50 protein-coding genes and 1 pseudogene (1 of these 51 cut by a window edge) are annotated in these 56944 nt (G+C 73.1%); 29 read left to right on the forward strand and 22 right to left on the reverse strand.

The genetic code is table 11. The features are described 5' to 3' along the window. Positions 1-91: 91 nt before the first annotated feature. Together AB0469_RS33265 and AB0469_RS33270 are read right to left on the reverse strand one after the other, a co-directional pair. Entirely contained in the window at positions 92-622 is a 531-nt protein-coding gene (locus AB0469_RS33265; protein WP_366455196.1) for a MarR family transcriptional regulator, read from the reverse strand. A gap of 41 nt (positions 623-663) precedes the next feature. Further along, a complete protein-coding gene (locus AB0469_RS33270) occupies positions 664-1878 on the reverse strand; it encodes a PP2C family protein-serine/threonine phosphatase (protein ID WP_366455197.1) in 1215 nt (404 codons plus the stop codon). Between the two features lie 101 nt (positions 1879-1979). Between AB0469_RS33270 and AB0469_RS33275 the strand changes: the two genes are divergently transcribed. Next, positions 1980-2480 carry a MarR family transcriptional regulator gene (locus tag AB0469_RS33275; protein WP_366455198.1) on the forward strand — a complete coding sequence of 167 codons (501 nt, stop codon included), beginning with the start codon at positions 1980-1982 and terminating at the stop codon, positions 2478-2480. 60 nt (positions 2481-2540) lie between these two features. On the opposite strand, the gene AB0469_RS33280 is transcribed toward AB0469_RS33275, so the two are convergent. Further along, positions 2541-2975, reverse strand: coding sequence for an ATP-binding protein (locus tag AB0469_RS33280; protein WP_366455199.1), 435 nt, complete (start codon positions 2973-2975; stop codon positions 2541-2543). A gap of 67 nt (positions 2976-3042) precedes the next feature. Further along, the gene (locus tag AB0469_RS33285) at positions 3043-3390 is read right to left on the reverse strand and encodes an STAS domain-containing protein (protein WP_042816839.1); all 348 of its coding nucleotides are present in this window, start codon (positions 3388-3390) and stop codon (positions 3043-3045) included. A 404-nt stretch (positions 3391-3794) separates the two neighbouring features. Between AB0469_RS33285 and AB0469_RS33290 the strand changes: the two genes are divergently transcribed. From AB0469_RS33290 to AB0469_RS33300, 3 genes are read left to right on the forward strand one after another with little or no spacing between them, the layout of a single operon-like run. Then, positions 3795-5294 carry a PP2C family protein-serine/threonine phosphatase gene (locus AB0469_RS33290; RefSeq protein WP_366455270.1) on the forward strand — a complete coding sequence of 500 codons (1500 nt, stop codon included), beginning with the start codon at positions 3795-3797 and terminating at the stop codon, positions 5292-5294. After that, the gene (locus tag AB0469_RS33295) at positions 5291-6415 is read left to right on the forward strand and encodes a cobalamin-dependent protein (RefSeq protein ID WP_366455200.1); all 1125 of its coding nucleotides are present in this window, start codon (positions 5291-5293) and stop codon (positions 6413-6415) included. Before AB0469_RS33290 ends, AB0469_RS33295 begins: the two co-directional genes overlap by 4 nt. Next, on the forward strand, positions 6412-6852 hold the full coding sequence (locus tag AB0469_RS33300; RefSeq protein WP_366455201.1) for an STAS domain-containing protein: 441 nt from the start codon (positions 6412-6414) through the stop codon (positions 6850-6852). The genes AB0469_RS33295 and AB0469_RS33300 overlap by 4 nt, the downstream gene beginning before the upstream one ends. A gap of 12 nt (positions 6853-6864) precedes the next feature. Here AB0469_RS33300 and AB0469_RS33305 read toward each other — a convergent pair whose 3' ends face one another. The 4 genes from AB0469_RS33305 to AB0469_RS33320 form a co-directional block, all read right to left on the reverse strand. After that, on the reverse strand, positions 6865-8454 hold the full coding sequence (locus AB0469_RS33305) for a SpoIIE family protein phosphatase (protein ID WP_366455202.1): 1590 nt from the start codon (positions 8452-8454) through the stop codon (positions 6865-6867). A gap of 326 nt (positions 8455-8780) precedes the next feature. Further along, positions 8781-9185 carry a DUF2267 domain-containing protein gene (locus AB0469_RS33310; RefSeq protein ID WP_366455203.1) on the reverse strand — a complete coding sequence of 135 codons (405 nt, stop codon included), beginning with the start codon at positions 9183-9185 and terminating at the stop codon, positions 8781-8783. Between the two features lie 88 nt (positions 9186-9273). Next, positions 9274-9669, reverse strand: a complete 396-nt coding sequence (locus tag AB0469_RS33315; protein WP_366455204.1) for a DUF2267 domain-containing protein — start codon at positions 9667-9669, stop codon at positions 9274-9276. Between the two features lie 105 nt (positions 9670-9774). Continuing rightward, positions 9775-10209: an Hsp20/alpha crystallin family protein gene (locus AB0469_RS33320; RefSeq protein ID WP_366455205.1), complete on the reverse strand. Its 435-nt coding sequence runs from the start codon at positions 10207-10209 to the stop codon at positions 9775-9777. Positions 10210-10337: 128 nt separating this feature from the next. On the opposite strand from AB0469_RS33320, the gene AB0469_RS33325 reads away from it, so the two are divergent. After that, positions 10338-10991: an HSP18 transcriptional regulator gene (locus AB0469_RS33325; protein ID WP_366455206.1), complete on the forward strand. Its 654-nt coding sequence runs from the start codon at positions 10338-10340 to the stop codon at positions 10989-10991. A gap of 117 nt (positions 10992-11108) precedes the next feature. On the opposite strand, the gene AB0469_RS33330 is transcribed toward AB0469_RS33325, so the two are convergent. Continuing rightward, positions 11109-12092: a helix-turn-helix transcriptional regulator gene (locus AB0469_RS33330; RefSeq protein ID WP_366455207.1), complete on the reverse strand. Its 984-nt coding sequence runs from the start codon at positions 12090-12092 to the stop codon at positions 11109-11111. 148 nt (positions 12093-12240) lie between these two features. Between AB0469_RS33330 and AB0469_RS33335 the strand changes: the two genes are divergently transcribed. The 5 genes from AB0469_RS33335 to AB0469_RS33355 all read left to right on the forward strand — a co-directional run bounded on the left by AB0469_RS33335 (position 12241) and on the right by AB0469_RS33355 (position 16316). Further along, positions 12241-13653, forward strand: coding sequence for an aminopeptidase P family protein (locus tag AB0469_RS33335; protein WP_366455208.1), 1413 nt, complete (start codon positions 12241-12243; stop codon positions 13651-13653). 182 nt (positions 13654-13835) lie between these two features. After that, on the forward strand, positions 13836-14312 hold the full coding sequence (locus AB0469_RS33340) for a hemerythrin domain-containing protein (RefSeq protein WP_366455209.1): 477 nt from the start codon (positions 13836-13838) through the stop codon (positions 14310-14312). A gap of 35 nt (positions 14313-14347) precedes the next feature. Further along, positions 14348-14755 (forward strand): hypothetical protein, encoded by a 408-nt coding sequence (locus tag AB0469_RS33345; RefSeq protein WP_366455210.1) that lies wholly within the window; start codon positions 14348-14350, stop codon positions 14753-14755. Positions 14756-14837: 82 nt separating this feature from the next. Then, a complete protein-coding gene (locus AB0469_RS33350) occupies positions 14838-15533 on the forward strand; it encodes a DUF6766 family protein (protein ID WP_366455211.1) in 696 nt (231 codons plus the stop codon). A 507-nt stretch (positions 15534-16040) separates the two neighbouring features. After that, positions 16041-16316, forward strand: coding sequence for an isoamylase early set domain-containing protein (locus AB0469_RS33355; RefSeq protein ID WP_366455212.1), 276 nt, complete (start codon positions 16041-16043; stop codon positions 16314-16316). 130 nt (positions 16317-16446) lie between these two features. Here AB0469_RS33355 and AB0469_RS33360 read toward each other — a convergent pair whose 3' ends face one another. The 3 genes from AB0469_RS33360 to AB0469_RS33370 form a co-directional block, all read right to left on the reverse strand. Continuing rightward, on the reverse strand, positions 16447-17001 hold the full coding sequence (locus tag AB0469_RS33360; RefSeq protein WP_366455271.1) for an isochorismatase family cysteine hydrolase: 555 nt from the start codon (positions 16999-17001) through the stop codon (positions 16447-16449). Positions 17002-17603: 602 nt separating this feature from the next. Beyond that, positions 17604-18164, reverse strand: a complete 561-nt coding sequence (locus AB0469_RS33365) for a histidine phosphatase family protein (RefSeq protein ID WP_366455213.1) — start codon at positions 18162-18164, stop codon at positions 17604-17606. A gap of 64 nt (positions 18165-18228) precedes the next feature. Beyond that, on the reverse strand, positions 18229-19698 hold the full coding sequence (locus AB0469_RS33370) for a DegT/DnrJ/EryC1/StrS family aminotransferase (RefSeq protein ID WP_366455214.1): 1470 nt from the start codon (positions 19696-19698) through the stop codon (positions 18229-18231). Between the two features lie 102 nt (positions 19699-19800). Between AB0469_RS33370 and AB0469_RS33375 the strand changes: the two are divergent. Next, positions 19801-19926 (forward strand): annotated as a pseudogene (locus AB0469_RS33375) (RNA polymerase subunit sigma-70); the annotation flags it as partial. Positions 19927-20078: 152 nt separating this feature from the next. Here the strand turns inward: AB0469_RS33375 and AB0469_RS33380 are convergent. From AB0469_RS33380 to AB0469_RS33390, 3 genes are all read right to left on the reverse strand, one after another. Further along, positions 20079-22016, reverse strand: coding sequence for an amino acid transporter (locus AB0469_RS33380; RefSeq protein ID WP_366455215.1), 1938 nt, complete (start codon positions 22014-22016; stop codon positions 20079-20081). Positions 22017-22229: 213 nt separating this feature from the next. After that, positions 22230-24380, reverse strand: coding sequence for a potassium-transporting ATPase subunit KdpB (kdpB, locus tag AB0469_RS33385; RefSeq protein ID WP_366455216.1), 2151 nt, complete (start codon positions 24378-24380; stop codon positions 22230-22232). A gap of 253 nt (positions 24381-24633) precedes the next feature. Beyond that, positions 24634-26517: an APC family permease gene (locus tag AB0469_RS33390; RefSeq protein WP_366455217.1), complete on the reverse strand. Its 1884-nt coding sequence runs from the start codon at positions 26515-26517 to the stop codon at positions 24634-24636. A 273-nt stretch (positions 26518-26790) separates the two neighbouring features. On the opposite strand from AB0469_RS33390, the gene AB0469_RS33395 reads away from it, so the two are divergent. From AB0469_RS33395 to AB0469_RS33430, 8 genes are all read left to right on the forward strand, one after another. Next, complete coding sequence (locus AB0469_RS33395; RefSeq protein WP_366455218.1) at positions 26791-27540, forward strand: DUF4118 domain-containing protein; 750 nt, start codon at positions 26791-26793, stop codon at positions 27538-27540. A gap of 87 nt (positions 27541-27627) precedes the next feature. Further along, positions 27628-27783: a hypothetical protein gene (locus AB0469_RS33400; RefSeq protein WP_008734570.1), complete on the forward strand. Its 156-nt coding sequence runs from the start codon at positions 27628-27630 to the stop codon at positions 27781-27783. Beyond that, entirely contained in the window at positions 27780-27869 is a 90-nt protein-coding gene (gene kdpF / locus AB0469_RS33405) for a K(+)-transporting ATPase subunit F (RefSeq protein ID WP_366455219.1), read from the forward strand. Before AB0469_RS33400 ends, kdpF begins: the two co-directional genes overlap by 4 nt. Positions 27870-27875: 6 nt before the next feature. Further along, positions 27876-29540, forward strand: coding sequence for a potassium-transporting ATPase subunit KdpA (kdpA, locus tag AB0469_RS33410; RefSeq protein ID WP_366455220.1), 1665 nt, complete (start codon positions 27876-27878; stop codon positions 29538-29540). After that, positions 29537-31642: a potassium-transporting ATPase subunit KdpB gene (gene kdpB, locus AB0469_RS33415; RefSeq protein WP_366455221.1), complete on the forward strand. Its 2106-nt coding sequence runs from the start codon at positions 29537-29539 to the stop codon at positions 31640-31642. The genes kdpA and kdpB (AB0469_RS33415) overlap by 4 nt, the downstream gene beginning before the upstream one ends. A gap of 5 nt (positions 31643-31647) precedes the next feature. Then, positions 31648-32364 (forward strand): potassium-transporting ATPase subunit C, encoded by a 717-nt coding sequence (locus AB0469_RS33420; protein WP_366455223.1) that lies wholly within the window; start codon positions 31648-31650, stop codon positions 32362-32364. Positions 32365-32465: 101 nt separating this feature from the next. Beyond that, a complete protein-coding gene (locus AB0469_RS33425) occupies positions 32466-33155 on the forward strand; it encodes a response regulator (protein WP_366455224.1) in 690 nt (229 codons plus the stop codon). Between the two features lie 72 nt (positions 33156-33227). Further along, the gene (locus AB0469_RS33430; protein ID WP_366455225.1) at positions 33228-35774 is read left to right on the forward strand and encodes a sensor histidine kinase KdpD; all 2547 of its coding nucleotides are present in this window, start codon (positions 33228-33230) and stop codon (positions 35772-35774) included. A gap of 138 nt (positions 35775-35912) precedes the next feature. Here AB0469_RS33430 and AB0469_RS33435 read toward each other — a convergent pair whose 3' ends face one another. Then, entirely contained in the window at positions 35913-36209 is a 297-nt protein-coding gene (locus tag AB0469_RS33435) for a hypothetical protein (protein WP_366455227.1), read from the reverse strand. 632 nt (positions 36210-36841) lie between these two features. Between AB0469_RS33435 and AB0469_RS33440 the strand changes: the two genes are divergently transcribed. Further along, entirely contained in the window at positions 36842-37402 is a 561-nt protein-coding gene (locus tag AB0469_RS33440; protein WP_366455228.1) for a hypothetical protein, read from the forward strand. Positions 37403-37472: 70 nt separating this feature from the next. Here the strand turns inward: AB0469_RS33440 and AB0469_RS33445 are convergent, their stop codons facing one another. Continuing rightward, entirely contained in the window at positions 37473-38309 is an 837-nt protein-coding gene (locus AB0469_RS33445) for a hypothetical protein (protein WP_366455230.1), read from the reverse strand. Positions 38310-38542: 233 nt separating this feature from the next. Here AB0469_RS33445 and AB0469_RS33450 point away from each other — a divergent pair, with 233 nt between their 5' ends. Further along, positions 38543-39907, forward strand: coding sequence for an NAD(P)/FAD-dependent oxidoreductase (locus tag AB0469_RS33450; protein ID WP_366455231.1), 1365 nt, complete (start codon positions 38543-38545; stop codon positions 39905-39907). Positions 39908-40368: 461 nt separating this feature from the next. Further along, positions 40369-41718, forward strand: a complete 1350-nt coding sequence (locus tag AB0469_RS33455) for a 3-hydroxybutyrate oligomer hydrolase family protein (protein WP_366455232.1) — start codon at positions 40369-40371, stop codon at positions 41716-41718. Here the strand turns inward: AB0469_RS33455 and AB0469_RS33460 are convergent. After that, a complete protein-coding gene (locus tag AB0469_RS33460; protein WP_366455233.1) occupies positions 41696-44164 on the reverse strand; it encodes a heavy metal translocating P-type ATPase in 2469 nt (822 codons plus the stop codon). The genes AB0469_RS33455 and AB0469_RS33460 overlap by 23 nt on opposite strands. 326 nt (positions 44165-44490) lie before the next feature. Here AB0469_RS33460 and AB0469_RS33465 point away from each other — a divergent pair, with 326 nt between their 5' ends. The 3 genes from AB0469_RS33465 to AB0469_RS33475 all read left to right on the forward strand — a co-directional run bounded on the left by AB0469_RS33465 (position 44491) and on the right by AB0469_RS33475 (position 47464). After that, complete coding sequence (locus tag AB0469_RS33465; RefSeq protein ID WP_366455234.1) at positions 44491-46686, forward strand: SpoIIE family protein phosphatase; 2196 nt, start codon at positions 44491-44493, stop codon at positions 46684-46686. Between the two features lie 62 nt (positions 46687-46748). Further along, entirely contained in the window at positions 46749-47165 is a 417-nt protein-coding gene (locus AB0469_RS33470; protein ID WP_366455235.1) for a hypothetical protein, read from the forward strand. 107 nt (positions 47166-47272) lie between these two features. Next, entirely contained in the window at positions 47273-47464 is a 192-nt protein-coding gene (locus AB0469_RS33475) for a hypothetical protein (protein WP_366455236.1), read from the forward strand. A gap of 35 nt (positions 47465-47499) precedes the next feature. Here AB0469_RS33475 and AB0469_RS33480 read toward each other — a convergent pair whose 3' ends face one another. Both AB0469_RS33480 and AB0469_RS33485 read right to left on the reverse strand, forming a co-directional pair. Then, positions 47500-48753 carry a phospholipase D-like domain-containing protein gene (locus AB0469_RS33480; RefSeq protein ID WP_366455237.1) on the reverse strand — a complete coding sequence of 418 codons (1254 nt, stop codon included), beginning with the start codon at positions 48751-48753 and terminating at the stop codon, positions 47500-47502. Beyond that, positions 48750-49505 (reverse strand): restriction endonuclease, encoded by a 756-nt coding sequence (locus AB0469_RS33485; protein WP_366455238.1) that lies wholly within the window; start codon positions 49503-49505, stop codon positions 48750-48752. Before AB0469_RS33485 ends, AB0469_RS33480 begins: the two co-directional genes overlap by 4 nt. 228 nt (positions 49506-49733) lie before the next feature. On the opposite strand from AB0469_RS33485, the gene AB0469_RS33490 reads away from it, so the two are divergent. The 4 genes from AB0469_RS33490 (at position 49734) to AB0469_RS33505 (ending at position 54020) form a co-directional block, all read left to right on the forward strand. Then, entirely contained in the window at positions 49734-50177 is a 444-nt protein-coding gene (locus AB0469_RS33490; protein ID WP_366455239.1) for a peptidase inhibitor family I36 protein, read from the forward strand. Between the two features lie 55 nt (positions 50178-50232). After that, entirely contained in the window at positions 50233-50646 is a 414-nt protein-coding gene (locus AB0469_RS33495) for a peptidase inhibitor family I36 protein (RefSeq protein WP_366455241.1), read from the forward strand. 22 nt (positions 50647-50668) lie between these two features. After that, a complete protein-coding gene (locus AB0469_RS33500) occupies positions 50669-51106 on the forward strand; it encodes a peptidase inhibitor family I36 protein (RefSeq protein ID WP_366455242.1) in 438 nt (145 codons plus the stop codon). Between the two features lie 193 nt (positions 51107-51299). Beyond that, the gene (locus tag AB0469_RS33505) at positions 51300-54020 is read left to right on the forward strand and encodes an AAA family ATPase (protein ID WP_366455243.1); all 2721 of its coding nucleotides are present in this window, start codon (positions 51300-51302) and stop codon (positions 54018-54020) included. A gap of 13 nt (positions 54021-54033) precedes the next feature. Here the strand turns inward: AB0469_RS33505 and AB0469_RS33510 are convergent, their stop codons facing one another. Together AB0469_RS33510 and AB0469_RS33515 are read right to left on the reverse strand one after the other, a co-directional pair. Continuing rightward, positions 54034-55110: an alpha/beta hydrolase gene (locus AB0469_RS33510; protein WP_366455244.1), complete on the reverse strand. Its 1077-nt coding sequence runs from the start codon at positions 55108-55110 to the stop codon at positions 54034-54036. A 195-nt stretch (positions 55111-55305) separates the two neighbouring features. Continuing rightward, a protein-coding gene (locus AB0469_RS33515) for a LuxR family transcriptional regulator (protein ID WP_366455246.1) crosses the window boundary here: on the reverse strand, positions 55306-56944 show its 3' portion. The gene runs 1142 nt beyond the window's last position; only the last 1639 of its 2781 coding nucleotides appear in the window; the start codon falls outside the window, past its right edge; it ends in the stop codon at positions 55306-55308.

The following is a 56944-nucleotide window of genomic DNA, read 5'->3' on the forward strand; positions in this document are numbered from 1 at the left end:
CACCTCGAAGCGTGGAGAACGGCCGCCTCCGCCGTCCCGGGAAGAACCGCAGATCAGCAGGTTGAGTGACGTGCGAGGTTAAACGCCAAGCTCAGGCCCCGTCCGAGAACCGGGCCGGTGCGCTGGCCGGCCCGGCGGAGGCGCCCGTGGCGGCGGTCGGCGCGTCGGCCGGGGAAAGGCCGGCGGCCGCCTCCCGGAACGCCGTCAGGCCCGCCACCAGCGCGTCCACCGCCCCGGGCGCCATCCGGCCCAGCACCGCCGACAGCTCCCGCAGCCGGATCGCCCGCCGCTCCTCCAGGAGCGCCCGTCCCCGGGCCGTGAGCCGCACCTCCACCTCGCGCCGCCTGAGCGGGTGGGGTGAGCGGGTGAGCAGCCCCATGGCCTCCAGCCGGTCGCAGAGCCGGGTGACCGACGGCGGACGGGATCCGAGCACATCGCCCAGGGCCCGCAGGTTGACGCCCTCGGCGCCCTCGACGGCGAGCAGCACCCGCAGCTGAGACGGCGACACCGCCGGTGTCACACCGTCCTGCCCCCGGGCGTGCAGGACCGCGAGGAGGTCCGCCGCGGCGGCGAGGACCGCGGCCGGATCCTCGTGCGCGCCGGAGCGGCCGGGGCGGGGCATGCCCCCACTGTGCCACCGTCCGGCGCGGTCGGCCCCCGGCGCTACCGCCCGCCGCCCCCGGGCCCCGCGCCGGGCCTGCCGTGCCAGTCGAGACAGACGACCATCGCGTCGTCGGCGGCGTCCACACCGCCCCGGTACCCCGGCAGCTCTTCCAGGAGCGCCCGCGGCACCTGCGAGGGCGGCAGCAGCCGCGTGTTCAGGACGGCCCGGGTCAGGGCGTGCAGGCCGTACGGTTCCCCGGCCGGGGAGAGCACGTCGTAGACGCCGTCGCTCAAGAGGACCAGCCGGTCCCCCGGCAGGACCCTGAAGCGCTGACAGGTGTAGACGGTGTCCTCGAACATGCCGAGCGGCAGCTGCGCCTCCAGCCCGACCGGCTCCACGGCGCCCCCGCGCAGCCGCCAGAGCCGGGGCGACCCGGCGTCGATGACCTCAGCCTCGCCGGTGTCCAGGTCGAAGCGGAGCAGCAGCATCGGCAGGTGCTGCCTCCCCTGGTAGTGGCCGTACAGGGCCTGGTCCGCCAGGGCCGCCTGATCGGCGAGGCCGAGGCCGGCCCGCCGGGCGTTGCGCAGGGCGCTGACGGCGAGACTGGTCAGCAGCGCCGCCTCGACGCCCTCGCCCATGCCGTTGTTGACGGTCAGCGTCAGGTGGTCGGCGGAGGCGGACCAGTCGAAGCTGTCGCCGAAGATCGCGTACGCGGGCTCCAGCTGCGCCCCGAGGTCGTACTCCGGCCGGGAACAGGAACGCCCCGGCAGCAGCTGCCACTGCATCTCGGCCGCCAGGGTGAGTCTCCTGGCCCGGCGCGCCTGGAGGAAGAAGTCGGTGTCACGGTCGGCGACGAGGATCTCGTGGGCCAGTGCGTCGGCCACGTCCTGCAGCGGGCCGAGGAGTTCACCGACCGCGACGCCGGCCGGGAAGCGGACGCTCAGGACCCCGAGCCGGTCGCCGCGCACGGTCACCGGCAGGTGCACGGTGGTCCCGCTCGCCCCGGGGACCACGTGCGGCTCCTGGGCGCCGAAGGCACGGCCCTCGGCGCCGTTGTACGCCGACACGGATTCGGCGGTGAAGGGCCGGGCGGTGACGGGCTGGAGCCGCGCCGAGGCGTAGTCGGCCATCAGCAGCTCGGCCCCGGCCGCCCCGTGGTCCCGGACCAGGATGCCCCGGACCTCCTCGAACACCTCGTGCGGAGCAGCGCCGCGCAGCACGCGCTCGACGCCACCCCCGCCCCCGACGCCCTCTGCGCGTACGACTTCGGTCACCGGCCCCGTTCCTGTCTCTCTCGCAACTGCCAAGATGGGGGACGACGAAGCCGCCGGTCCACCGAGGAAGGGCCGCGCGTACGTCCGGTAGGGAGTGTCACATGAGTCAGCGGTCGATCGGCTCCTGCGGGCCCGCCGCCCCGGCCGTGGCGGAGATGAGCAAGCTGATCGAGCTGCTGGAGGTGGTCTGGGAGCGCGGCCGGGACACCGCCAGCGCCCCGCCCGTCTCCTCCGCGCAGGCCCGGGTGCTGTTCCTCGTCGAGGCGAACGGCCGGCTGAACCTGCGCGAGCTGGGCAGGCTGCTGGAGGCGGCCCCGCCGTCCGTCACCCGGCTCTGCGACCGCCTGCAGGCCGTGGGCTTCCTCGAACGGCACCCCGGGGCCGAGGACCGCCGCGAGGTGCTGCTCCGGCTGACCCCCTCGGGCCTGACGTACCTCGAACGGCTGCGCACCCGCAGGCAGGAGGTGCTGGCCGAGGCGATGGCCGAGATGCCGGAGGCGTCCCGGGCCGCCCTGGCGACGGGGCTCGCGGCCTTCTGCGCCGCGGTGGCGAAGCCGCTGCGGCTGCCGTCCCCGGAGTCCTTCACCACCAGGTCGGCCTGAACCGGCCGGCTCCCCCGCCCGGCGGCGGGCCCGGCTCGCACGGCTCCCGCCGGGGCGGGGTCAGCTCAGACGGAGCGCCGTCGTGATGGTCTTGCCGTCGGCACGGGTACGGCAGTCGACGCGCTCCGCCAGACGCTGGACGAGGGGCCAGCCGTATCCGCCGGGGTGGTCGGCCGTCCCCGTACGGGCCGTGGGCGGGCGGGGGTTGGCGTCGGCGATCGACAGGCGCAGGACGCCGTCCTCTATGTCGGCCCGGAAGGCGGTGACGCCGTGGCCGTGCCGGATCGCGTTGGTGACCAGCTCCGAGGTGACGAGCAGCGCGTCCGCGGCGGGGACGCTGTCGAGGCCGACACCTGCGAGCAGCAGCAGTTCGCGGACGCGCTCGCGGGCCGCGGCCGCGGAGTCGGGCGGTGCGGCGTTCCCGTCGCCGACCGCCTCGCCGCCGTGCCGCTGCGAGCCCTGGGGGGCGTGGGGCGGCGGGAGTGGGTGGTTCATGCTCATCGCCTGCCCATGGCCGTACGGGTCGTACCGGAACACCCCGTTCGGGCACGCCGGATGGTGGTCAGCATGTCATCGCGGTCGCCAGGCTGTCGGCCATGCGGAACGCCGGTGCGGCTCCTGTGACGTCCAACAGCCGCCGCACGGCGGTGTGCAGCGGGCCGGCGAGGACGAGCACGGAGCCGGCGGCCGCGTGGGCCCGCTGCGCGGCGAGCAGCGCGTGCAGCACGGAGGAGTCCACGAAGGGGGTGCCCGACAGGTCCACGACGGTGCGCGGCGGGCCGCCCTCCGACGCCCGCGCGAGGGCACGGGCCAGCAACGGCGCGTCGTCCTCGTCGACTTCGCCGTGCAGGCTGATCACAGTCGCATCGCGTTCTGCGGTCGTGGTGACGACCGCCGCCCCTCCGGTCACCGGACCATTCTCCTCCATCGGGTGCGGTACCGGATACCGGGCACCCGCCCGGCGCGCAGCCCCTCTCCTCCGTCACTCCCGGGGAGGAACCCTCGACACCCCGTCCGCCCGGGGCCCGGTTGCACGGTGGACGGCCCATGGAGGATGGTTGCCGCAGGACAACTGTTGTTCCGAGGCCTTCCGGTCTTTCCGCCGTGATGAACGCGATGAAGAGGTGAGGGGTCCGCGCAGCGGGCCTTCAACGTTTGGTTCCTTCCACCGAGACGACGTCGAACCCGCCCGCCGCGGCCCGGCCGTGGAGCCAGGCCCCCTACCCGGTGCTGGTGGCCGACGCGGACGCGGTCGTGGTCCACGCCAACGAGGCGGCGGGGCTGGTGTTCCCGGACGCCCGCCCGGGCTCGCCGATGCCGGACGCGGTCCCCGGCTGGCTGGCGTCGGCGCACGCGCGCTACGCCACCCCCCTCCCCGCGCAGCGCCCGCCGGCCGATGCCGGGGCCGTCCGGGGACGGGTCGGCGACCGCTCCTACGAGGCGCACCCCACACCCCGTGACGACGGCACGGTCGTGTGGTGGCTGGTCGACGACACCGACCACCGCCTGGCCCGCGAAGCGCTGTGGACGGAACGCAAGCGCACCGAGTTCCTGGTCCGCTCCTCCAACCTGCTGCTGTCCTCCCTGAACCTCGACCGCTGCATGGACGTCACGGCACGGATGGCCGCCGACCACCTCGCCGACGCGGCCCTGGTGATCGCCCCCGTACAGGGCCGCCGGCTTCCCGTCGTCTCCTGCGTCCGCGGCGGCAGCCCGTCCGTGTCCCGCGCCGCCGTCGACCCAGGGGACGTGCCCGGGCTGGCCGAGGCGCTCCAGGGTTTCCCGCCCGTCCCCTCCCGGTGGCTCGACCCGTCGGCCGCGCCGGCCTGGCTCGTCCCGGACGGCCTCGGCGCCCTGGGGTCGATCGTCATCACACCCCTGCCCGGGCACGGTGTGCCCGCGGGCGCCCTGGTGCTGCTGCGCGGCGACGGCGTCGGCGCGTTCACGGAGGGCGAGGAGGTGTTCGCGCGCCTGTTCGCCGCGCGCGCCGGCGCCGCGATGTCGGCCGCCCGGCTCTACGCGGAGCAGGCGTCGATCACCGACACCCTGATGCGCGAGCTCCTGCCCCCCTCGCTCCACCAGGTGTCGGGGGTGGAGTACGCCGGCGGCTACCGGCCGTCGAAGGACCACGAGCGGGTCGGCGGCGACTTCTACGACGTCCACCCCGCCACCGACGAGGGCGCGCCCTCCCTCGTCGTCCTCGGAGACGTGTGCGGCAAGGGGCTGGAAGCCGCGGTGATGACCGGCAAGATCCGCAACACGCTGCACGCCCTCCTGCCGATGGCCGACGACCACCACCGGATGCTCAGCCTGCTCAACACCTCGCTGCTGAACTCCGAGAACGCCCGCTTCGCCACCATGGTGCTCGCCTCCGCGGCCCGGGACGGCAACGCCGTGCGGCTGCGCCTGACGAGCGCCGGGCACCCCGCGCCCCTGATCCTGCGCTCCGACGGCCGGGTGGAGGAGGCCCCCACCAAGGGCACCCTGGTGGGTGCGCTGCCCGAGATCACCACGCAGACCGCCCGCGTGACACTCGCCCCCGGGGACACCTGCGTGCTGTACACCGACGGAATCAGCGAGGCACGCGGAGGCCCCATGGGCGGTGTGATGTTCGGGGAGGAGCGGCTGCGCCGCGCCCTGTCGCAGTGCGCGGCGATGCCCGCCGAGGCGGTGGTGGAGCACGTTCAGATGCTCACCTCCCAGTGGGTGGGGGCGGGGCGCCACGACGACATGGCCGTCGTCGTCATCTCGGCGCCGCGCACCAACCACCTCAGCGCCGTGGACGGCCACACCCGCGGACGGTTCACCGCATGAGCCCGTACGACACCACGGCGCCCGCGCCGGCCGCCACCGCGACTTCCGCGTCGGCGCCGGCGCCTGCGCCGGGCGAACTCCGTGCGCGGGTGTGGGAGTCGGTGATGGCCTTCGACGAGGCCGCCACGATCGGCACGGTGGTCCGCGCGCTGGACGGGGGCACGGGCGCCGAGGAGCTCCTGCTCGACGTCATCGCCGCCGTCCAGGGGCGGGTGGGCCGGGAGTGGGCGGCCAACCGCATCACGGTCGCCCAGGAGCACGCCGCCACCGCCATCAACGACCGGGCCGTCACGGCCATCGCCCTGCACCCCTCGGCGCACACGGAGCCGACGCGCGGCCGGGTGGTGGTGGCCTGCGTCGACGGCGAATGGCACGCCCTGCCCGCCCGGCTCCTGGCCGAGGTACTGCGCATCAGGGGCTGGCACGTCGACTACCTCGGGGCGCAGGTCACCGCCCCGCACCTGGTCGCGCACCTGCACCGGACCGGGCCGGACGCCGTCGCCCTCTCCGGCTCCCTCGCGACACGGCTGCCCGCCGCGCACGCCACCATCACCGCCTGCCAGGCCGTCGGGACCCCCGTGATCGTGGGCGGGGCCGCCTTCGGGCCCGGGGGCCGCTACGCCCGCCTGCTGGGCGCGGACGGCTGGGCACCCGACGCCCGGGCCGCCGCCGACGAGCTGGCCCGCGGCCCCCTGCCGCGGGTCCGGCCCGGCCACCAGGCCATCGACGACCTGCCCCACCTGAAGGACCAGGAGTACACGCTGGTGGCCCGCAGCCGTCCGCGGCTGGTCGGCTCCGTGTTCGGGCAACTCGCGGACGCCTACCCGGCGATGCGCACCTACACCGAGGTCCAGCGCGAGCGCACGGCCGAGGACCTCTCCCACATCGTCGAGTTCCTCGCCGCCGCCCTCTACACCGGTGACGAGGACCTCTTCTGCGGCTTCCTGGTGTGGACCGCCGGAGTCCTGGACGCCCGCGGGGTTCCCGCCGCCTCACTGCTGCCCGCCCTGGAGCTCCTGGAGCGGGAACTGCAGGACTTCCCCCGCGCCACCGCCACCCTCCGGGCCGGAGCCGCCCGTCTGACCCGTACCCCTCTCACCACTGCCGGGACCGCTGAATGACGAGCCTGCCCTCCGCCCCGCTCGGCCTGACGTACTCCGCCTCGCACGGCACGGTGCGCGTCGAACTGAGCGGCGACCTCGACCACCTCCACGCCGACCTGCTCGTGGAAGCCGTGGACCGGCTGCTCGCCGCGCATCCCGGACTGCTCGACCTGCGGCTGGACTGCGCCGGGCTGTCGGCCGTCGACTCCAGCGGCCTGGCGGCGCTGCTGATGGTCCGGCGACGCACCGGCACGGCCGGCGCGGGGCTCCACCTCGACGCGCGGACCGTACAGCTCGACCGCCTCCTGGAGCTCACCGGCACGCTGGAGTACCTCACGGCACCCGGCGCGGGCGCCCAGGCTCTGCGCAGCGGCGGATGCGGCCTCACGCGCGCCGCTCCGGCGGACGAGAACCAGCCCGCCGCTCCCTCCGGCGTTGCCGAGCCGCGTGCCTGAGCCCGTGTCGCATCACCGGCCTGGGGAGCTGATGTGCAGCACGCAGATGTCGTCGCGACGGGCCTGCGGGGCGACCAGCGTCCGCACGATCGAGTCCAGGAACCGCGGCGTGCCGGCGTGGACCACGGCTGCGGCGGCCAGGCGGGCCAGGCCTTCGTCGATGGGCTCGCCCGGCCTTTCGACCAGGCCGTCGGTGTAGAGGACCAGGTGGTCGCCGGGGAGCAGGTCGACGGTGGAGACCTCGTAGCGGGGTCCTTCGCCGGCGCCCAGCAGAATGCCGGACGTGGAGGGCAGGAAGCGGGCCCGGCCGTCGCGCACGAGAAGGGGCGGCGGGTGGCCGGCGCACACCCAGGTGAGGCGGGAGTCGGCAGGCCGGTACACGGCCATGATCATGGTGGCGGTGGTGCCGCTCCGCTCCGGGGTGTGCAGCAGGAGGGTGTTCAGGTTGTCCAGGACGGTGGGCAGGGGGGTGCCCGTGAGGGCCATGCCCTTGGCGGTGAAGCGCAGCAGGGCCATGGTGGCCACCGCGTCCAGTCCGTGGCCCGCGACGTCGCCGACGACGAACAGGGCGCTGCCGTCGGGCAGCTCGATGGCGCTGTACCAGTCGCCGCCCAGATCGAGGCCCTCCTCCAGGGGCCGGTAGGCGACGTCGACGGTGAGGCCGGCCAGGTCCAACTGTCGGCGGGGTACCGGCAGCAGGGTGTGCCGGAGGCGGGCGGCGAGGTCGCGTTCGGCGGTGAGCAGGCTCTGCTGGGCCAGCGCGGCCTGCTGCTGTTCCCGCAGCTGCTGTGCGGCGTGCCTGGCCGCGGTGAGGTCCTGGAAGAAGCCGTGCACCCGGACGGGCCGGCCCTGTACGTCCGTCTCGGTGTCGGCGACCACCCGCACGTGGCGGACGCCGTGGCCGGGAAGACGGACGCGGAACGTGCGGTCCATCGGCTCCCCGGTCTTCAGCAGGCGCCCGATCGCGTCCTCCACCGCGGCACGGTCCTCGGCCTCGACGTGGGTGGAGAGTTCCTCCAGCGTCATCGGCCCCTGCGACCGGTCCCTTCCGAAGATCGAGTACACCTCGTCGGACCAGGTGATCTCCCCGCGGACCAAGTCGCGGTCCACCCAGCCCATGCGGCCCACGCGCTGCATCAGCGCCAGCCGGCGCTGCTCGCGTTCATTGGCGTCCAGACGGCTCCAGGAGACGATCAGCCCGCTCCGGCACCGCACCGCGCGCACGCCGTACCGGGAGCGGTGCGGGACCCCGGCGGCCGTTTCCTCGTACGCGAGCTGCCCCTCGTAGGCGGCCCCCGTCTCCAGCGCTCCCAGGTAGCCGCGCCACAGGTCGGTGGTGTCGATGCCCGGATACGTCCGCAGGACGCTCAGCCCCAGGAGGGCGGGGCCGCGCCGCCCGCCGATGTCGACGGCCCCGGGCGAAGCGGCCACGAGCCGGAAGTCCGCCACCTCGCCGCCGGCCCCGTACTGCGGCTGGAGGAAGACCACGGAACCCGAAAGCCCTGCCAGGACCTCCTGGACCACCGCCGCCACCAGGTCGCCGCTGCCTGCCGCCGGGTCGGCGCCGGGCTCCGGCACCACCGGCTGCTCATGGTCCGTCATACGGCGAGCATGCCACGGCAACAGCACCCTTCGCCGCCGCCCTCTTCCACGGCGAGGCCCTGCAGTGGAGCACCGGTGGCGGGCGCGGCTGCGACATGCTCCTCCGAGCAGGACCAGGTCGTCCTGCGCTACGCGGACGAGGCCGTGGCCCGCCTGAACAGCGGGCCCGCGGAAGAGGCGGCCGCCGAGCCCCGCCTGAGGCCGCATGGGCACGTCCGAGGGCCGTGCCGGCCCTGCTGCGGGGGACGGTGCCGCCCCGCTTCGGGGCCGGGAACACGGTGCGGTCCCGGCCCCCGGCCCCCGGTGTCGCCATGCGGGCGGCTCGGTCAGGCGGCGGGCTGGTGCCGGCGCAGTTCGGCCCGGCCGAAGAGGAGGGCGTAGCCGTCGGGGAGTCGGCGCAGGATCCTGGTGAGGAGGTCGGGTCCTGCCAGGCGTGTGACGACGGCGAGGACGGCGCCGGTGTCCCAGCGGGCGGTTGCGGGGGTGGCGCCGGTCCGGGCGGCCAGTTCCTTGACGAAACCCCAGCCGGTGAGGGGGTGGCCGTCGGGGATCTGGGCGGTCAGGGTGAGCGCGGCTTCCACGGGCAGGCACCGGGCGAGGTCGACACGCTCGTCTCCGGTGAGGCGGCGGCCGAGGGCGGCCAGGACGTGGTGGACGGCGTCCGCGGCGCGTTCGCGGGTGGGGTAGGCGCCCTCGTAGCGCACGCTCTCCAGCATCTGGTCGAACGTCATGAGGGTGTGGGACGGGTTCGCTGGAGGCTGGTCGTACACGGCTGTGGCTGCCTTTCTGTGCGGAGGATCCGGTCTGCGGCCGGTGCGGTCAGGCGGGTTGGGGGTGGCCGAAGAGGACGTCGTAGCCGGGTGGGAGCTGGAGCAGGACCTCGCGGGTCAGCGCGTCGCCCGCGGCGGCGGCCGCGGTGGACAGGACCGCCCCGATGTCCCAGAGCGCCGTCTCCTCGGTGGCGCCCTCGATCCAGGCCGCCGTCGCGCGGACGAAGCGCTCCGCGGACAGCGGCTCGGCTGCCTGCAGCGGGTTGAGGAGGATCAGGGCGTAGGTCTCGGGGAGCCGGGCGGCCAGCTCGGCCCGAACCGTGCCGACCAGGTGCGCGCCCAGCAGGGCCAGGACGACGCGCGCCGCACGGTCGGCTTCCTCGAAGGTTTCGTACTCACCGCGTTCCCTCACATGGGCGAGGAACGACTCCCTGCGCATCGGCATCGACATCACCTCCGGAGAACGAAGGGGTGTGGAAGATCAAGGGGGCGGAGGGCGGGCGCCGGAGGGGGATCGGGTCTCCCGCCCTCCGCCCCAGGTGCGGCAGGCTCAGCCGGAGATCTGCTTGCGGCCCGCGTCGCCGCCGATGCTGATCTTGCGGGGCTTGGCGCGCTCGGCGATCGGGATCCGCAGGGTCAGGACTCCCGCCTCGTAGTCGGCCTCGATGCGCTCGGTGTCGAGGGTGTCGGCCAGCACGATCTGGCGGGAGAAGACGCCGAGGGGCCGCTCGGAGAGCTCCATCTGCACGGTGTCGCCCTTGGCGGCCGGGCGCCGCTCGGCCTTCACGGTCAGCATGTTCCGCTCGACGTCGATGTCGATCGCCTCGGTGCTCACACCGGGCAGGTCGAAGGCGATCACGTAGGCCTCGCCCTCCCGGTAGGCGTCCATCGGCATGACCGACGGCTTCGACCAGGTCCCGGACGTACCCGAGAGCTGCTGGACGATCCGGTCGATCTCGCGGAACGGGTCGGTGCGCATCAACATCGCGAAACACCTCCAGTCGGTTCAGGCAGGAACTGCCAATGCGCTTCAACGTGCCTCTGTTGTAACATGTCATCGAAACGATGACAAGAGAAATGTCGCCTGATGGATGACAGTGCCGTGGAGGCGCCGTGAACGAGAACCCTCCCCCGATCCAGCCGGTCCGCGCCGCCGAGGCCGTCGCCGCACTGGACACCATCCGCCGGGCGGTCCAGGACGCGCACCACTCCTCCGCAGGCGCACCGACGACCGGGCCCGCCGGCCCGGAGCAGACCCTGGCCGCGCTGCTGATGCTGCGCGAGGTCCGCGAGCAGCTCACCGGCTGGGAAGCCGTCCTGATCGAAACGGCCCGCGGCCAGGGCGCCAGCTGGGTCGAGCTCGCCGCGCCGCTCGGGGTCGCCAGCCGCCAGGCCGCCGAACGGCGCTACCTGCGGCTGCGCCCCGGGGCTGCGGGGAGCACGGGTGAACAACGGGTCCAGGCCACCCGTGACTCGCGCGCCGCCGACCGCACCGTCACCGCCTGGGCCCGCGACAACGCGGCCGACCTGCGACGCCTCGCGGGACAGGTCACCTCCCTCACCGGCCTTCCCTCCGACGCCGAGGGAGCCGTCGGCGAGCTGAACCTGGCCCTCGCCGACGACGACGCCGCCCGACTCGTCGGCCCCCTGACCGGCGCCCGCCCCCACCTGGGGCCCGACGACACCGAACTCGCCGACCGCATCGACGCCATGACCCGCCACGCCGAGCGGCTCCGCCAGGACAGCGACGAGCGGCGCAACTCTTGATCCGCCGATCCGCCCGATCCGCCGATCCGCGCCCGCGAAACCGACCCCGTACCGGCCGCGCGCCGTGGGTGTTTCGCGACCCCCGAGCCCGTAGGTGCCCGAGCCCGGCACCATGGCTCACAGCCAGCCGTTGCGCTGGGCCTGGAGGGCGAGCTGGAAGCGGTTCCCGGCACCCAGGCGGGCCATCAGGATCTGGAGCCGGCGGAAGAAGGTGCGGCGGCTGATGCCCAGTTCGCGGGCGATGACCTCGTCGCCCGCGCCGCCGGCGAGGAGGCGGAGCAGCCGGCGGTCGGCGGGCTGGAGGCCGGCCGGGCGGGTGGCGCGGCCGTGGAAGGGCAGGGCCTGCTGCCAGGTCTGCTCGAACAGGGCGACCAGGGCCGAGAGCAGGCCGCACGGCTGGACCACCAGCGTCGTGTTGTGCACGTCGGCCTCCCTGATCGACAGGGACACCAGCGCGTACGACTCGTCGATGATCAGCAGCTTGACCGGCACCGTCGGCGCCACCCTGGCCTGCTCCCCTGCCTCGATGCACGGCTCGACGGCCGTCTCCAGCCGGCCGGGCGTCTCCAGTGACGCCTTCGAGTAGACGACCCGCTGCGTCACTCCCCGGGCGAGCGTCGCCAGCGCGTCGTCGAGGGCTTCGGTCTGCGGGAAGTAGGGCGGCGATTCGAGCTGGCGGATCTGCTCGCGGGCGCTGGCCCAGGCCTGGCGGAGCCTCGGCCCGACGGCGTCACCGGTGACCACTTCGACGAGGTTGTCGTCGCGGGCCGTGAGCCGCCGGCGGCGGAACGATTCGAACGCGCCGCCCACGGCGATGCGGGACGCGTCCAGCTCGGCCGCGCGGCGCCGGGCGAGGATCTCCAGGCCGGCGGCGGGAGGGACAGGTGCCCCCACGTCCGCGCCCTCCTCGGCGGCGCCGGCCAGCCCGGCGTCGACCAGCTCGCCGTACGCCGTGGCGAACTCGCCCTCCTCCAGGCCGGCCGCCCGGCGCAGCTCGGAGAGCGGTGCGGGGGCCAGTTCCAGAAGGGACAGGTACACGCGACCCGCCGTGGGGCCGATCCCCAGCATCCGCAGGGCCTCGTCCAGTTTCGCGTTCGCCATGCACCGCATTATCGGCGACCACGGGGCATCGGTGACCGATCAGTGCCACTGGCACGACTGGGTCTCCGGAGGGCGGCCCGCCGCAGTACGGTCCGGGCACCGCCGGGGCCTCCCGGCCGCCGAAACCGTCCGGAAGAAGGTGTACGTCGTGGCGAACGCGCGCAAGAACGGCCTCTACTCGGAGATCTCCGCCGAACTGTCCGCTCTGATGAGGACGGGCTGGGCGGACACCGAACGGCACGACCTCGCGGTCGACGGGCAGGCCCCGTACGCGGCACTCCGCCGAGCCGCCCTCTCCGCCCGCTTCCCCGGCGAGCGGCTGGTGGTGCCGTCCGGCAACCTCAAGACCCGCTCGAACGACGACGTCTACCCGTTCCGCCCGTACTCCGGCTACGTCCACCTGACCGGCGACCAGGCCCGCGACGGCGCCCTCGTCCTCGAACCCCGTCCGGACGGCGGCCACGACGCGTACTGCTACCTGCTGCCGCGCGACAGCCGTGACACCGACGAGTTCTGGCTGGGCTACACCGCCGAGCTGTGGATGGGCCGTCGCCGCTCCCTCGCCGAGTCCGAGCGCGTGCTCGGACTGGCCTGTCGCGACGTCCGTACGGCGGTGGGCGACCTGGCCGCCGCGTCCGGCGTGCCCACGCGCATCGTCCGCGGCGTCGACCCGGCGCTGGAGGCCGCGGTCACCACCGACGCCGGACGCGACGCCGAGCTGGAGGAGGCCCTGAGCGGGCTCCGCCTCGTCAAGGACGAGTGGGAGATCGGCGAGATGCGCAAGGCGGTCGACTCCACCGTGCGCGGATTCACCGACTGCGTCGGCGAGCTCTCGCGGGCGATCGCCTCCTCCGAGCGGTGGATCGAGGGCACCTTCTTCCGCCGGGCGCGGCTGGAGGGCAACTCCGTCGGATACGGCTCCATCTGCGCCGCGGGCGACCACGCCACGATCATGCACTGGACCGACAACGACGGCCCCGTACGGCCCGGTGAGCTCCTCCTGCTGGACGCCGGCGTGGAGACCCGCACCCTCTACACCGCCGACGTCACCCGCACCCTGCCCGTCAGCGGCACGTTCACGCCCGTGCAGCGCATGGTCTACGACGCGGTGTACGAAGCCCAGGAGGCGGGCATCGCCGCCGTGAAGCCGGGTGCCGCGTACCGCGACTTCCACGTGGCGGCGCAGCGGTACCTGGCGGAGAAGCTCGTCGAGTGGGGCTTCGTCGAGGGCCCGGCGGACCGCGCGTACGAGCTCGGCCTGCAGCGCCGGTTCACCATGGCCGGAACCGGCCACATGCTCGGCCTGGACGTCCACGACTGCGCCCAGGCCCGCACCGAGGAGTACGTCGAGGGGGTGCTGGAGCCGGGCATGGTGCTCACGGTGGAACCGGGCCTGTACTTCCAGCCGGACGACCTCACGGTCCCCGAGGAGTGGCGCGGCATCGGCGTCCGGATCGAGGACGACCTGCTGGTGACCGCCGACGGCCACGAGAACCTGTCCGCGGGGCTGCCGCGCTCGGCGGACGAGGTCGAGGCGTGGATGGCCCGCGTGGCGGGCTGACCGGCGACGGCCGCGGCTGCGGCTGCGGCTGCGGCTGCGGCTGCGGCCGTCGGCGGTACCCGGGACGGGTGACTGTGCGCTGCGATGCGGGACCGGACCCGCCGCAGGGGGAAGTCAGTCAACCGGGACCACCGTCGACGGGGCCGTGGTCGTGTCATGCCGGCCTGCGGAAGGAATGTCCTGTGGACGCCATCGTGCTGCTGCGTGAAGACCACAAGACCGTCGAGAAGCTGTTCAAACGGTTCGAGAAGACGGACGACGAGGACACCACCGGGCGTCGCCGGATCGCGGACGAGGTGATCGGGGAGCTCACCGTCCACGCGTGGATCGAGGAGCAGTACTTCTACCCGGCCGCCCGCGAGGCCGCCCCCGACACCGAGGACCACGTCCTGGAGAGCCTCGAGGAGCACCACGCGGTGGTGTGGATGCTCTCCGAGCTGAAAACGATGGACGCCTCCGACGAGCGGTTCAAGGCCAAGATGACCGTACTGATGGAGCGGGTGCGCCACCACGTCGAGGAGGAGGAACAGGACTGGTTCCCCGACGTGCGCAAGGCCATGGGCCGCAACCGCCTCCTCGACCTCGGCCTCCAGCTGGAAGAGGCCAAGGGGCAGGCGCCGCGCGATCCGCTGAAGGTCCCCAGCGCGGCATCCGGATGATCACCGTGGCAGGGCGCCCGTGCAGGGGGCGGCGGGTGCGCCGGGCAGGTCGGACGCTGGCCGTGGCGCTGGCCGTCCTCGCTGCGGGTGGGTGCGGGGCGCCCGGTCCGCGCGAGGACGACGCCGTCACCGCGGCGCTCGCCTTCGAGACCGCGCTGGGCAGCTCCCGCTACGCGCAGGCCTGCTCGCTGCTGGCACCCCGGACCCGCCGGGACGTGGCAGCCGCGGAGGACTGCGGCCGCGCCCTGGCGAAGGAGAACCTGCCGGTCGCCACCGGCCGGGCGTCGTCCGCCGTGGCGGAGGTGTACGGACGGCAGGCAAAGGTGCGGCTGACCGGGGACACGCTGTTCCTGTCCCAGTTCGACCGGGGCTGGAAGGTCATCGCCGCCGGGTGCACCCCGCGGCCCGAGCAGCCCTACGACTGCCGGGTCAAGGGGGGCTGAGCGTGCGCGGACTGTTCGTCACCGTCCTGGCGGTCGTCCTCGTCGGGCTGGGCTACTTCACCACGATCGGGCTGCTGCAGCGATGACCACACGACAGAACCCGGCGGGCAGCTTCTGGCGGGACAACAGCCTCACCCTGGTCTTCGGCGGCGCGTTCCTGGTCGTCCTGGCCTGCCAGGCCGTCGCCGGCCGGGCCGAGTTCAACGAACAGCTCACCGTGGCGGGCTTGCAGCAGGTCACCTTCCCCCAGTACCTGACGTCCTCGGACTTCGCGGTGGACGTCACCGAGAACTGGCAGTCGGAGTTCCTGCAGTTCTTCCTCTACATCTTCGGAACTGTCTGGCTGCTCCAGCGCGGCTCCCCCGAGTCGAAGAAGCTCCACAAGGCGGGCCCGGAGAGCGAGGCGGAGCAGCGGATGGGCGAGCACGCCCGCGCGGACTCCCCCCGCTGGGCCGGGGCCGGCGGCTGGCGGCAAACGCTGTACTCGCGCTCCCTCGGCACCGTGATGGCGGTGCTGTTCCTGCTGTCGTGGCTGGCGCAGTCCATCGCCGGCACCGCCGCCTACAACGCCGAACAGCTGCGGGATCTGTCCGAGCCGGTCAGCTGGGCCGCGTATCTGGTCTCGGCCGACTTCTGGAGCCGGACCCTGCAGAACTGGCAGTCCGAACTCCTCGCCGTGGCCGCCATGGCCATCCTCTCCGTCTACCTCCGCCAGCGCGGCTCCCCCGAGTCCAAACCCGTCGGCGCCGCGCACACCACGACCGGAATCGAGGGCTAGGACGGGCAGGCAGGCTGTACCCGCTCGACGACGCCGAGGCGCGTTCCTCCTGTGCGGTTTCGCCCGGCTCCGGCCGAGCATCAGCAGGGGAGGAGGTCGAGGCGATGCGCCGGTGCGCACGTACCCGGGCCGCCGGCGGGCCCCCGCGCCTCTGCGCGGAGGACTTCGACGTCGCACTCGATGCGGACCTGCCGGTCCGCTGCTCCGAGAACGAGGAGGCGCCATGAACACTCCCAGGAGACACGAGGACGACGCGCAGTCCGACGAGCGGACGCGCAACCGGTCCGCGGAGGTACGCCACGTCGTGGCCCCGACCCCGCGGGATGTACGGGCTCGGGCGGAGGGCGACGAGGACGACGGGTCCGGCCCTCCTCCGGCCGACTCATAGCCGCTCTTCCCGCCGGAGCACACGGGACCCGTCGTCCAGCGACTTCCCCGGGCTGCGGGTGGGGCCCATGTGAACGACGATGGTCGGCGTACCCCGTCCGCTGTCGTGAGGAGCCGGCCGTGCTGGAGCGCACCCTGAAGAAAGACCGCACCGAGGTCACTTTCGTCCTTCCCGCCGACAGCCCGCCCGGCCCCGTCAGCGTGGTCGGTGACTTCAACGACTGGAAGCCCGGCGTCCACACCCTCAAGCCCCGGAAGGACGGCAGGCGCGCGGTCACCGTCGAACTGCCCGGGGAAGCCGTGCACTCCTTCCGCTATCTCGCCGCGGGCGACTACTGGTTCAACGACGAGAGCGCAGGCGACCGGGACGGTCCCAACAGCCGCCTCCACACCTGACCGCCGGACGGTGAGGCACCCGGTGAGCAGCCGGTCCGGTCTCCCGGCAGCCGCAGTTCGAGACCGCCGCAGCAGCCCTGACCTCGTCGGACGGGCCGACGGATCGGGCAGGGCTGCCGGAGGTCCGCCGTCAGCCTGACGGGGTGTCCTCGAAGGTGATCTCGCCGCTGGGGCGGAGCTCGGCCGCCATGTTGCGTTCCATCATGCGCAGGGCCGCCTCGGCGAGGCCGGCGTCGATGTGGGCGACCGCGTCGAGGGCCACGACGACGTCGAGGTGCCGGATGTGGGCGTCCAGGGCGGAGTAGAGCACGCACTGCTCGGTCACCTGCCCGCACAGCACCACCTGTCGGACCCCGAGCTGCCCCAGCAGGTAGGCCAGGGGCGTTTCGAAGAAGGCCGAGTGCCGCGCCTTCACGACGAAGAGGGCGTCCTCGTCAGGCGCGATCGGCTCGACCAGGCCGGCGTACCGGCCGGCGAGCGCAGCTTCGAGGATCTCCCCGTGGTGGGAGCGCCAGCGGCCGAAGTTGTCGTTCACGTAGACGACAGGCGCGTCGGCGTCCCGCGCTCGTTCGAGGAGCGTTCCGACGCCCGGAAGGGCTTCGCGGACGGACCGCACGAGCACCTCGGCGTCCTCGTGCTCGTAGGTGTTCAGCATGTCGATCACGATGAGTGCCGTCCGGCCCATGTCTCCGCCTCCCGCCACGCCGGGCACCTGCCCGCGCCGTCCGGCGGCAATCGCCCCCTCCTCGCCCGTCCGGTCCACGCGGCCGTGCCGGGCTGTGCGGGGCCGGGGCGCACCCGGTCCGGCGCCCAAGCGCGGCAGGGGGACACGGCGATGATCCGGGTACCCGCACGCATGGACACCACGATCACCCACACCACACCACACCGCTGCGCGCCGTCGCGCTGGTCTGCACGCTTTCGCCGTCGCCGAAGCCGTCGAGTGCGCAGCTGCTGGCCGAACCGACCATAGCGGCCCTGTCCGATCACGGCGTCACAGGGAAAGTGATCCGGACCGTCGACCACGACGTCAAACCGGGCGTCGGGGTCGGCATGGGGGACGGGGACGCCCGGCCGGGGATCCGCGACACGACCACGGGCTGCGCCAACCTGGTCCTGTCCACGCCGATCCGGCCCGGCCACCCTCGCACCTCGCACGCCGCCTCAAGGCCGCCGCCTACCCGCCCTCTACCTGACCGCCACCGCACGCGAACGCCCCGCCGGGTGAGCCGGGGCAGCCGGCGGTGAACCCGCCACGGCTGGTCCGGGACGAACCGAGCGGCCGGGTCAGTCGCCGGGTGACCAGAGGGCCGCCAGGGTCCCGCTGCCGGGAGACAGCCGCTGCCAGCCGCCCGGCACGTCCACCACCACGACGCCCGAGGTCGGGAACCCTTTTCCCAGCCGGTCCAGCAGCTCCGGCGGGCCACCCCGGCAGAGGCCGGCGGCCAGTTCGCGGATGCCCGGGTTGTGGCCGACCAGGAGCAGGGAGCCGAGGCCCCGTGCGCGCTCCTTCACTGCGCTGACGAGCACGCTCGGCGCCGCGTTGTAAAGCCGCTCGTCGTACAGGGCGGGGGGCGGGTCCTCCAGGGCGGGGACCGCGAGCTGCCACGTCTGCCGCGTCCTGCGGGCCGGCGAGCACAGCACCAGATCGGGTTCGAAACCGGAGTCCGCGAGCCAGCGGCCCGTCAGAGGTGCCTCCGCCTTTCCGCGCTTGCTCAAAGGACGATCGATGTCGTCGTACGGCTGGTGCTTCGGCACCGCTTTCGCATGCCTCACCAGCAGCAACCGGCACACGGCCGCCCCGTCGGGGGCCGAGGACGCCGACGGGGGGCCGGGGTCAGGGGACATGGCGGTCTCCTTTCGAGTGCGTACGTACGGCCCTCGCCCGGCCCCCGAGTGGGGGCGGCGGGTTTCAGGGCCGCTCGCGCAGGACCCTGACGCTGTTGACGTCCGTGTCGACGGCATCGGGCACGACCATGCCGGCCTCGACACCGGTGCGCAGGTAGCGCAGGACCTCTGCGGTCAGCCGTTCACCGGGCAGCGCGGCGGGGATGCCGGGCGGATAGGGGGTGAGCATCTCGGCGGCGATGCGCCCGTCAGCCCGTTCCCACGGGACCTGTTCGGTGCGGCCGAAGAACGCGTCGCGGGGCAGCGCCACCTGCTCCAGGCGGAGTTCGTGGGGCGAGGGGACGTGCACGGGCTGCCCGGTGCGCAGTTCGGGCGCGTGGGCGGCGAAGTCGGTCAGGGCCGTGAGCAGGATGCCGGCGGTGTGGTCGTCGTCGGCGTGCGTGAACTGGGCGCTGATGCGCCGGTGGTCGCAGACGTGGAGGTTGACGCGGTGGCGGGTGCGCAGCCAGTCGGCGGCGCGGTATCCGGTGACCTGCGTGGCGCTGATGTCGATGATGATCTGGAGGGGGTCGAGGTCGGAGGCCTTGCCGGGGCCGCAGAAGTCGGTGCGGTCGTGGACGTGCATGCCGTCGGTGCGGGAGATCCGGTCGCGGACCCGTCCGGTGAGGGCGAGCGCGTCGTCGTAGAGGGTTTTGCCGTGCTCGACCATCTGACGGCGCCAGCCGTCGAGGGCTGCGTACACGAGGACGGAGGGGCTGGTGGTGCCGAGGAGGTCTTCACGGCCTCTGAGTACTTCGGGGGCCACCAGGTCGCCCTGGAGGTGGAAGACCGAGCTCTGTTCGAGTGCGGAGCCCATCTTGTGCACCGAGGTGACACATACGTCGGCGCCCGCGTCCATGGCCCAGGTCGGCAGGTCGGGATGGAAGGGCAGGTGGGCGCCCCACGCCTCGTCGACGATCAGCGGGACCCCGCGCCGGTGGCAGACCTCGGCGATGGCCGCCAGGTCCGAGCAGGTGCCGTAGGGGGTGGGGGTGGTGACGAGCGCGCCGCGTGCGTCGGGGTGCTCGGCCAGTGCTTCCTCGAACGCCTCGGGGGACGGCGGGTGGGCGAGGTGTCGTCGGGCGTCCCACTGCGGGTCGACCCAGACGGGGCGGATGCCGGACAGGACCAGCCCCGAGACCACCGCCTTGTGCGCGTCCCGTCCGACCACCAGCTCCTCGTGCGGTCCGGCGACCGAAAGCATCGCGGACTTCACGGACAGCGAGCTGCCGCAGGTGGAGAAGAAGGCGTGGTCGGCACCGACGGCCTCGGCCATGAGCGCCTGTGCCTCCTCGACGATCCCCCGGGAGGAGGTGCGGTCGTCCAGGCCGCTCGTGGCCAGGATGTCCGAGTGGAACACGGCGTCACCGAGCACGGCGCGCACCCGGGGATCCGCTCCCCTTCCCTGTTTGTGTCCCGGCGGGGTGAACGGCGTCTGGCCGGTCTCGTGGTAGGCGGCCAGCGCATCCAGTACGGGTGTCCGCGACTGATCCATACCTGCGCGCCTGCCCACCGCAGGTGTGCGAAAACGCGTGCCCGGTGTCAGTCCGTCGGTGCTCGACGTGCGATTTTCCGTCTTGAAGGGGTGCGGTGCGGCATGGGGGTTGGCCCGGTGGCCGGCGCGGTGGTGGAGGAGCTCGAGGAGCTCAGGGGTGAGCTGACCGGGTACTGCTACCGGATGCCGGGCCCGTACAGAGAGGCCGAGGACGCCGTACAGGAGACGTGGACCCCAGCAGGCCCGGCACCATCGGCGGCTTCCTGGAGCACACGGGCGACCCTCTGGTCGTGACACCCCTCCCCCACAGCGAGGGCCCGCCGGCCCGCCGCCTTGGCGGCGGGCCGGCGGGATTCCTGTCGGCCGGGGTGCGCCGCCCGTCAGCCGGCGTGTACGTGCGGGCGGCGGGAGCGGTCGGGTTCGGCCTCGCGGATGACCTCGCGGGTGACCGGGGCGACCTCGCCCTGGCCGAAGAGGAAGAACCGGAAGAAGTTGGCCATCGGGTTGCCCTCGGTCCACTCGAAGTAGATGTGGGGCCGTTGCCCGGTCTCGTCGCGGACGTGGAGCAGCAGGGCGGCGAGGGCGTTGGGGATGCTGGAGCTCTCCAGGGTCAGGACGCGGTAGCGGTCGTGGAGGACTTCGCCGCGCACGCGCATGCCGGACTCGAATTCGGAGGCGTCCAGGACGGTGACCTCGACGAACATGACGTCGTCCTCGGCGGGGATGTCGTTGTCCGCGCGGATCTGCGCCTTCTTCTGCCGGTACTCCTCGAGGTCCCGGCTGTCCGGCTCGTTGGCGATGAACCGGATCGTCCGGTTGGCGGTGTCGCGGATGAACCGTTCCGCCATGTCGTCGAACTCGATGTGCGTGACGCGCAGCTCGAAGACGCGGGCGAGTCGCGAAAGGAGCGAGAGCGCCATGATGCCGCCGATGAAGCAGGCACCGATCTTCACGCCGTCGGGGCGCTCGGCGACGTTGATCGCGGTGGTGTAGATGAAGACGGCCGAGATGATGCCGAAGCCGATGGTCCAGCCGCGCTCCCCGGCGCGGCGGGCGGCGATGGTCACGGCGACGGCCGCCGAGGTGATCAGGACCAGGACGCCCGTGGCGTAGGCGCCGCCCTGGGCGTCCACGTCGGCGTTGAAGATCCAGGTCACCAGGAAGGCGATCAGCGTGAAGACGATGACCATCGGGCGCAGGGCCCGGGCCCAGTGCGGGGCCATGCCGTAGCGGGGCAGGTAGCGCGGCATCAGGTTGAGCAGGCCGGCCATGGCGGAGGCGCCCGCGAACCACAGGATGCAGATCGTCGAGACGTCGTAGACCGTGCCGAAGGCGGAGCCCAGGTACTCGTGGGCCAGGTAGGCCAGGGCGCGTCCGTTGGCTTCTCCGCCCGGTTCGAACTGGGCGGCCGGGATCAGCAGGGTGGTGATGAGGCTGGAGCAGATCAGGAAGATGCTCATGATCACGGCCGCCGTGGTCAGCAGCTTCTTGGCACCGCGGATCCGCCCGGCGGGGTTCTCCTCGGTGTCCGTCGGGTCTCCGTGGACGTGCGGCATGACCGCCACGCCGGTCTCGAAGCCGGACAGGCCGAGGGCGAGTTTCGGGAACACGACGAGCGCGATGGCGATCATCATGAAGGGGTTGCCGTGCTCGGCGGTCAGCGCGGTCGTCCAGTCGGTGATGACCTGCGGCTCCGCGAACACGTTCCACAGCCCGACCGCCACCACGATGACGTTCAGGCCCAGGTAGGTGGCCACGAGGACCACGGCGACGCCGATGGCCTCGCTGAACCCCTTGAGGAAGACACCGCCGAGCAGCGCGATCAGGATCAGGGTGATCAGTACCTCGTGCCCGTGCAGGGTGCTGGTGAGGTGCGGGTTCTCCACCATGTGCGCGGTCGCGTCGGCGGCCGACAGGGTGATGGTGATCAGGAAGTCCGTCGCCGCGAACCCCAGCAGGGTCAGGACGAACAGCTTGCCCTTCCAGAAGGAGAGCAGTTTCTCCAGCATGGCGATGGAGCCCTCGCCGTGCGGGCTCTCCTCGGCCACCCGCCGGTAGACGGGCAGGGCGCCGAAGAGGGTCAGCAGCACGAGGACGATGGTCGCCAGCGGCGACAGCAGACCGGCTGCGAGGAAGGCGATGCCGGGCTGGTAGCCGAGGGTGGAGAAGTAGTCCAGTCCCGTCAGGCACATGACCCGCCACCACGGCCGGCCGTGCGGCTGGGCCGCCGCCTCCTTGGCGGCGGGGGAACTGGTCTGGGCGGTCAAGCCTTCCAGCATCCACGCGCGCAGGCGCGAGGAGCGGGCAGGGGTGGCCATGGTCGGGCGCTCCTGTCGTACGGTGTGGATTCAGCCATCGGAGTCGACGGCTGGGCCAGCGTACGCAGCGAGAACGCAGCCAATACGTCTATAGCCTCGTCTGACGGAATCCTGACGCGCTCTTAACGCCCTTCCTTCCGGTGGCCTAGGGAACGCCTCCCACCGGGGGGAATCCGCGGCGCTGCCGGGCCGGGGGTCTGGGGCGGCCCGGACTCAGCCCATGCCGGGCAGGAGCGAGACCAGCAGGTCGATGAGCTTGATCCCGACGAACGGCAGGACGAGCCCGCCCAGGCCGTAGACGCGCAGGTTGCGGCGCAGCAGGTCGTGGGCGGAGGCGGGCTTGTAGCGGACGCCGCGCAGGGCGAGCGGGATCAGGGCGACGATGATCAGCGCGTTGAAGATGATCGCCGAGGTGATCGCCGACCGGGGGCTGCTCAGGCCCATGACGTTGAGGCCTTCGAGGCCCGGGTAGGCCGTGGCGAACATCGCGGGGATGATCGCGAAGTACTTCGCGACGTCGTTGGTGATGGAGAAGGTGGTCAGGGCTCCGCGGGTGATCAGGAGCTGCTTGCCGATCTCGACGATGTCGATGAGCTTGGTCGGGTTGGAGTCCAGGTCGACCATGTTCCCGGCCTCCTTGGCGGCCGAGGTGCCCGTGTTCATGGCCACGCCGACGTCCGCCTGGGCGAGGGCCGGGGCGTCGTTCGTACCGTCTCCGGTCATCGCGACGAGCTTGCCGCCGGCCTGCTCCCGCCTGATCAGGGCCATCTTGTCCTCGGGCGTGGCTTCCGCCAGGTACTCGTCGACGCCGGCCTCGGCGGCGACGGCCCGGGCCGTCAGCCGGTTGTCGCCGGTCACCATGACCGTACGGATCCCCATCCGGCGCAGCTCCTCGAACCGCTGCCGGATCCCCTCCTTGACCACGTCCTTGAGGTGGATGACCCCGAGCACCCGCGGCCCGTCCCCGTCGTGGACCGCCACCAGCAGGGGCGTGCCCCCGGACTGCGAGACCGTCGCCGCCCGGGCCACCGCCTCCGGCGGTACGGTCCCGCCGCGCATCGTCACCCAGTCGCAGACCTGGACCGTCGCGCCCTTGCGGATGGCGCAGTCGGCGCCGCCCGCCCGGCTCAGGCTGACGCCGCTCATCCGGGTCCGGGCGCTGAACTCGGTGAACCGCGGATGGCCGAGGTCCGCCGCGGTGGCCGGCCGCAGTCCGTACTGCCGGGCGAGTGCCACGACGGAGCGGCCCTCGGGCGTCTCGTCGGCGAGCGAGGACAGCTGTGCGGCGTCGGCCAGCTCGAGGTGGTCCACACCGGGCAGGGGGAGGAAGGCCACGGCCTCGCGGTTGCCGAGGGTGATGGTGCCGGTCTTGTCGAGCAGCAGGGTGTTCACGTCTCCGGCCGCCTCCACCGCGCGTCCGCTCATGGCGATGACGTTGCGCCGGACGAGCCGGTCCATGCCGGCGATGCCGATCGCCGACAGGAGAGCGCCGATCGTGGTGGGGATGAGGGTGACGAGGAGGGCGACCAGGACGGTCGTGGACTGGGCGGCGTGCGCGTGGTCGGCCATCGGCTGGATGGAGACGACCACGAGGACGAAGATGACGGTCAGGGCGGCCAGCAGGATGTTCAGTGCGATCTCGTTGGGGGTCTTCTGCCGGGTGGCGCCTTCGACCAGCGCGATCATCCGGTCGATGAAGCTGTGTCCGGGCCGCGAGGTGACCCGCACGACGATCGAGTCGGACAGCACGGTCGTACCGCCGGTGACGCCGGAGCGGTCGCCGCCCGCCTCCCGCAGGACGGGCGCCGATTCGCCGGTGACGGCCGACTCGTCGACCATCGCGGCCCCGTCGACGACGTCGCCGTCGGCCGGGACCGGCTCGCCGGCCTCGACGAGCACGAAGTCGAAGGGCTGGAGCTCGGCCGGCGTGACCACCTCCGTCTCGGCCCGTTTCAGGTTCGCCCCGTACGTCCAGTGGTTCAGCCGCACCGCGACCGTGTCCGTACGCGCCTTGCGCAGCGACTCGGCCTGGGCGCGGCCCCGGCCTTCGGCCACGGCCTCGGCCAGGTTGGCGAACAGGACCGTCAGCCAGAGCCAGACGCTGATCACCCAGGTGAAGACGGAGGGGTGGACGAGCGCCGAGAGAGTGGTCAGCACGGATCCGACGGCGACGACGAACAGCACCGGTTTCCTGACCAGTTCGCGGGGGTGGAGCTTGCCGACGGCCTCGCGTGCGGAGGAGGCGAGGAGCTCGGGGTCCACCACCTTCACCCGGCCGGACCGTCTCCGGGAGGGCCGGCTGACCGGGGTCGGCGGAGGGGTCCCGGGACCCGGAGGAACGTGCTGCGCGGCGGCAGGGGGCATGGAGCGACCTTCTGGACGGGTTCGGAGGTGGCGGCCCCGGGCAGCTCGCGGCCAGGGCGCGGGAGGGGTGTCGTCGCCGGGGACCCCCTCCATGGACCCCCTCGGCCGTCATGTGAGTGATGTCGAGGTCCCCGGCGGCGCGACAGGCAGGAAACTAGTGCCCGTTCCTCCCGTTCCGCCCCTGCCGGCGCCGGAATTGGCGCCTCTTTGACGGCGGCCGCACGGGACGCGTCAAACCGCCGTCAGAGGTGCGTCAACGCGGGTCGGCCGTGACGCGGAAGCGGAGCCGGCAGATCACGGCGTCGGTGTCGCGGCGGACGGCGTGGGCGACGACGGATCCGCGCTGGTTCTGGAGCAGCCGCTGCCACAGGCGGGCGGGCTCGGTCTCCGGGATCAGGACGGTCACCTGCGCGTCCCGGTGCGTCTGCGCCAGCTTCCGCACGTACGCCGACAGGGGCCGTCCGAGCGAGCGGGTCTCCGAGGGGAGCTCGACCAGTTCGACGCCCGGCTTCCACAACTCCCAGTCGCGTCGCAGGGCTTCGGCCGCCTCACGGTCCTCGGGGGACGGGTGGGTGACGGTCACGGCGAGGACGTCGTCGCCGAGCGAGCGGGCGGCCGTGAGGGCCTGGCTGGTCAGGCGGGACAGACCGGACACGGGGACGACGACCAGGGAGCGGGACCGCCGGGGTGCCTGCGGGATCCGCCCGAGCTCCAGGCGTTCGCCGATCTCGGTGTACGCCCGGTGGATCTTCTCGAAGCCGAGGACGAGCAGCGGCAGCGCGACGACGATCAGCCAGGCGCCTTCGGTGAACTTGGTGGCGGTGACCACGACGGCCGACATCCCGGTCAGGAGGGCACCGAAGCCGTTGAGCGCCGCCTTCGCCCGCCAGCCGCGCGGCCGTTCCGCGAACCAGTGCCGGACCATGCCGACCTGGCAGAGGGTGAAGCCGACGAAGACGCCGATGGCGAAGAGCGGGACGAGGGTGTTGGTGTCGCCGCCGGAGAGGACGAGGAGGAGGGCGGAGACGAGGGCCAGCCAGATCACGCCGTGGCGGTGGACCTGGCGGTCGGCCTTGAGGGCGAAGACGTGGGGCAGGTGGTTGTCGCGGGCGAGCAGGCTCATCAGCACGGGCAGCCCTCCGAAGGAGGTGTTCGCGGCGAGCGCGAGCAGCACCATGGTGGCGAACTGGACGACGTAGAAGGCGGCGTCGTGCCCGAAGGAGGCGTCCGCGAGCTGCGCGAGGACGGTCACGCCCTCGACGGGCTGGAGGTGGAAGCGCCCGATGAGGACCGACAGGCCGATCAGCATCACGCCCAAGAGGGCGCCGAGCGCGACCTCGGTGCGCTGGGCCCGTCGCGCGGCGGGGGCCCGGAAGGACGGCACGGCGTTGGCGACCGCCTCGACGCCGGTCAGGGCCGAACAGCCGGCGGCGAAGGCCTTCAGCAGCAGCAGCGCTCCCACGGTGGTCGCGCCCTCGCCGAGGGCCGAGGCGTGCCCGGCGGCGGACGCGGTGCTGACGGGGCCGTCACGGAAGAGCCCGACGGCGACCATCGCGAGGATCGACCCGACGAAGACCGCGGTGGGCACGAGGAACGCCTTCGCGGATTCCACGACGCCGCGCAGGTTCACCGCGGTGACCAGGCCCAGGACGCCCAGGCAGATCCACACCCGCTCGCCGTACAGCCCGGGGAACGCCGAAGTCAGGGCGGCCACACCGGCGGTGACGGACACGGCGACGTTCAGGACGTAGTCCAGGATCAGCGAGGCCGCCGCGACCAGGCTCGTGCGCCGGCCCAGATGGCGGCGGGCGACCGCGTACGAGCCGCCGCCGTCCGGGAACGCGGCGATCACCTGCCGGTACGAGGCCACCAGCACCGCCAGCAGCGCGGCGATCGCCAGGGTGACGGGAAGGGTGAAGCCCATGCCGTAGGCCCCGGCCGCGGCCAGGACCAGCACGATCGACTCCGGCCCGTACGCCACGGACGCCATCGCGTCCAGGGACAGTGCGGCCAGCCCCTGGAGGGCGGTCAGCCGGTGGCGGTCGCCCGATGCCGGTGTCCGTACGCCGGCATCGGGCGGCTCCGCCGTGCCCGGGGCCCGTCCTGCCGTACCCGGCTTTCCCATGTCCATGGACATCTCTCGCTGTTCCTCCGTCGGACCAAAGTGAGGACAGCGTCCGAGCGCCATGGCCGGATCACCAGTGTTCTTGACGTGGTCCATACGGCCGCCGCGCCGCTCTTCACGCGCCTTTGACGCCGGCGCGGGAAAGCCGTATGAGGTGCGTCAAGACCTCGCGGGGGCGGGTGGCCGCGCCGTCGGCAGGGGGCAGGGTTGACCGTGACGGGGCACGTCCCGTCCGCCTCCGGAGACGGAGGAGGTTCGGACTCGTGTCCGGACAGGAGGCCCCACATGTCCGGCTGCCGACTCCACGACGCCGCCGCCCTGCTCGCGGCGCTCGTGGCCCCCTTCCTCGTGGCCTTCGCGCTCGTGCCCTTCCGCACGGACCTCTCGGCGACGAACGCGGCCCTGGTCCTCGTCGTCGCGGTGGTCGCGGTGGCCACCGTCGGCACGCGGGCCGCCGGAGCGGTCGCCGCGCTGTCGGCGGCCGTCTGGTTCGACTTCTTCCTGACCGAGCCCTACCAACGGTTCGCGATCACTGACCGCGAGGACGCCGGGACGGCGGTCCTGCTGCTCGTCGTCGGCATGGTCGTCTCGCAGTCGGCGGTACGCGCCCGCCGGCTCCAGAGCACCGTGACCAGCGACGCGGCCCATATGACGAGCCTCCTGGGAACCGCCCGGCTGGCCGAGGACGGCCGCTCGCCGGAGGCGGTGGTCGCGTACGTGCGCCGGGAACTGGTCGGGCTGCTGGGGCTGCGCGGCTGCCGCTTCGAGTACGGGACCCTGATGGGCGGTCCGCCGCGTCTGGAGCACGACGGCGGCGTGTGGCTGCGCCGTCCGGACCGGGTGACGGACTACGCCGACTGGCCGCAGGGCGAGACCGAGCTGCGGGTCGTCGGCGGCGGACACTACTACGGCCGCTTCCTGCTGGATCCCCTCCCCGGCCCGCTGCCTCCGGAAGCGGACCGTCTGGTGGCCGTCGCGCTGGCCGCACAGGCCGGTTCCGCGCTGGACTCGGCCGGCCTCTCCCACCAGGTCTGACCGGTCTTCCCCGGTGCTTCCCGTCAGGGTGGCGTTAAGAGATCCCGTGGCCCCGTATGAAGCCCGTCAAGGCGTCTTAACGCCGGGATGAAGACACGGTTATCTCGTCATCGGCCATCTGGCCGATTCATTTCCTCCCTCTTCATCCAGGAGCTCACGGTGGCCGATCTGGCCTTCGTCGTCACCACGGTCGCGGTCTTCGCGCTGGTGGCCCTCATCGCCCGGGGGGTGACCAAGCTGTGACCGTCGAAAACATCGTCGGCCTCGCCGTGGCCGTCTCCCTGCTCGGATACCTCGTCCTCGCCCTCCTGTACCCGGAGAGGTTCTAGCCACCGATGAGTCCCGTTCTCGCTGGTGTGCTCCAGCTCCTCGCGCTGACGGCCGCGCTCGCGCTGGCCTACCGCCCCCTGGGCGACCACATGGCCAGGGTCTACTCCTCCGGGAGGCACTACAAGCCGGAGAAGTGGATCTACAAGGCGATCGGCGCCGACCCGAACGCCGAGATGCGCTGGCCCGCGTACCTGCGCGGCGTCCTCGCCTTCTCCGCGGTCAGCGTCCTGTTCCTCTACGCCCTCCAGCGCGCCCAGGGCGTCCTGCCCGGGTCGCTCGGCTTCGCCGCGATCGACCCGGACCAGGCGTTCAACACCGCCGCCTCGTTCGTGGCCAACACGAACTGGCAGTCGTACGCCGGTGAGCAGGCCATGGGCCACGTCGTCCAGACGGGCGGCCTGGCGGTGCAGAACTTCGTCTCCGCCGCCGTCGGCATGGCCGTCGCCGTGGCCCTCGTACGGGGCTTCGCGCGCTCGCGCACCGGTGAACTCGGCAACTTCTGGGCCGACCTGGTCCGCGGCACCGTCCGCATCCTGCTGCCCATCGCGGTCGTCGGCGCGCTCGTGCTCGTCGCCTGCGGCGCGATCCAGAACTTCGCCGGGATCCACGAGGTCGGCCAGTTCACGGGCGGCACGCAGCAGTGGAACGGCGGGGCCGTCGCCTCCCAGGAGGTCATCAAGGAACTCGGAACGAACGGCGGCGGCTACTTCAACGCCAACTCCGCCCATCCCTTCGAGAACCCCACCCCGTTCTCCAACCTCTTCGAGATCTTCCTGATCCTGGTCATCCCGTTCGCGCTCACCCGCACCTTCGGCCGCATGGTCGGGAGCCTGCGCCAGGGTTACGCGATCCTCGCCACGATGGCGACGATCTGGCTCGGCTTCACCGCCCTGATGATGTGGACCGAGTTCGCGCACCACGGCCCGGCGTTCGAGGTCGCGGGCGGCGCGATGGAGGGCAAGGAGACCCGCTTCGGCGTCGGCGCGTCCGCGATCTTCTCGGTCGCCACGACCCTGACCTCCACGGGCGCGGTCAACTCCTTCCACTCCTCCTTCACCGGCCTGGGCGGCGGGATCCAGCTCCTGGGCATGCAGCTGGGTGAGATCGCCCCCGGCGGTGTCGGTTCCGGCCTGTACGGCATGCTCGTCATGGCGATCATCGCGGTGTTCATCGCCGGCCTGATGGTCGGCCGCACCCCCGAGTACCTCGGCAAGAAGATCGGCACCCGCGAGATCAAGTTCGCGGCCTGCTACATCCTCGTCACCCCGGCCCTGGTCCTCGGCTTCACCGCCGCGGCGATGGCGCTGCCGACCCCGCCGCACTCGATGCTCAACTCGGGCGCGCACGGCTTCTCCGAGGTGCTGTACGCCTACACCTCGGGCGCCAACAACAACGGCTCCGCCTTCGCCGGCCTGAACGCCGACACCCAGTGGTTCAACTCGACCATCGGCATCGCCATGCTGCTCGGCCGCTTCCTGCCCATGGTGTTCGTCCTCGCACTGGCCGGCTCGCTCGCCGAGCAGAAGCCCGTCCCCGAGACCGCGGGCACCCTCCGTACCGACAAGCCGCTCTACACCGGCCTCCTCGTCGGCACGATCCTCATCGTCACCGGACTGACCTACTTCCCCGCCCTCGCGCTGGGGCCGCTCGCCGAAGGGCTCGCATCATGAGCACCGCCACTGAGACCCGTGCTCCGCACGAGGACCTGCCCACCGGCCACAAGCCGCCTGCCGGCCGTGTCGGCGGGGGCCTGTTCGACCCCAGGCAGCTGCTGAAGTCCTTCCCCGACGCGGTGAAGAAGCTCGACCCCCGAGTCATGATCAAGTCTCCGGTCATGTTCGTGGTCCTCGTCGGGTCGGTCGTCACGACCGTGCTGGCCGTCATGGACCCGACGGACTGGTTCGGCTGGGCGATCACCGCCTGGCTGTGGCTGACCACCATCTTCGCCAACCTCGCCGAGGCCGTCGCCGAGGGCCGCGGCAAGGCGCAGGCCGACACCCTGCGCAAGGCCAAGACCGACTCCGTCGCCCGCCGCCTGGCCAAGGACGGCACGGGCGAGGAGCAGGTCCCGGGTACCGGGCTGAAGATCGGCGACCTGGTGGTCTGCGAGGCCGGCGACATCATCCCGGGCGACGGTGACGTCGTCGAGGGGGTGGCCTCGGTGGACGAATCCGCGATCACGGGCGAGTCAGCCCCGGTGATCCGCGAGTCCGGCGGCGACCGCAGCGCGGTCACCGGCGGCACGAAGGTCCTGTCGGACCGGATCGTCGTCAGGATCACGACGAAGCCCGGCGAGACCTTCATCGACCGCATGATCGCCCTGGTCGAGGGCGCCGCCCGGCAGAAGACGCCGAACGAGATCGCGCTGAACATCCTCCTGGCGTCCCTCACCATCGTCTTCCTGCTGGCCGTCGTCACCCTCCAGCCCTTCGCCGTCTACGCCGGGGCCGAACAGTCGATGATCGTGCTGACCGCCCTGCTGGTCTGCCTCATCCCGACCACGATCGGCGCCCTGCTGTCCGCCATCGGCATCGCCGGCATGGACCGCCTGGTCCAGCGCAACGTCCTGGCCATGTCCGGCCGCGCCGTCGAGGCCGCCGGCGACGTCTCGACGCTGCTGCTCGACAAGACCGGCACCATCACCCTCGGCAACCGCCAGGCCGCCGAGTTCGTCCCCGTCCAGGGCACCACGGAGGCCGAACTCGCCGACGCCGCCCAGCTGTCCTCCCTCGCGGACGAGACCCCCGAGGGCCGCTCGATCGTCGTCCTGGCCAAGGAGAAGTACGGGCTCCGCGAGCGCCACCAGGGCGAGCTGGAGCACGCCGAGTGGATCGCCTTCACTGCCCAGACCCGCATGTCGGGTGTGGACGTGGACGGGAAGCAGACCCGCAAGGGCGCTGCCGGCTCCGTGATCACCTGGGTCAAGGAGCAGGGCGGCCGGGTCTCCGACGACGCCGACCTCCTCGCCAACCGCATCTCCGAGGCCGGCGGCACCCCGCTCCTCGTCGCCGTCAACGACGCGAAGGGCGCCCGCGTCCTGGGTGTCATCCACCTCAAGGACGTGGTCAAGGAGGGGATGCGCGAGCGGTTCGACGAGTTGCGCCGCATGGGCATCAAGACCGTCATGATCACCGGTGACAACCCGCTGACCGCCAGGGCGATCGCCGAGGAGGCCGGCGTCGACGACTTCCTCGCCGAGGCCACGCCCGAGGACAAGATGGCCCTCATCAAGCGGGAGCAGGCCGGCGGCAAGCTCGTCGCGATGACCGGAGACGGTACGAACGACGCCCCGGCCCTCGCCCAGGCGGACGTCGGCGTCGCGATGAACACCGGCACCTCGGCCGCCAAGGAGGCCGGGAACATGGTGGACCTCGACTCCAACCCGACCAAGCTCATCGAGATCGTCGAGATCGGCAAGCAGCTCCTGATCACCCGGGGCGCCCTGACGACGTTCTCCATCGCCAACGACGTGGCGAAGTACTTCGCGATCATCCCGGCCATGTTCGCGGTGGTCTACCCGGGCCTGGACAAGCTCAACATCATGGGCCTGGCCTCCCCCGAGTCCGCGATCCTCTCCGCCGTCATCTTCAACGCGCTGATCATCATCGCGCTCGTCCCGCTCGCCCTCAAGGGCGTCCAGTACAAGCCGACCAGCGCCGACAGGATGCTCCGCCGCAATCTGGGGCTGTACGGGGTGGGCGGTCTGATCGCCCCGTTCATCGGCATCAAGCTCATCGACCTCCTCATCTCCCTCATCCCCGGAATCGGCTGATCCGCATGAACAACTCTGTAGGCAACACGGCGCGGTTGATCGGGGCGGGCCTGCGGGCCCTGCTCGTCCTGACCGTGATCTGCGGGGTCCTCTACCCGCTCGCCGTCACCGGCGTCGCCCAGGCCCTCTTCCACGACGAGGCCAACGGCTCGGAGATCAGGGACAAGAGCGGCGACGTCGTCGGCTCCTCCCTCATCGGGCAGAGGTACGACCTGCCCAGGAAGGACCCGAACGACCCCGAGGAGGCCGCGAAGCCGGACCTGAAGTGGTTCCAGCCCCGCCCCTCCAACGGACTGGGCGCCAACACCGTCAACACCCGGTACTCGCTGCTCCTCTCCGGCGCCACCAACCGCTCCGCCGACGACGGCGCCGTCGACGGCACGTGCACCGAGGCCTCGGCGGAAGGCAGCCTGTGCGCCCAGGTCGTCGCCGCCAGGGAAGCCGTCGTCGCCGACAACTCCACCGCCGGCCACAAGGTCAGGCCGCAGGACGTGCCCGCCGATGCCGTCACCTCCTCCGGTTCCGGCCTCGACCCGAACATCTCCCCCGCCTACGCCGAACTCCAGGCCCGCCGCGTCGCGGAGAAGAACGGCCTGACCCTCGAGCAGGTCCGCAGGCTCGTCGAGGACCACACCCAGGGCCGGACGCTCGGCTTCATGGGGGAGCCCCGCGTCAACGTCCTGGAGCTCAACACCGCCCTCAAGGCACTGACCAACAGCTGATGTGCCGGCTTGCACGGACCGGGAGCCGGCAGGGCGCGGAATCCTCGCGCCCTGCCGGCTCCTTACCGTCCTGATCCCAACGAAGGAAAGGCTGCGTACCCATGACCCGGGTGCTGGTGGTGGAGGACGATCCCCAGCTCGTCCGCGCACTCAAGATCAATCTCCAGGCGCGCAAGTTCGAGGTCGAAGAGGCCCCCGACGGCGGCTCGGCCCTGCGACTCGCGGCCGCGCGCAAGCCGGACGTCATCGTCCTCGACCTCGGGCTGCCCGACATGGACGGCGTCGAGGTGATCAGGGGCGTGCGCGGCTGGAGCCGCGTGCCCATCCTGGTGCTGTCGGCCCGCCACACCTCGGAGGACAAGATCCGGGCCCTGGACGCCGGCGCCGACGACTACGTGACGAAACCGTTCAGCATGGACGAGCTCCTCGCCCGGCTGCGGGCGGCGGCCCGGAGACAGGAGCCGGACGGCTCCCCCCGGGCCGACGAGGTCGCGATCGTCACCACCGACGAGTTCACCGTCGACCTGGTCGCGAAGAAGGTGTACCGGGGCGACCGCACGGTACGGCTGACCCCGACCGAGTGGCACCTGCTGGAAATCCTCATCACCCACCCGGGCCACCTGATCACCCAGAGCCGGCTGCTGCTGGAAGTCTGGGGCCCCACCTACAGCGAGAACACCAACTACCTGCGCGTCTACATGGCCCAGCTCCGGCGCAAGCTGGAACCGGACCCCTCGCACCCCCGATACCTGATCACCGAACCGGGCATGGGCTACCGCTTCGAACCCTGATCACCCCGATCACCCGTCCGGCCGGCCGGCCGTCCACCCTCCCCACCGTCACCAGAGAAGAAGAGTCTGCACATGGCACGCGGGAAGCTCCGCATCTACCTCGGCGCGGCACCGGGCGTCGGCAAGACGTACGCGATGCTCTCCGAGGCGCACCGCCGGGTCGAGCGGGGCACCGACTGCGTCGTCGGCTTCGTCGAGCACCACAGCCGGCCGCGGACCGAGGTGATGCTGCACGGCCTCGAACTCATCGAGCGGCGCGAACTGGACCACCGGGGCTCCACGTTCACCGAAATGGACGTGGACGCGGTCCTCGCCCGCCGCCCCGCCGTCGCCCTGGTGGACGAGCTCGCGCACACCAACGTCCCCGGCTCCCGCAACGCCAAGCGCTGGCAGGACGTCGAGGAGCTCCTCCGGGCGGGCATCGACGTCGTCTCGACCGTGAACATCCAGCACCTGGAATCGCTGGGCGACGTGGTCGAGACGATCACCGGAGTCCGCCAGCGCGAGACCGTCCCCGACGAGGTGGTCCGCCGGGCCGACCAGATCGAGCTCGTCGACATGTCCCCGCAGGCCCTGCGGCGGCGCATGGCCCACGGCAACGTCTACAAGCCCGACAAGGTCGACGCGGCGCTCTCGAACTACTTCCGGCCCGGGAACCTGACCGCGCTGCGCGAGCTCGCGCTGCTGTGGGTGGCCGACCGCGTCGACGAATACCTCCAGGAGTACCGGGGCGAGCACAACATCCGCTCCACCTGGCAGGCCCGCGAGCGGATCGTCGTCGGCATCACCGGCGGCCCCGAGGGCCGTACGCTCATCCGCCGCGCCGCCCGCCTGGCGGAGAAGGGCGCCGGCGGCGAGGTCCTCGCCGTCTACATCGCCGCCAGCGACGGCCTCACCTCGGCCTCGCCCAAGGAACTCGCCGTCCAGCGCACGCTGGTCGAGGACCTCGGCGGCACCTTCCACCACGTCATAGGGGACCACGTCCCCGACGCGCTGCTGGAGTTCGCCCGCGGCTGCAACGCCACGCAGATCGTGCTGGGCGTCAGCCGCCGGCGCTCCTGGCAGTCCGTGTTCCGCCCGGGTGTCAGCGCCACCGTCGCCCGCGAATCCGGCCCGGACCTCGACGTCCACATCGTCACCCACGACGAGGCCGCCAAGGGGCGCCGCGGCCTGCCCCTCGCCCGCGGTGCGCGGCTCGGACGGTCCCGCCTCATCTGGGGCTGGCTCACCGGCATCGCCGGCCCCGCCGTGCTCGCCGTCCTGCTGAACCGGCTCGTCCCCGAGCTCGGGCTCGCCAACGACATGCTGCTCTTCCTCACGTTCACGGTGGCGGCGGCGCTGCTCGGCGGGCTGCTGCCCGCGCTCGCGTCGGCGGCGTTCGGGTCCCTGCTGCTGAACTACTACTTCACCCCGCCGCTGCACGAGTTCACCGTCTCCGACCCGAAGAACATCGTCGCCATCGCGATCTTCGTCGGCGTGGCGGTGTCCGTGGCCTCGGTGGTCGACCTCGCCGCCCGCCGCACCCACCAGGCCGCCCGCCTGCGCGCCGAGTCCGAGATCCTCTCCTTCCTCGCCGGCAGCGTCCTGCGCGGCGAGGACTCCCTCGACGCCCTCCTGGAGCGGCTGCGCGAGACCTTCGGGATGCAGTCGGTGGCCCTCCTGGAGCGCGCCAGCGAGGTCGACCCCTGGACCACGGCGGCCTCCGTCGGCACCGGCACGGTCCTCCGCCCCGAGGACGCGGACGTGGACCTGCCCATCGGCGACACCATGGCGCTCGCCCTGACCGGCCGGGTCCTGCCCGCCGAGGACCGCCGCGTGCTGGGCGCCTTCGCCGCCCAGGCGGCCGTCGTGCTCGACCGCCAGCGGCTCGTCGACGAGGCGGAGAAGTCACGCGAGCTCGCCGAGGCCAACCGCATCCGTACGGCCCTGCTCGCCGCGGTCAGCCACGACCTGCGCACCCCGCTCGCCGGCATCAAGGCCTCCGTCACCTCGCTGCGCTCCGACGACGTCGAATGGTCCGCGGACGACAGGGCCGAGCTGCTCGAAGGCATCGAGGAGGGCGCCGACCGCCTCGCCGCGCTGATCGGCAACCTCCTCGACATGTCGCGCCTCAACACCGGCACCGTCGTCCCGCTGATCCGCGAGACCGACCTCGACGAGGTCGTCCCCATGGCCCTGGGCGGCGTACCGGAGGACAGCGTGGACCTGGACATCCCCGAGACGCTGCCGATGGTCGCCGTCGACCGGGGCCTGCTGGAGCGGGCCGTCGCCAACATCGTCGAGAACGCCGTCAAGTACAGCCCCCACGGCCAGGCCGTCAACGTCTCCGCGAGCGCCCTGGGAAGCCGTGTCGAGCTCCGGGTCGTCGACCGGGGCCCCGGGGTCCCGGACGAGGCCAAGGACCGCATCTTCGAACCCTTCCAACGCCACGGCGACGCCCCGCGCGGCGCCGGCGTCGGCCTGGGCCTCGCCGTCGCCCGCGGCTTCACCGAGGCCATCGGAGGCACCCTCGCGGCCGAGGACACCCCGGGCGGCGGCCTCACGATGGTCCTCACCCTGCCCATGGCGGGCGACGGCCCCCCGGTGCCCCCGGAACTCCCGACGTCCGCGGTGACCTGACGGGCGAGCCACCCCTGAGGACCGTCCCGCAACGGGTGGCGCTCCCGTGCTGTGCCGGAATCGGGTGCCGGAACCAGGTGCCGGAATCGGGTGCCGGAATCGGGTGCCGGAATCAGCTGCCGGAATCAGCTGCCGGAATCAGCTGCCGGAGTTGTCGACGAATCCCACGACATCGAAGTATTCGACGGTGGGCGGGACGCCGTAGATCTCCGTCACCTTGTCGACGATCTCCTTGCTGAAGAAGGAGCGGCCTTTCTCCTCGTCGTCCCACACGTAGAAGTTCCTCGCCTGACCGCCTTCTTCATCGAGCATGAAGCTCTTGAAGCGCAGGCCCGCCATGCCTTCGAACGGTCCGCGGAGTTCGCCGGCGATCTTCGTGAGAGCTGAACGATCGAACTTCTCGGTCTGCGTGAAAGTCACGAGCACGCCGATCATCGGGCCTCCTGTCGAGGGGCGGAGCAACAGTCGATCGAATGGTGCTAGCGGCGGAGCCTAATGCACGCGGCCGGAAATTCCGGCCGTTGCGCCGCGCGTCGGAGGTGCGGTTCGCGGTCGGCTCCGCGGGGGCCGGGAGCCCGTCACCACGTGCACGCACGCACACCCGACCGAACGGATGGGCGATGTCGACACGCGAGCCGTCCGGCCCGGTATCCCCACACCGGAAAGCCGGACGGCCCATGTGCTGTGCGACGGGTGACCGGCACGCGGTCGCTCGGGCCCTTACCCCCACGGTGGGACCGTGAGCGGCTTCGGCGGTGTTCAGGTCACCGCCCGCCGGCCGCGTGCCGCCGGTCCGTCGTCCGGCTCCGTCGCCCCACAAAGTCTCCGCCCGGGCGACGGCCCTCGTCCCACTCCTTGACGGGTTCCTTCCGCCCGGAAGCCGATCTTTGACGCGCTCCTGATGACGGCCGCCGGAAGGCCGTCAGGAGCCGGCGGGTGCTTGCCACCGGGCCCGTGAAGCCGAGGGGTTCTGCCCGGCGGGCCTCCCGTCAAGACGGCGTAGCGATCACGACAGCGATGTGTCAGGGTCCGCCCACAAGCCCTCCACCAGCCCTAACGTCGCTCTCATGGACCGACGTTTCCCCCAGGCCGCGCCCGGCGCGCAGGGCGCCGGAGCCGCGCCTGCCGGGCCCTGCGCGCACGACGTCCACTGGGCGGCGGAAACGCGCTCGGCCACCGGTGTCGCCTTCCTGCTGTTCACGGCCCTGTTCGCGGTGGACGCCGGATCGGGGAGTCTCGACGTGACGCGCGGGGTCCTCTGGACCGGTCTGGCCGGCCTCCTCTTCGCCATCCTGCTGCCGCGCCGGGTCTCCGTACGCCCGGGACTCCTGAGCACCCGCGGCCTGCTGACGACGGACACGGTCCGTACCGACGCCCTCGTCTCGGTCCACTGGCCCGACGGGGTGGCCCAGCGGATGGTCCTCCGGGACGCGCAGGGAAACCGGGTCGAGATCGATCCGACGGTCCTGGCCCGCAACCCGGCGATGTGGCGCCTCTTCGACACGGACAGCCGTACGTCGATCCGGCGCGGCACCCTGCGGCGCGGCACGAACGCCCTGCGACAGCTCGCGCGGCGCATCGACCGCGAGACGGCCCGCACGGTCTTCAAGGTCTCCGGCCTGCAGTGACCCGCTCCCGCCGTGGGGCCTCCGTACGCACGGGTGCACCCCTGCGGGCACGGGGACGCAGGCGCGGGCTTCAGCCCACCCGCTGGGGCGCCCGCCGGCCGGCGGCGCCGAGCCGTGCGACGGCGGCGACGATGACCACGGCGAGGGCGAGGCTGACGGGGCCGGTGCCCAGTCCGAGGCCGCCGCGCTCGGTGCCGACGCCGGCCCAGTCCGCGAAGGAGGCGCCGAGGGGGCGGGTGAGTACGTACGCCCACCAGAAGCCGAGCACGGGCGGGAGGGAGAAGAGCCGGTGGGCGAGGGCCGGAAGGGCGATCAGGGCGGCGAACAGCAGGGCCGAGGGCAGGTAGCCCCAGCCGAGGGTCGCGGCGGTCAGGTCGCCGACGGCGGTGCCAAGGGCGAAGGTGGCCATGACCACGGTCCAGTAGTAGGCCTCCCGGCGGCCTCCGGCGACGGTTTCCACCGCGAGGGTTCCCTCGGTCCACCGCCACAGGACGAACACCAGGGCGAGGGCCGCGGCGAAGGCGGCCGCGGACAGGGCGTACGGCACGCCGAGGGCGACGTGCGCGACATCGGCTGCCATGGTGCCGAAGACGCTGACCATGATCACCGCGAACCAGTACACGGCGGGGACGTACCGGCGGGTGCGGGACTGCGCGACGAGGGCCGCGGTCAGCACCAGAGCCGCCGAGGCGACCGCCGGGACCGGCCCGAGCACGCGGGCGAGGTAGTCGGAGGCGGTCTCCCCCATCCCGGTGGTGAGGATCTTGACGATCCAGAACACGGCGGTCACTTCGGGGACCTTGCTCGCCCCGGCGCTCCCCTCCGAAGGCGCGGCCGGGGCCGCGGCGGCCGAGTGGTTCGGTTCGGCCGTCCAGGCCTGCCCGGACCTGCCCGCAAAGTCGCTCACTGTGCCCACCGCTGCCCCTCGTGCACGGTCCGGGCCGTGCGCCCGGACATCCGGGCACAGGATCGCCAGGACACGCTGAAGAGAGCCTGAAGGCCTGAAGACGCCTTCAGCACGCGAACCAGGAGCCGAGGTCACGGCGCGGCATCCCTGCGATCTCCGCGGCGGGCGTGCAGGCGCCGCAGGAGCGGGCAGGCGGGGAAGTGACCCGACAGCGCTGGGAAAGGACGGACATCGTGGCACGACCGAGGATCCTCGTGGTGGGTTCGGGCTTCGCCGGAGTGGAGTGCGTGCGCCGTCTGGAGCGCCGGCTGTCCCCCGGCGAGGCCGACCTCCGCATGGTCACCCCCGACGCGTACCAGCTCTACCTGCCCCTGCTCCCCCAGGTGGCCTCCGGCGTCCTGACCCCGCAGTCCATCGCCGTCTCCCTGCGCCGCAGCAGCCGCCACCGCACCCGGATCATCCCCGGCGCGGCCATCGGCGTCGACACCGCCGCCAAGGTCTGCGTCATCCGCAGGATCACCGGCGAGGAGAGCGCCGAGGCCTACGACCACCTCGTCCTCGCGCCCGGCAGCATCACCCGCACCTTCGACGTCCCCGGCCTGCTGGAACACGCGCGGGGGATGAAGACCCTCGCCGAAGCGGCGTACCTGCGCGACCACGTCATCGCACAGCTCGACCTCGCGGACGCCAGCCAGGACGAGGCCGAGCGCGCCTCCCGGCTGTGCTTCGTCGTGGTCGGCGGCGGCTACGCGGGCACGGAGACCGCGGCGTGTCTGCAGCGGCTCACCCGTCACGCGGTCCGGCGCTACCCCCGGCTGGACCCCGGCCGGATCAGCTGGCACCTGCTGGACATGGCTCCGAAGCTGATGCCGGAGCTGGGTGACGCGCTGGGGCGTGCGGCGCTGGACATCCTGCGGCGCCGCGGCATCCGGGTGTCGCTGGGGGTGAGCGTCGCCAAGGCGGGGCCCGAGGAGGTGACGCTGACCGACGGGCGCGTGCTGCCCAGCCGGACCCTGATCTGGACCGCCGGAGTCGCGGCGAGCCCGCTCATCGGCACGATGGACGCGGAGACGGAGCGGGGGCGCCTGGTGGTGACGGCGCAGCTGACCGTTCCGGACGCGCCCGGGGTCTTCGCGCTGGGGGACGCGGCGGCCGTGCCCGATCTCGCCCGGGGCGGGGACGGTGCCATCTGCCCGCCGACGGCGCAGCACGCCCTGCGGCAGGGGCGCACCCTGGCCGACAACGTGATCGCCTCCCTGCGCGGCCTGCCGTTGCGGCCCTACGTGCACAAGGACCTCGGCCTGGTGGTCGACCTCGGGGGCACTGACGCCGTGTCGAAGCCACTGGGCATCCCGCTGCGCGGCCTGCCCGCCCAGGCGGTGGCGCGCGGGTACCACTGGTCGGCGCTGCGCACCAACGTGGCCAAGGCACGGGTGATGACCAACTGGCTGCTGAACGCCGTCGCCGGGGACGACTTCGTGCGCACCGGCTTCCAGGCGGCGAAGCCGCCCAGGCTCCGGGAGTTCGAGTGCACCGACGCGTATCTGACGCCGGCGCAGGTACGGGAGCACGCGCGGGCCCTGCGCGCCGCGGGCTGAGCGGCGCCGGCTCCCGGGGGCGGCCCGCACCCCGATAGCACGAGGGTCGCCGCGGTACAACAGGCAGCCGGTACAGGCCGGTTCGCGGCCTGTGGGCCGCGGCACCATTCTCCGGTGGCGGACCCGGCCCCTACGGTTGCGGACACCGCGGCGAGGCGTTCACCTGCGTGCGGGTGCGCTGCACATGTGCGCACACCGTCCCGCCGGTCTGTCCAGGAATGCGGCGCCGGTGGCGGCACCGCACGGCTCGCACCGGCACCTGGGCCTCTCAACACCCCCACCGCGCACGCCGGTTGCGGAGCGGGTCACGCGATCCCGCTGCGCAACCGGCGCCCGCCCGCAGACACGGTCCACCGGAGGTACCCGTGCACCCTTCAGCACCGCCGGCACCACGCCCCCGCCCACGACGCGCGCCACGCTTCGCTCTGCTGCGGAGGGCGGCCGCCGCGGCGGCCGCCCTCGTGACCATCGCCGCGGCGCCCGCGGCCGCCGGGCACCCCGGCGGACCGGCCACGGCGGACGGGCACTGTGCCGGCCTGTCACGGCTGAAGGTGCCCGGCGCCGAACTCCAGGTCCCGTCCTGCCTGGACGAGCTGACCACGGCCGGCACCCTCGCCTCGGGGCACACGGAGCAGGCCGACTGGGCCGGGCTGACCCCCGCCGGCCTGGGCGTGCCGAGCGGTGTGCCCGGGATCCAGGTCGACGGGTACTTCCCCGACTCCTCGAGCAGCAACGCCCATCACGGCTGGAACCACGACTCCCAGTTCGTGATCCGCCTACCGGACCACTGGAACGGCGGCCTGGTCGTCACCGGCTCGCCGGGGGTGCGCGCGCAGTACGCCAACGACCGGGCCATCGGCGACTGGGTCCTGGCCCGCGGATACGCCTTCGCGGCGACCGACAAGGGGAACACGGGCATCACCTTCTACCGCGACGGGCGGGCGCCGGGGGACGCGGTCTCCGAGTGGAACACGCGGGTCACCCAGCTCGGCCGTGCGGCCCGCGCCGTCGTGGCCCAGCGCTACCTGCGGCCCCCCTCCCGCACCCTGGCCACCGGGATGTCCAACGGCGGCTACCTGGTGCGCTGGCAGCTGGAGAACCACCCCGAGCTGTACGACGGCGGCGTGGACTGGGAAGGCACCCTCTGGCGGGAACAGGGGCCGAACCTGCTCACCTTCCTGCCTCCGGCCCTCGCCGCCTACCCCCGCTACGCCGCAGGGGGCCCGGGCGCGGACCAGGCCCGTCAGGAGATGACCGCAGCCGGCTACCCGGCCGGCTCGGAGTTCCTGTGGCCCTTCCACCACCAGTACTACTGGGACCTGACCCAGCGCATCTACCGCGAAGAGCTGGACCCCGGCTTCGACGGCCCGCAGGAGGCGGGAACCCCGTTCTGCGTACCGGGCGCCCCCGCCTGCGACGCGGACTACGACTACGGCGCGCGGCCCCGGAGCGTCCGCGACGCCGTGGCGAAGATCGCGCTGACGGGGCGGATCGGGAAGCCCCTCATCACGCTGCACGGCACGCTGGACGTCCTCCTGCCCATCAGCCGGGACTCCGACGTCTACGCCCGCATGGTCGCCGACGCGGGCCGCGGCCGCCTCCTGCGCTACTACCGCATCGAGGGAGGAACGCACGTCGACTCCCTGTACGACGCCTTCCCCGACAGGCTCCGCCCCCTCGTCCCCTGCCACCGCTCCGCTCTGACCGCCCTGGAGACCTGGCTCGGCCGCGGCGTACCGCCGCCGCCCGGCCGTACCGTGCCCCTTCCCGGCCCCGGCGAGGACCCGCTCACGAGCTGCCCGCTCGCCTGACGGGCTCGGATCCGGGCCCCCGACGGTCCGGGGTCCCCCCGGGCGCCGGGCCGGGCAGGCGGAGGCGTTTGAGGGCGAGGGCGTTGACGGCGACGATGACGCTGGACCCGGACATGGACAGGGCCGCGATCTCGGGGCGGAGGATCAGGCCGGTGGCCGGTTCGAAGACGCCGGCCGCGATCGGCAGGGCGATGGCGTTGTAGCCGATGGCCCAGCCGAGGTTCTGGCGCATCGTGCGCAGGGTGCCCCGGCCGATGCGCAGCGCGGTGGGCACGTCGAGGGGGTCGGAGCGCATCAGGACGAGGTCGGCCGTCTCGATGGCGACGTCGGTGCCGGCTCCGATGGCGATGCCGAGGTCGGCCTGGGCGAGGGCGGGGGCGTCGTTGACGCCGTCGCCGACCATGGCGACCCTGCGGCCGTCGCGCTGGAGCCCGGCGATGACGGCGGCCTTGTCCCCGGGGAGGACCTCGGCGATGACGGTGTCGATGCCCAGGCGCCGCGCGATCCGCTCGGCGGTGGCCCGGTTGTCACCGGTGAGCATGACGACCTCGACGCCCAGGGCGTGCAGTTCGCGCACGGCGGCCGGGGAGGTCTCCCGTGGTGCGTCGGCGAGGGCGATGAGGGCGGCGGGCCGGCCGTCGATCACGGCGATGACGACGGTGCGGCCGGTGGCGGCGAGCTCGTCGCGCCGGGCTGCCAGCGGGCCCAGGGGCGCGCCTTCGCGTTCGGCCAGCCTGCGGTTGCCCACGGCGATCCGGTGGCCGTCCACGACGGCGGTCGCCCCGTGGCCGGGCACGTTCTCGAAGTGCCGGGCCTGCGCGGGCCCGGCGCCGCGCGACGCGGCGTACCGCACGACCGCCTCGGCGAGCGGGTGCTCCGACTCCCGCTCGACCGCCGCGACCAGCCGCAGGACCTCGTCCTCGGAGCGGCCCGGCGCGGTGATCACCTCGGTGACCTCGGGTTCGCCCCTGGTGAGCGTGCCGGTCTTGTCCATCACCACGGTCCGGATCCCCGCGGACGCCTCCAGCGCCATGGCGTTCTTGAACAGGACCCCCCGCTCGGCGCCCAGTCCGGTACCGACCATGATCGCGGTGGGCGTGGCGAGACCCAGCGCGTCGGGACAGGTGACGACGACCACCGTGATGGCGAACAGCATGGCCTCGCCGAAGGGCCGGTCCGAGGCCAGCAGCCAGACGACCAGGGTGAGCGCGCCGCCGGCGAGGGCCACGAAGACCAGCCAGAACGCTGCCCGGTCGGCCAGCCGCTGGCCCGGCGCCTTGGAGTTCTGCGCCTCCTGGACCAGCTTGACGATCTGGGCCAGGGCCGTGTCCGCGCCGACCCTGGTCGCCCGTACCCGCAGGGTGCCGTTGGCGTTGAGGGTGGCGCCGACCACGGCGGAGCCCGGCGCCTTGTGCACCGGCAGGCTCTCCCCCGTCACGGTCGACTCGTCGACCTCGCTCTCGCCGTCCTCCACGACCCCGTCCGCGGCGACTTTCGTACCGGGGCGCACGAGGAGCAGGTCGCCGACGGCCACCTCGGCGGTGGCGACCTCGACCGGCTCGCCGTTCCGCAGGACGACGGCCTGGGGCGGGGCGAGGTCCAGCAGGGTGCGGATGGCGTCGTTGGCGCCGCCGCGGGCGCGCATCTCGAACCAGTGGCCGAGCAGGACGAAGGACGCCAGTACGGTGGCGGCCTCGTAGAAGACCTCCCCGCCGCCGGTGAGCGTGACGATCAGCGAGTACAGCCATCCGGCGCCGACGGCGACCGCCACCAGCACCATCATGTCCAGCGTCCGGGCGCGCAGTGCCCGGACGGCGCCGGTGAAGAAGACCGAGCACGAGTAGAGGACCACCGGCAGGCTGAGCAGGAGTGCCCAGACGTCCTGGCGGAGGCCGAACGGTACGGGCGCGTGCAGCCCGAAGACCTCTTCGCCGATGGGCGACCAGATCAGGATCGGTACGGAGAACAGGGCCGCGACGAGGAAGCGGCGGCGCATGTCCGCCACCATCGCCACCATCGACATCCCCGCAGGGCCGCCGTGGCCGCCGTGATCGCCTCGGTCCCTCGCTTCCCGGGGCGAGCGCCCGTCCTGCGGCTCGTGTCCCGCGTGCACGGACGGCACGGGCTGCCTCGCCGGGGCACCGGGCGGGTCCGGCTCGTCCATCGGATCGCAGATGTGGGCCGGCACCGACCGGCCGGCGCAGTGGTAGCCGCAGGCGGTCACCCAGCCGCGCAGCTCGGCCAGCGAGGTACGACGCGGGTCGAAGACGACGGTGGCCGACTGCGCGACGGGGTTGACCTCCACGTCCAGGACGCCCGGGCGTCGGCCCAGCACGGCGGCGACCGTGTTCTGCTGGGTCGCGCGGATCATGCCCCGCACGTCCAGCACCACCGTGCTGCGCTCCTCGCCCCCGCCGCCCGGCTCCGGGCCCCGCGGGTGCCGCATGCCCTCCACCTCCCGGTTGCACGGGGCCCGACTCGGCCGGAACGCTTCTCTCCGCCTGACAGCAGCCTGTGCCCGGCACGGCGCCGCCGCAACGGCAGACGGCCTCCGGGCGGCGGGCGCGAGGGCGTGCGGGTACGAACCTGGTGGAGCCGCCCCGGGCCTGCGGCCAGGGATGGTCCTCAGCCGCCGGTGCGCCCGGTCGGACAGCTCGACGTCGGCCCCGGACGCCCGGTGCGGACCTTGTCCGGTCCTGCCGGCTGCGGCCACAGGGGCGTCCGGCCGTGCACCGGCGCGATCGGTCCGGTTCGTCGGCGTATGGTCCTGGTATGCGAGCTGCGGGACCCGGCCCCGGTGAGCGGCCCGGCTGGGCGGAGCTGCTCGGTGCCGCGCTGGTGGGCACCGTGCGGCGCACCGGTGCCTCGGCCGGCGTCCTGTACCTGCTGGACGAGGCCGAGCAGCGGCTCGGCCTGGCGGTGCTGTGCGGGCTGCCGGAGGAGGTGGCATGGCCCTGGCTCCGGATACCGCTCGCGACCACGGTTCCGATCAGCGAGGCCGTCCGGGAGGGCCGCCTGGTGTGGGTCGGCTCCCAGGAGGACATGGCCCGCCGGTACCCGCGCGTCGCGGCGAGCATGCCGTACCGCTTCGCCCTCGCGGCCGCGCCGCTGCCCGGCCGCGCCCGCTGCTGGGGCGGGCTGGTCCTGCTGTGGCCGGCCGCCCACCCGGAGCGCGCCGGCCGCCGCGAGCGGGGCCACGTCACCGCCGAGGCGAGGGGCCTCGCGCACGTCCTGGACGAGTGCCCGGACCCGCCGCGGGCGCCCGGGCAGCCCCATCGCGTACCGCTCACCGAGCCCCACCCGTATGCGGCCCGCACCCCGCAGGCGGCGGCGGACTATGCCGAGCGGCTGCCCGAGGGGGCGCTGGCCCTGGACCTGGAGGGCAGGATCACGTTCGTGAACGGGGTGGCGGCCGCCCTGCTCGGCCGGGCCGCGGACCGCCTGCTGGGCACCCGGCCCTGGCAGTCCCTGCCCTGGCTGGACCAGCCCGCCGTCGAGGACCACTACCGCACGGCCGTCATCAGCCGCGAACCGGTCGAGTTCACCGCCCCGGCCCCCTCCGGCCGCCGCCTGCGCTTCCGGCTCTACCCGGACGCCAGTGGCATCAGCGTCCGCATCACCCGCGCGCCCGGTGCCGGCCCTGCCGGCCCCTCGGAGGGCCGGCCCGAGTCCTCGCACACCGACCGGCCCGTGTCCGCCGCTTCCCGGACCGCCCACACCGGCCGCCTCTACCAGCTCCTGCACCTGGCGGCCGCCCTGACCGAAACCGTGGCCGTCAGCGACGTAGTCGAGCTGGTCGCCGGGCAGGTCCTGCCGGCCTTCGGTGCGGACAGCCTGGTCCTCTCCGCGGCGGACGCCGGTCGCCTGAAGATCACCGGCTGGCACGGCTACGACCGGCAGACCATCGACAACCTCGACGGGCTGCCCCTGGGCACGGACCTCACCCCGGCCGGGCGCGTCCTGTCCACCGGCCTGCCGTCGTTCTTCGCCACCGTCGAGGAGATGGCCGCCGAATTCCCGCAGGCCCCGCTGATGAGCGACAAACGGGCCTGGGCCTTCCTGCCGCTGCTCATCTCCGGGCGGCCCATCGGCTGCTGCATCCTCTCGTACGACCGCCCGCACGCGTTCACCGCCGACGAACGGGCGGTCCTCACGTCCCTGGCCGGCCTGATCGCCCAGGCACTGGACCGGGCCCGGCTCTACGACGCCGTGCACGGCCTGGCCCTGGGCCTCCAGGAAACGCTCCTGCCGCGCAGTCTCCCGGCCGTTCCCGGTCTCACGATGGCCGCCCGCTACCTGCCCGCCAGCCGCGGCATGGACATCGGCGGCGACTTCTACGACGTCATCCGCCTCGACGCCACCACCGTCGCCGCCGTCATCGGCGACGTCCAGGGGCACAACGTGGCCGCCGCCGCCCTGATGGGACAGGTGCGCACCGCCATCCGCGCCACGGCCGGCGCCCCGCCGGACCGGGTGCTCGACCGCACCAACCGCGTCCTGATCGACCTGGGCGGCGACCTGCTCGTCTCCGCCCTGTACGCCCGGATCGACCTCGCCCACGACCGGGCCACCCTGGCCAGCGCCGGCCATCCGCCGCCCTTCCTGCACCGGCCGGGCCGGCCGGGGCTGGTCGTCGGACTCGACCCCGCCCCGCTGCTCGGCATCGACACGGGCACCCGCTACCCCGTCACCGAGCTCGCCCTCCCGCCCGGCAGCACTCTCGCGCTCTACACCGACGGCCTCGTGGAGGTGCCCGGCACCGACGCCGACCGGACCGCCGCAGACCTCGCCGAGCACCTCGCGCGCCACCGGGACGAGGACGTCGAGCGCCTCGTCGACCACCTCATCCGCCGCGCGTGGCCCACCGGCCGGTACACCGACGACACCGCCCTGCTCCTGCTGCGCACCACGGGGCAGGACGGCCCGGCACCCGGCCCCCCGGCTCCGCCGGACAGCCGGCACCGCTGAACGGTGTTGCGGAAGGCCCGGTCCTGGGCATGCAGTCCGTAGCGGTGGCGTGAGGAGTCGCATTGACCGGCGGACCTGGGAAGAGCGGGCGGCGCGGCCCCGGGCCGCGACCGGACCTGGTACGGCGCTCGGCACCGTTCCTGCCCGCCGGCAGCGAGATCCGGCAGGTGTTCATCTGCCAGAGCGCGCCGAACTTCCTCTACTTCGTCGTCACTTACCTCACCGGGCTGACGATGTTCACGAACAAGTACCGCTGCGTGGCGATCACCCGGGACGCCGTCTACGTGCTGGACGGCGGCAGGCTGTCCGGCGGTGCCGGCCCGCGGCGTCTCGTGGGTACGATGCCACGGCAGACCCGGTTCGGTCCGGTCTCCGGCCGATGGGGGCAGGTGAACGTCCTCGGCGAGCGCCACTGGGTCCACAAGCGCTTCCACGACCAGATCGCCGCCGCCGACCGGGAGACCGGAACGGCCGCGTAGGCGGGCATCGCCACGTTCTCCGCCCACCGCGGGGGTTTAGCCACCCACCTTTTGGTAACAAGAAGTAGCGACAGGTAGACAGACAGCATTCGACGGAAGGAAGGAACATGACCGTCGCCACCGTGCTCATCCTCGTTGCGGTCTTCGCCCTCGTCGCCCTGCTGGCCCTGGCTCCCAGTGCGCCGGCGCAGCGCAACCCCTTCCCGGGCCGGCGCCGCCGGGGCGAGCACCGCCGTCCCGCTGCGCGCAGCCGGAGCGGGCTCCCCCACCAGCGGGGCTTCCGGCACCACGCCCGCTGACACCGCTCCGCCCCACGCGCCGCGGGACACGCCGCTCACAGGTAGCGGCGCAGTGGCTGCACCGAGATCTCGCGCACGCGCTGGAGGGCGGACCGGCGGCGCCAGCGTTGCGGGGCGATGCGCGTGCTGTCCCGGAGGTCCTGGTCGTAGTGCTCGTCCAGGGTGCGGGTGACCTCCGGGTCCATGACGGCCAGCATCACCTCCTCGTCGTGGTCGAGGGAACGGCGGTTGAAGTTCGACGAGCCGACGAGGGAGACCACCCCGTCCATCGTCACGATCTTGGCGTGCATCATCGTCGGCTGGTACTGGTGGATGCGCACCCCTGCCGCGGTGAGCGTCTCGTAGTGGTGCTGGCCCGCCAGTTGGCACACCCGCTTGTCGGTGTGCGGGCCGGGCAGCAGGATCTCCACCGTGACGCCCCGGCGGGCGGTGGCGGACAGCAGCCCGACGAAGTAGTCGTCGGGGGCGAAGTACGCGGTCGCCAGGCGTACGCGCTCTTCCGCCGATTCGAGGACGACCCGCATGAGGGTCTGCATGTCCTGCCACCCGAAGGCGGCCGATCCGCGCACCACCTGGACGATGGCGGAGCCGGCCGGCTCGTGGCCGACGAAACGGTCGCGGGCGTCGAAGAGTTCGGGATGGCACTCCGCCCAGTTCTGGGCGAACGCCGCGGCGATCCCGTCGACGGCCGGCCCGCGGACCTCGGCGTGCGTGTCGCGCCACTCGTGCGGGTTGCGGGCGTCGCCGCACCATTCCTCGGCTATGCCGACGCCACCCGTGAAGGCGGTCCGTTCGTCGACGACGAGGACCTTGCGGTGGCAGCGGTGGTTCTGCTTGAGCGGGGAGAGGAGGAGGGGTCTGCGGAACCAGGCCACGTCCACCCCGGCCGTGCTCATGCGGTCCAGCAGGTCCTGTTCGATGAGGCGGCTGCCGAAGCCGTCCAGCAGCAGCCGCACGCGTACGCCCTGGCGGGCCCGCTCGGCCAGTGCCTCGGCGAACCGGCGGGCGATGTCGCCCTTCCAGTAGACGAAGGTCATCATGTCGACGGTGTGCCGGGCGCCGGAGACGGCGTCGAGCATCGCGGTGAAGATCTCGTCGCCGTTGCGCAGGGGACGCACGGAGTTCCCCTCGGTCGCGGCGATGCCGATGAGGCGTTCGAGGCGGCGGCGGATGCGGTGGATGCGTTCACCGGTCCGGTCGGCGGGGTCGGCCGGATGTCCGGGGGCGGCTCCGGCGCCGAGGGGCTGCCCGGGCCGGGCCGGGGTGCTGCCGGTGTCGGTGGTGGTCATGACGCGGCTCCTCGGGGCAGGGTGGACGGGGCGGGTGCGGGCGCGCCGGGGCCGCACTCCCACGGCGCGGGCGCTTGCTGTTCGGTCCAGGCCGCCAGGGCCTCGCCGTCGACGCGGACTATTCCGCAGGTGTCGGCGTACTCGGCGGCGGGCGCGGTGAAGGAGCTGGTCGTCACGATGACGGCGACGTCGGCCTCGTGGACCGCGAAGCAGGTGCCGCCGAAGCGCTGGAGGTCCTGCGAGCCGACCCGGTGGTCCTCGGCGTAGTGCTTGCACTGCAGCACCACGCGCCGCCCGTCCGCAGTCGTGGCCAGGACGTCGGCGCCGAGGTCGCCCGCTCCGCCGGTCACCTCCACCGAGGTGCAGCCGTCCCGTGCGCAGAGGGCGGCCACCGTGTGCTCGAAGCCGTCGGCGTCGACCGCGGCGTGGTCGAGGGCCTCACCCCCGATGTCGGGCGGGTCCGCGGGCTCCTGTGCGTACCGGGTGGGCCGCAGGGCACCGGGCCGGCGCCGGACGGGCGCCAGGCTCCGCTTCACCAGCAGTGTGCCCAGGATCAGTACGGCCAGGGCGGCGACCGGCGCCACGGGGAGCCCGGTCCCGTCCGCCGACGCGGCTTTGAGGAAGGCGGCCGCGCCCGCGATGCCGGTGCCGAGCAGCCCGAGCGCGAGCGCCGCGTCGCCTCCCGGTCCGGAGCGCCGCGAGGATCCGGCGCCGCGTACGGACGCGGGTGCGTCCTCCTCGGGTGTGGTCATACGAGTCCCCCTCTCGCCCCGGCCGTCCGCGGTTCCCGTCCCGGCCGCGCCGGAGCCTGTTGGACGTTCGTATGGCCGGGATCGCGGATCTCAAACCGGTGGCGGACCCCGCGCATCCGTCAGTCACGGGAGCAGTCACATGACCGATGCCGCCCCCCGGTCCGCGACGGCACAGTGAGGTCGCCCCGCAAGCGAGGGCATCGGAGCGACATCCCAGAGGAGATCATGATGAACGCGCGGAGGACGGCGATGAGGCTCGCGGTGGGAGCCGCCACGCTGACCGCGGCGGTCGTCGCCACGACGACGAGCGCGAGCGCCTACGTGCTCACCGACATCCAGACCGGATCCGGCAAGTGCCCCGCCAACTGGGTCTGTCTGTGGAGCGAGAACGATTTCGTGCGCGGAAACCCCGCCGGTGGATACGACTTCGGGGCCGTGGGTTCGGACCAGAACGTCTCGGACATGGGGAAGTTCGTCTTCGAGAGCAAGCTCTTCCGCTGGAAGGGCATGCAGGATTCCGCCTCGTCGGTCGTGAACAACACCGGGAGCGGCATCTGCTTCTACGAGCACAACAACTACGGCGGCCTGGAATTCAGGATCGGCCCCCGGGAGAAGTGGGCGTCCGTTCCGGGATGGATCAACGACAAGATCAGCTCTTTCAAGTACTGCTGATCCCAGTCCTCCTACACCTCGAGAGGTAACAGTGTTTTCGCATCACAGGCTCAAGATGCTCGGCCTGTCCGCCGTCGCCGCGGCCGGGCTGATCGTGGCAGGCGCGACGTCCGCGAGCGCCACCAGTGTCTTCGACATCGGCCACGGCGCCGGCTCGTGCCCCAACGGCTACGTCTGCCTGTGGTCGGAAGGCAACTTCATCCAGGGGAAGTTCGTCTACGACCACAAATTCGGCTCGTTCGCCTCCAACCAGAACGTCGGCGACATGGGGAAGCTGGCCCGCAGCTCCACCGGGGACAAGGGCATGCAGGACATCGCCTCGTCCGTGGTGAACAACACGGGGAGCAGCATCTGCTTCTACGAGCACAACAACTACGGCGGGCTGCAGTTCAAGATAGGGCCCCGTGAGCAGTGGCCCTCGGTCCCCTCCTGGATCAACGACAGGATCAGCTCCTTCAGCTACTGCTGACCGCCCCCGACCATCTGAACGGATGATGATGACTTCGCGCAGGAAGACGGCACGACTCGCCGTCAGTGCCGCCGCCGTTGCCGGGCTGGTCATGACCGCGGCGACTTCCGCGAGTGCCTCCGTGCTCATCGGCATCGGGCAGGGCGCCGGAGCCTGCCCCGCCGCCCACGTCTGCCTGTGGTCCGAGAACGACTTCGTCGGCGCCACCAGCGGCTCCAGGTTCGGTGCGATCGCCTCGAACCAGAACGTGGGCGACCTGGGGAAGCTGAAGCGGGACGGGGCGCTGTGGACGGGGATGCAGGACGTCGCCTCGTCCGTGGTGAACAACACGGGGAGCGGCATCTGCTTCTACGAGCACAACAACTACGGCGGGCTGCAGTTCAGGATCGGCCCCTGGGAGAAGTGGCCCTCCGTCCCCTCGTGGATCAACGACAGGATCAGCTCCTTCACGTACTGCTGACGCGCCGGCGGATGCCCGCCGTGTGAAAGGTCCCGCCGTCCCGAGCCCGCTCGGGACGGCGGAGCCGTTTTCCCCCCGGGTTCCGGCGAGGCGGCGGCGCATCGGTCTGACCGAATTCATGCAGGTCAGCCGGGGCGGAAGTCCGTAGGATGGAGTGGATCTCCTCCGGGAGGAACCCCGACCCGGAGGTCCCATGCCCCACCACGCGTCACGCCGGCTGCTCGGGCGGACCCGCGAACTGGAGGCGCTGGACCGGCTGCTGCGCGACGTGCGGGACGGGCGCAGCAGGGTGCTGGTGCTGCGGGGCGAGGCCGGGGTCGGCAAGTCGGCCCTGCTCGCCCATCTGGCCGAGCGGGCCGCGCCGTTGCCGACCGTGCACGCGGCCGGCGTCGAAGCCGAGTCCGACTTCGCCTACTCGGCCCTGCAACGCCTGTGCGCCCCCCTGCTGTCCCATCTCGACCGGCTGCCGCCGGTCCAACAGGACGCCCTGCGCGTCGCGTTCGGGCTGAGCGCGGGGAATCCGCCCGAGATGCTGCTGGTCGGGCTCGCCGTCCTCGGTCTCCTCGCCGAGGCCGCGGCCGAGTCCCCGCTGGTGTGCCTGGTCGACGACGCGCAGTGCCTGGACCTGATGTCCCAGCGGATCCTGGCGTTCGTCGGGCGCCGCCTGGAGGCCGAGTCGGTGGCGTTGGTGTTCGCCGAGCGGACCTCCGGCGGGCAGGGGACGGAAGGCTTCGCCGGCCTGCCGGACCTGACGGTGCGCGGGCTGGCCGACGACGACGCGCGGGCCCTGCTCGACGGCGCCCTCGCGGCGCCGGTCGACTCACGGGTGCGGGACCGGATCGTCGCCGAGACCGGCGGGAACCCCCTCGCCCTGCTGGAGTTGCCCCGGGACCTGTCACCGGCGGAGCTGGCGTTCGGCCTCGGAGGGCCCGGCGCGGGACCGCTGGCGTCCCGGGTCGAGGACGGCTTCCGCCGGCGCGTCGAGGCGCTGCCGGCCGACACCCGCGCCCTCCTGCTCGTCGCGGCGCTCGAACCGGTGGGTGACGCCCCCCTGTTGTGGCGTGCACTGCGCCTGCTCGGCATCGGGACCGAGGCCGCGGCGCCGGCCGAGGCGGCGGACCTGCTCACCCTGGGAGCCCCGGTCCGGTTCCGCCACCCGCTGGTGCGTTCGGCCGTCTGGCGCGGCGCGGACGCGAGCGCACTGCGGGCGGCGCACCGCGCGCTGGCCGAGGCCACCGACGCCGTACGCGACCCCGACCGGCGGGCCTGGCACCGGGCCCACGCCGCCGTCGGGCCGGACGAACAGGTCGCCGCCGCTCTGGAGCGCTCCGCCGACCGGGCCCTGGCCCGCGGTGGACGGGCGGCCGCCGCCGCCTTCCTGGAACGCGCCTGCGCGCTGACGCCCGACCCGAAGGAACGGGCTCGGCGGGCGCTGGCCGCCGCGGCGGCCCACCTCGCGGCGGCCGTACCGGACCGGGTGCCCGACCTGGTGGCCGCCGCCGAACTCGGACCGCTGGACCCGCTGCAGTCGGCCGACGCCAGCCGGCTGCGGGCCAAGGCATCGTCCATGACCCATCCGGGGCTCGGCGCGGTGCAGCCGCTGCTCGACGCGGCGGCCCGCCTCGCGGCCCTCGACCCGGCAGCCGCCCGGGAGACCTGCCTCGCGGCGTTCGGCGCGGCCATCTGGGCCGGCCGGCACGACGCGGGCGGACTGCGACGTGCCGCCGCGGCGGCACGCGACCTGCCACCTGGTGACGAGACGGCGGGAGTGTTCCTGGGAGCCCTCGTCACCTGGACCACGGACGGGCCGGTCGCCGCCTTCCCGCTGCTGGCACGGGCGCTGCGCTCGCTCACCCACGACGAGGACCTGGCCGTCCTGTGGCCGGCCGCCAACGCGGCCGTGGAGCTGGGCGACCTCCAGGCCTGGCTGGACATCACCGGCCGGGCGGTGCGCTTCGCCCGGACGACGGGCACCCTGTCGGTCCTCTCCACGGCGCTCCCCTACCGGGCCGCCTCGCTCGTCTACACCGGACGCTTCGCCGAAGCCCGCGACCTGCTGGACGAGACGCCCGCCGTCGCCGAGGCGGCCGGGATGGCGACGCACCTGGTCTCGACGTCCCTGCTCCACGCCCATCAGGGACGGGAACGGTCCGCCCTGGAGGTGATCGGAGCGATGGAAAGGGAGGGGGACCAGCGCGGTCTGGGCCGTCTGAACGCCATGGCGGCGTGCGCGCGGGCCGTGCTCCACAACGGCCTGGGCAACTACGCGTCCGCCATGGACGCGGCGCTGCGGGGTGGCGAGTACCAGGACCTCGTCGTACACCACTGGACGTGCGGCGAGCTGGTCGAGGCCGCGTCCCGGGCCGGCCATCCGGCCGTCGCGGCGCGGGCGCGCGAGCGCCTGGCCGACTGGGGGCGGGCCGGCACCCCCTGGGCCCTCGGCGCGCAGGCCGTCGCCGACGCCCTGACCGGAGCCCCCGAGCGGGCCGAGGACCACTACCGCGAGGGCCTCGACCACTTCACACGGGGCGGGCTCGGCGTGTTCGAGGCGCGCACCCGGCTGCTGTTCGGCGAATGGCTGCGCCGCCAGAACCGGCGCGCCCGGGCCCGGGACGAGCTGCGCGCCGCGCACGCGGCGGCCTCGGCGATGGGCATGGCCGCGTACGCCGAACGGGCCCGGCGCGAGCTGCTCGCCACCGGTGAGACCGTCCGTGCCCGGACCCCCGGCCCGCAGGTCCTGACCGCACAGGAGGCCCGGATCGCCCGGCTCGCGGCCACCGGACACCCGAACGCGGACATCGGCGCGCAGCTGTTCCTCAGCCCCCGCACGGTCGAATGGCACCTGCGCAAGGTCTTCGCCAAGCTGGGGGTCTCCTCCCGCCGCGAGATCGAAGGCGCCCTGGCCGCTCGGTGACCGCCGCCGCCGTTCACAGGCGGTCGGCGTCCCTCACCGCCCGGGCGAACTCCGCCGGCGCCTCCTGCGGGGCGTCGTGGCCCACGCCGGGCAGGACGCGGTGCTCGTACGGGCCGGTGAAGAAGTGCCGGTACCCCGTGCCGTCGGTCGTGGACAGGAACGGGTCGAGGGCGGGGTCCAGGGCGATGGTCGGCACCGTGATGACCGGCCGGGCGGCGAGCAGCCGCTCGAAGCGGTCGTAGCGGCGTTCGCCGTCGGCCAGGCCCAGGCGCCAGCGGTAGTTGTGGACCACGATGGCGGCGTAGTCCGGGTTGTCGAACGCGGCGGCCGTCCGCTCGAAGGTGGCGTCGTCGAAGTCCCAGGTCGGGGAGACCTCCTCCCACACCAGGCGGCAGAGGTCGTGCCGGTTCTCCCGGGTCTCCAGGGCGGCGCGGCCCCGTTCGGTGGCGAAGTAGTACTGGTACCACCAGGTGTGCTCGGCCTTCGGCGGCAGCGGGTTCCTCTGCGACGGGACGTGCGTGACGAGGTAGCCGCCCACCGGCACCAGGGCCTTGACCCGCTGCGGCCACAGCGCGGCGATGACGCCCGCGGTCCGCGCGCCCCAGTCGAATCCGGCCAGGACCGCCTCGTGGACGTTCAGGGCGTCCATCAGGGCGATGACGTCCAGGGCGATCGCGGACTGCTGCGCGTTGCGGACCGTCGACGGCGACAGGAAGGTGGTGCTGCCGTGTCCCCTCAGGTAGGGGACGATCACCCGGTATCCGGCGTCCGCCAGCAGCGGAGCCGCGTCGGCGAAGCTGTGGATGTCGTAGGGCCAGCCGTGCAGGCAGACGACCACGGGGCCGTGTGCGGGGCCGGCCTCGGCGTAGCCGATGTCGAGCACGCCGGCCCGGACCTGTTTCAGCCCGGCGAAGGCGGTGTGCGCGCCCGGGGCGACGGCCGGGACGCCCGGAGCCGGGCGCCCGGGCCGGTCGGGCCGGTCGGGACCGGCCGCAGGTGCGGCGGCCGCGCCCGGTGCCGCGGCGACCGGCAGGGCGGCGGCCGCCGCTCCGAGACCGATCGTCCGGGTGAGGGTGCGCCTGTCGATCATGTCTGTTCCTTCCCGGAGGGCCGCTGGCCTCCCCACTCTCCCCCGACGCCGGACGCCCGGCATCCGTCACATGGCGTCGATTCATCCGCCGTGCCGGGACATGGGTTCGGTCATCCGACTGATCACGAGCGGCGGCCGCCGGGCGGCCCCCGGAGCGGGCACCGCCCCCGGCCCCGGCGGGACCGGGCGTGGGGATCAGGCCCGGGGGACCGCCTCGCTCCGGGTCAGGGCGTCGCGCAGTGCCGCGCGGGTCGTGATGCCCAGCTTGGGGAACGTGCGGTACAGGTGGGAGCCGACCGTGCGCGGCGACAGGTGCATCTTCCGGCCGATCTCCTTGTTCGTCAGTCCGCTCGCGGCCAGGTCGGCGATGCGGCGTTCCTGCCAGGTCAGCGAGTCCGGGTGTGACGCCGGGGAGCGGGGCGCCACCCCGGTCGCGCGCAGGGCGGCACGGGCCCTGTCGGCCCAGCCGGTGGCACCCAGCCGCTCGAACGCCGCGGCCGCCGCCGCCAGATGGGGCCGTGCCGCGTCCCGGCCCTGGACGTGGCGCAGCCGGATGCCGTGCGCGAGGCGGATCCGGGCCAGCTCGAACGGGAAGCGGGCGGCGTCCGGTGGGGATGCGGCCCGGGCGAACATCGCCGCGGCCTCCCGCTCGTCCGCCGCGGTCATCGCCAGCGCGCCGTGGGTGATCAGCGCCTGGCGGGGCGAGACGGCCGCCAGTCCGGCGTCTCGGGCGGCCAGGGCGTGCGCCCTGGCCTGCTCGGCGCGCCCGGTGTGCCGGGCCGCCTCGACGAGGTCGAGGAGGGTGCGCGGGGCCTGGTGCGCGTACGGCCGGAACGTGCCGGGCCCTGTGATGGCGGTGGTGTGGAGGTAGGCGGTCTCGTGGTCGCCGCGGTCCAGCGCGGCGGTCGCCGCGGCGGAGTCGGCGATCTGGGTCAGGAACCCCAGGCCTCGGGGACGGGCCCAGGCCTCCACCTCGGCGCACAGGTCGCGCGCATGCTCCGCGCGTCCGCGCAGGGCGGCCAGCTGGGCGAGGTAGGCGCGGCTCTGGGCCGCGAACAGGTGGTGGCCGTGCTCGACCGCCAGGTCCAGGCCGCGCCGGCCGGTGGCCTCCGCCGCGTCCCATTCGCCCGCCGCCGTCTGGTCGAGCATGACCAGGTGCAGCATGACCATGCCGGCGGCCACGGCCCCGGTCTCCACCTCGTGGTCCACGACGCGCTGCAGGTGGGGGCGGCAGGTGTCGAGGACGTCGAGGTGGTAGGCGGCCACGCCCAGCCGGGTGGCCTCCCAGGGTTCCAGGTCCGGCAGCTGGGCGACGGCGCGCCGCAGCGGCCCGGCCCAGTCGGCTCCGTGCCTGGTCACGTCGCTCCAGGTGGCGCTGTAGAGGCGCGCCCGTTGGGTGACGAGGCCGCCCAGGGAGGCGAGGAGTGCGTGCGTGCTCTCCCAGACCGTTCGGTCCCCGCTGTACTGGCTGATCGCCAGCAGGAGGATCACCAGCCGGTCGAGCACCTCGTCTGTTTCGGCGCCGCCGGCTGCCGGGGCGGCGTCCCGGATCCCCTCGATCGCGGCCGCGACCTGCCGGTGTGTGGAGCGGACGTCCCCGTCCTGGTAGAGCGCCCGGTAGGCGGCCGCCAGCACGGCGGCCGGGGCCCGCGTCGAACCGGGTGCGAGGTCCGCCCGTACCAGCCGGTGCGCCCGGCCCGGGCGGGCGGCGTGGCCGGCGACGAAGGACGCGTCGGCCAGCCGTCGTGACCGGTCGCCGGGGCTCTCGCTGAGCGCGGCGGCCCGGGTCAGCCAGGTCACGGCCGTCAGCGCGCCGCCGCGGCGGGTCGCTGAC

This window comes from Streptomyces sp. NPDC093801, assembly GCF_040701585.1.
GTDB lineage: Bacteria > Actinomycetota > Actinomycetes > Streptomycetales > Streptomycetaceae > Streptomyces.

Coding starts and splice junctions, on each gene's coding strand:
- AB0469_RS33495 (WP_366455241.1), top strand. CDS start 50,233: ATGCTCGGCCTGTCCGCCGTCGCCGCGGCCGGGCTGATCGTGGCAGGC.
- AB0469_RS33490 (WP_366455239.1), top strand. CDS start 49,734: ATGAACGCGCGGAGGACGGCGATGAGGCTCGCGGTGGGAGCCGCCACG.
- AB0469_RS33360 (WP_366455271.1), bottom strand. CDS start 17,001: ATGGGCCGGACGGCACTCATCGTGATCGACATGCTGAACACCTACGAG.
- AB0469_RS33430 (WP_366455225.1), top strand. CDS start 33,228: ATGGCACGCGGGAAGCTCCGCATCTACCTCGGCGCGGCACCGGGCGTC.
- AB0469_RS33315 (WP_366455204.1), bottom strand. CDS start 9,669: ATGCCGATGCGCAGGGAGTCGTTCCTCGCCCATGTGAGGGAACGCGGT.
- AB0469_RS33505 (WP_366455243.1), top strand. CDS start 51,300: ATGCCCCACCACGCGTCACGCCGGCTGCTCGGGCGGACCCGCGAACTG.
- AB0469_RS33280 (WP_366455199.1), bottom strand. CDS start 2,975: ATGAACCACCCACTCCCGCCGCCCCACGCCCCCCAGGGCTCGCAGCGG.
- AB0469_RS33475 (WP_366455236.1), top strand. CDS start 47,273: ATGACCGTCGCCACCGTGCTCATCCTCGTTGCGGTCTTCGCCCTCGTC.
- AB0469_RS33365 (WP_366455213.1), bottom strand. CDS start 18,164: ATGTCCCCTGACCCCGGCCCCCCGTCGGCGTCCTCGGCCCCCGACGGG.
- AB0469_RS33305 (WP_366455202.1), bottom strand. CDS start 8,454: ATGACGGACCATGAGCAGCCGGTGGTGCCGGAGCCCGGCGCCGACCCG.
- AB0469_RS33440 (WP_366455228.1), top strand. CDS start 36,842: ATGGACCGACGTTTCCCCCAGGCCGCGCCCGGCGCGCAGGGCGCCGGA.
- AB0469_RS33265 (WP_366455196.1), bottom strand. CDS start 622: ATGCCCCGCCCCGGCCGCTCCGGCGCGCACGAGGATCCGGCCGCGGTC.
- AB0469_RS33465 (WP_366455234.1), top strand. CDS start 44,491: ATGCGAGCTGCGGGACCCGGCCCCGGTGAGCGGCCCGGCTGGGCGGAG.
- AB0469_RS33350 (WP_366455211.1), top strand. CDS start 14,838: ATGACCACACGACAGAACCCGGCGGGCAGCTTCTGGCGGGACAACAGC.
- AB0469_RS33370 (WP_366455214.1), bottom strand. CDS start 19,698: ATGGATCAGTCGCGGACACCCGTACTGGATGCGCTGGCCGCCTACCAC.
- AB0469_RS33480 (WP_366455237.1), bottom strand. CDS start 48,753: ATGACCACCACCGACACCGGCAGCACCCCGGCCCGGCCCGGGCAGCCC.
- AB0469_RS33435 (WP_366455227.1), bottom strand. CDS start 36,209: ATGATCGGCGTGCTCGTGACTTTCACGCAGACCGAGAAGTTCGATCGT.
- AB0469_RS33330 (WP_366455207.1), bottom strand. CDS start 12,092: ATGGCGAACGCGAAACTGGACGAGGCCCTGCGGATGCTGGGGATCGGC.
- kdpB (WP_366455221.1), top strand. CDS start 29,537: ATGAGCACCGCCACTGAGACCCGTGCTCCGCACGAGGACCTGCCCACC.
- AB0469_RS33400 (WP_008734570.1), top strand. CDS start 27,628: ATGAAGACACGGTTATCTCGTCATCGGCCATCTGGCCGATTCATTTCC.
- AB0469_RS33300 (WP_366455201.1), top strand. CDS start 6,412: ATGACGAGCCTGCCCTCCGCCCCGCTCGGCCTGACGTACTCCGCCTCG.
- AB0469_RS33460 (WP_366455233.1), bottom strand. CDS start 44,164: ATGCGGCACCCGCGGGGCCCGGAGCCGGGCGGCGGGGGCGAGGAGCGC.
- AB0469_RS33390 (WP_366455217.1), bottom strand. CDS start 26,517: ATGTCCATGGACATGGGAAAGCCGGGTACGGCAGGACGGGCCCCGGGC.
- kdpB (WP_366455216.1), bottom strand. CDS start 24,380: ATGCCCCCTGCCGCCGCGCAGCACGTTCCTCCGGGTCCCGGGACCCCT.
- AB0469_RS33380 (WP_366455215.1), bottom strand. CDS start 22,016: ATGGCCACCCCTGCCCGCTCCTCGCGCCTGCGCGCGTGGATGCTGGAA.
- AB0469_RS33395 (WP_366455218.1), top strand. CDS start 26,791: ATGTCCGGCTGCCGACTCCACGACGCCGCCGCCCTGCTCGCGGCGCTC.
- AB0469_RS33275 (WP_366455198.1), top strand. CDS start 1,980: ATGAGTCAGCGGTCGATCGGCTCCTGCGGGCCCGCCGCCCCGGCCGTG.
- AB0469_RS33295 (WP_366455200.1), top strand. CDS start 5,291: ATGAGCCCGTACGACACCACGGCGCCCGCGCCGGCCGCCACCGCGACT.
- AB0469_RS33485 (WP_366455238.1), bottom strand. CDS start 49,505: ATGACCACACCCGAGGAGGACGCACCCGCGTCCGTACGCGGCGCCGGA.
- AB0469_RS33290 (WP_366455270.1), top strand. CDS start 3,795: ATGCCGGACGCGGTCCCCGGCTGGCTGGCGTCGGCGCACGCGCGCTAC.
- AB0469_RS33500 (WP_366455242.1), top strand. CDS start 50,669: ATGATGATGACTTCGCGCAGGAAGACGGCACGACTCGCCGTCAGTGCC.
- AB0469_RS33420 (WP_366455223.1), top strand. CDS start 31,648: ATGAACAACTCTGTAGGCAACACGGCGCGGTTGATCGGGGCGGGCCTG.
- kdpA (WP_366455220.1), top strand. CDS start 27,876: ATGAGTCCCGTTCTCGCTGGTGTGCTCCAGCTCCTCGCGCTGACGGCC.
- AB0469_RS33320 (WP_366455205.1), bottom strand. CDS start 10,209: ATGTTGATGCGCACCGACCCGTTCCGCGAGATCGACCGGATCGTCCAG.
- AB0469_RS33310 (WP_366455203.1), bottom strand. CDS start 9,185: ATGACGTTCGACCAGATGCTGGAGAGCGTGCGCTACGAGGGCGCCTAC.
- AB0469_RS33510 (WP_366455244.1), bottom strand. CDS start 55,110: ATGATCGACAGGCGCACCCTCACCCGGACGATCGGTCTCGGAGCGGCG.
- AB0469_RS33425 (WP_366455224.1), top strand. CDS start 32,466: ATGACCCGGGTGCTGGTGGTGGAGGACGATCCCCAGCTCGTCCGCGCA.